Source organism: Paenibacillus prosopidis, from assembly GCF_003337375.1.
GTDB lineage: Bacteria > Bacillota > Bacilli > Paenibacillales > Paenibacillaceae > Pristimantibacillus > Pristimantibacillus prosopidis.
Window position 1 is genome coordinate 1 of record NZ_QPJD01000021.1, and the last position, 57,671, is coordinate 57,671.

The 57,671-nt window shown below is 49.1% G+C and carries 53 protein-coding genes (1 of these 53 running past the window's edge); 40 read left to right on the forward strand and 13 right to left on the reverse strand.

What is annotated here, in order from left to right; translation table 11 throughout:
* Positions 1–325: 325 nt before the first annotated feature.
* The 10 genes from DFP97_RS25840 to DFP97_RS25885 all read left to right on the forward strand — a co-directional run bounded on the left by DFP97_RS25840 (position 326) and on the right by DFP97_RS25885 (position 14,612).
* Positions 326–742, forward strand: coding sequence for a hypothetical protein (locus DFP97_RS25840; protein ID WP_114383565.1), 417 nt, complete (start codon positions 326–328; stop codon positions 740–742).
* A 49-nt stretch (positions 743–791) separates the two neighbouring features.
* Positions 792–1,691, forward strand: coding sequence for an RNA polymerase sigma factor SigI (sigI, locus tag DFP97_RS25845; RefSeq protein ID WP_342773311.1), 900 nt, complete (start codon positions 792–794; stop codon positions 1,689–1,691).
* Entirely contained in the window at positions 1,688–2,941 is a 1,254-nt protein-coding gene (locus DFP97_RS25850; RefSeq protein WP_114383567.1) for an anti-sigma factor domain-containing protein, read from the forward strand. The genes sigI and DFP97_RS25850 overlap by 4 nt, the downstream gene beginning before the upstream one ends.
* Before the next feature lie 228 nt (positions 2,942–3,169).
* The gene (locus DFP97_RS25855) at positions 3,170–4,540 is read left to right on the forward strand and encodes an ATP-binding protein (protein WP_114383568.1); all 1,371 of its coding nucleotides are present in this window, start codon (positions 3,170–3,172) and stop codon (positions 4,538–4,540) included.
* A 113-nt stretch (positions 4,541–4,653) separates the two neighbouring features.
* Entirely contained in the window at positions 4,654–6,180 is a 1,527-nt protein-coding gene (locus DFP97_RS25860; RefSeq protein WP_245976606.1) for a leucyl aminopeptidase, read from the forward strand.
* 33 nt (positions 6,181–6,213) lie between these two features.
* On the forward strand, positions 6,214–6,921 hold the full coding sequence (locus tag DFP97_RS25865) for a DNA alkylation repair protein (protein ID WP_114383570.1): 708 nt from the start codon (positions 6,214–6,216) through the stop codon (positions 6,919–6,921).
* Positions 6,922–6,956: 35 nt separating this feature from the next.
* Entirely contained in the window at positions 6,957–7,928 is a 972-nt protein-coding gene (locus DFP97_RS25870; protein ID WP_114383571.1) for an acetylxylan esterase, read from the forward strand.
* A 363-nt stretch (positions 7,929–8,291) separates the two neighbouring features.
* Complete coding sequence (locus tag DFP97_RS25875; protein WP_114383572.1) at positions 8,292–11,201, forward strand: 2-oxoglutarate dehydrogenase E1 component; 2,910 nt, start codon at positions 8,292–8,294, stop codon at positions 11,199–11,201.
* Between the two features lie 6 nt (positions 11,202–11,207).
* The gene (gene odhB / locus DFP97_RS25880) at positions 11,208–12,500 is read left to right on the forward strand and encodes a 2-oxoglutarate dehydrogenase complex dihydrolipoyllysine-residue succinyltransferase (protein WP_114383573.1); all 1,293 of its coding nucleotides are present in this window, start codon (positions 11,208–11,210) and stop codon (positions 12,498–12,500) included.
* A gap of 246 nt (positions 12,501–12,746) precedes the next feature.
* Complete coding sequence (locus tag DFP97_RS25885; RefSeq protein WP_147275091.1) at positions 12,747–14,612, forward strand: PAS domain-containing protein; 1,866 nt, start codon at positions 12,747–12,749, stop codon at positions 14,610–14,612.
* Here the strand turns inward: DFP97_RS25885 and DFP97_RS25890 are convergent.
* The 3 genes from DFP97_RS25890 to DFP97_RS25900 are packed head-to-tail and all read right to left on the reverse strand — an operon-like array spanning position 14,542 to position 17,179.
* Complete coding sequence (locus DFP97_RS25890) at positions 14,542–15,759, reverse strand: MFS transporter (protein WP_181873680.1); 1,218 nt, start codon at positions 15,757–15,759, stop codon at positions 14,542–14,544. The genes DFP97_RS25885 and DFP97_RS25890 overlap by 71 nt on opposite strands.
* A 37-nt stretch (positions 15,760–15,796) precedes the next feature.
* On the reverse strand, positions 15,797–16,300 hold the full coding sequence (locus DFP97_RS25895; protein WP_114383576.1) for a MarR family winged helix-turn-helix transcriptional regulator: 504 nt from the start codon (positions 16,298–16,300) through the stop codon (positions 15,797–15,799).
* A 21-nt stretch (positions 16,301–16,321) separates the two neighbouring features.
* Complete coding sequence (locus tag DFP97_RS25900; protein WP_114383577.1) at positions 16,322–17,179, reverse strand: helix-turn-helix transcriptional regulator; 858 nt, start codon at positions 17,177–17,179, stop codon at positions 16,322–16,324.
* A gap of 175 nt (positions 17,180–17,354) precedes the next feature.
* On the opposite strand from DFP97_RS25900, the gene DFP97_RS25905 reads away from it, so the two are divergent.
* From DFP97_RS25905 to DFP97_RS25970, 14 genes are all read left to right on the forward strand, one after another.
* Entirely contained in the window at positions 17,355–18,482 is a 1,128-nt protein-coding gene (locus tag DFP97_RS25905) for a Gfo/Idh/MocA family protein (RefSeq protein ID WP_114383578.1), read from the forward strand.
* A 4-nt stretch (positions 18,483–18,486) separates the two neighbouring features.
* A complete protein-coding gene (locus DFP97_RS25910; protein WP_114383579.1) occupies positions 18,487–19,560 on the forward strand; it encodes a Gfo/Idh/MocA family protein in 1,074 nt (357 codons plus the stop codon).
* A gap of 384 nt (positions 19,561–19,944) precedes the next feature.
* Positions 19,945–21,159, forward strand: coding sequence for a GTP-binding protein (locus DFP97_RS25915; RefSeq protein WP_114383580.1), 1,215 nt, complete (start codon positions 19,945–19,947; stop codon positions 21,157–21,159).
* 126 nt (positions 21,160–21,285) lie between these two features.
* Entirely contained in the window at positions 21,286–21,435 is a 150-nt protein-coding gene (gene rpmG / locus DFP97_RS25920; RefSeq protein WP_053377650.1) for a 50S ribosomal protein L33, read from the forward strand.
* Positions 21,436–21,509: 74 nt separating this feature from the next.
* Positions 21,510–23,087 (forward strand): nickel ABC transporter substrate-binding protein, encoded by a 1,578-nt coding sequence (nikA, locus tag DFP97_RS25925; protein ID WP_181873682.1) that lies wholly within the window; start codon positions 21,510–21,512, stop codon positions 23,085–23,087.
* A 4-nt stretch (positions 23,088–23,091) separates the two neighbouring features.
* A complete protein-coding gene (gene nikB / locus DFP97_RS25930; RefSeq protein WP_181873688.1) occupies positions 23,092–24,033 on the forward strand; it encodes a nickel ABC transporter permease in 942 nt (313 codons plus the stop codon).
* On the forward strand, positions 24,030–24,923 hold the full coding sequence (gene nikC, locus DFP97_RS25935) for a nickel transporter permease (protein WP_114383581.1): 894 nt from the start codon (positions 24,030–24,032) through the stop codon (positions 24,921–24,923). The genes nikB and nikC overlap by 4 nt, the downstream gene beginning before the upstream one ends.
* A complete protein-coding gene (locus DFP97_RS25940; RefSeq protein WP_114383582.1) occupies positions 24,920–25,819 on the forward strand; it encodes an ABC transporter ATP-binding protein in 900 nt (299 codons plus the stop codon). The genes nikC and DFP97_RS25940 overlap by 4 nt, the downstream gene beginning before the upstream one ends.
* Entirely contained in the window at positions 25,816–26,595 is a 780-nt protein-coding gene (locus DFP97_RS25945; protein WP_114383583.1) for an ABC transporter ATP-binding protein, read from the forward strand. Before DFP97_RS25940 ends, DFP97_RS25945 begins: the two co-directional genes overlap by 4 nt.
* Before the next feature lie 154 nt (positions 26,596–26,749).
* Positions 26,750–27,793 carry a LacI family DNA-binding transcriptional regulator gene (locus tag DFP97_RS25950; RefSeq protein WP_245976607.1) on the forward strand — a complete coding sequence of 348 codons (1,044 nt, stop codon included), beginning with the start codon at positions 26,750–26,752 and terminating at the stop codon, positions 27,791–27,793.
* A 225-nt stretch (positions 27,794–28,018) separates the two neighbouring features.
* Positions 28,019–28,474 (forward strand): VOC family protein, encoded by a 456-nt coding sequence (locus DFP97_RS25955; protein ID WP_114383585.1) that lies wholly within the window; start codon positions 28,019–28,021, stop codon positions 28,472–28,474.
* Between the two features lie 68 nt (positions 28,475–28,542).
* Positions 28,543–29,244 carry an SDR family NAD(P)-dependent oxidoreductase gene (locus tag DFP97_RS25960; RefSeq protein ID WP_114383586.1) on the forward strand — a complete coding sequence of 234 codons (702 nt, stop codon included), beginning with the start codon at positions 28,543–28,545 and terminating at the stop codon, positions 29,242–29,244.
* A gap of 27 nt (positions 29,245–29,271) precedes the next feature.
* Positions 29,272–29,916 (forward strand): ThuA domain-containing protein, encoded by a 645-nt coding sequence (locus tag DFP97_RS25965; protein WP_114383587.1) that lies wholly within the window; start codon positions 29,272–29,274, stop codon positions 29,914–29,916.
* Between the two features lie 15 nt (positions 29,917–29,931).
* Complete coding sequence (locus DFP97_RS25970; protein WP_114383588.1) at positions 29,932–30,885, forward strand: aldo/keto reductase family protein; 954 nt, start codon at positions 29,932–29,934, stop codon at positions 30,883–30,885.
* A 136-nt stretch (positions 30,886–31,021) separates the two neighbouring features.
* Here the strand turns inward: DFP97_RS25970 and DFP97_RS25975 are convergent, their stop codons facing one another.
* From DFP97_RS25975 to DFP97_RS25990, 4 genes are all read right to left on the reverse strand, one after another.
* Positions 31,022–32,101, reverse strand: coding sequence for a Gfo/Idh/MocA family protein (locus DFP97_RS25975; protein ID WP_114383589.1), 1,080 nt, complete (start codon positions 32,099–32,101; stop codon positions 31,022–31,024).
* A 17-nt stretch (positions 32,102–32,118) separates the two neighbouring features.
* Positions 32,119–33,066, reverse strand: coding sequence for an AraC family transcriptional regulator (locus tag DFP97_RS25980; RefSeq protein WP_114383590.1), 948 nt, complete (start codon positions 33,064–33,066; stop codon positions 32,119–32,121).
* A 39-nt stretch (positions 33,067–33,105) separates the two neighbouring features.
* On the reverse strand, positions 33,106–34,110 hold the full coding sequence (locus DFP97_RS25985) for a Gfo/Idh/MocA family protein (protein WP_114383591.1): 1,005 nt from the start codon (positions 34,108–34,110) through the stop codon (positions 33,106–33,108).
* Between the two features lie 150 nt (positions 34,111–34,260).
* A complete protein-coding gene (locus tag DFP97_RS25990) occupies positions 34,261–35,115 on the reverse strand; it encodes an AraC family transcriptional regulator (RefSeq protein WP_114383592.1) in 855 nt (284 codons plus the stop codon).
* A gap of 124 nt (positions 35,116–35,239) precedes the next feature.
* Between DFP97_RS25990 and DFP97_RS25995 the strand changes: the two genes are divergently transcribed.
* Complete coding sequence (locus DFP97_RS25995) at positions 35,240–36,535, forward strand: Gfo/Idh/MocA family protein (protein WP_114383593.1); 1,296 nt, start codon at positions 35,240–35,242, stop codon at positions 36,533–36,535.
* 20 nt (positions 36,536–36,555) lie between these two features.
* A complete protein-coding gene (gene uxaC / locus DFP97_RS26000; RefSeq protein WP_114383594.1) occupies positions 36,556–37,962 on the forward strand; it encodes a glucuronate isomerase in 1,407 nt (468 codons plus the stop codon).
* 174 nt (positions 37,963–38,136) lie between these two features.
* Here the strand turns inward: uxaC and DFP97_RS26005 are convergent, their stop codons facing one another.
* Complete coding sequence (locus tag DFP97_RS26005) at positions 38,137–38,379, reverse strand: hypothetical protein (protein ID WP_114383595.1); 243 nt, start codon at positions 38,377–38,379, stop codon at positions 38,137–38,139.
* Positions 38,380–38,598: 219 nt separating this feature from the next.
* Between DFP97_RS26005 and DFP97_RS26010 the strand changes: the two genes are divergently transcribed.
* From DFP97_RS26010 to DFP97_RS26020, 3 genes are read left to right on the forward strand one after another with little or no spacing between them, the layout of a single operon-like run.
* On the forward strand, positions 38,599–38,955 hold the full coding sequence (locus tag DFP97_RS26010; RefSeq protein WP_114383596.1) for a DoxX family protein: 357 nt from the start codon (positions 38,599–38,601) through the stop codon (positions 38,953–38,955).
* Between the two features lie 26 nt (positions 38,956–38,981).
* On the forward strand, positions 38,982–39,743 hold the full coding sequence (locus DFP97_RS26015) for a pirin family protein (protein WP_114383597.1): 762 nt from the start codon (positions 38,982–38,984) through the stop codon (positions 39,741–39,743).
* 41 nt (positions 39,744–39,784) lie between these two features.
* The gene (locus DFP97_RS26020; protein ID WP_114383598.1) at positions 39,785–40,234 is read left to right on the forward strand and encodes a MarR family winged helix-turn-helix transcriptional regulator; all 450 of its coding nucleotides are present in this window, start codon (positions 39,785–39,787) and stop codon (positions 40,232–40,234) included.
* 61 nt (positions 40,235–40,295) lie between these two features.
* Here DFP97_RS26020 and DFP97_RS26025 read toward each other — a convergent pair whose 3' ends face one another.
* Positions 40,296–41,507 carry an aspartate aminotransferase family protein gene (locus DFP97_RS26025; RefSeq protein ID WP_114383599.1) on the reverse strand — a complete coding sequence of 404 codons (1,212 nt, stop codon included), beginning with the start codon at positions 41,505–41,507 and terminating at the stop codon, positions 40,296–40,298.
* Positions 41,508–41,692: 185 nt separating this feature from the next.
* Between DFP97_RS26025 and DFP97_RS26030 the strand changes: the two genes are divergently transcribed.
* From DFP97_RS26030 to DFP97_RS26040, 3 genes are all read left to right on the forward strand, one after another.
* Positions 41,693–42,538 (forward strand): alpha/beta fold hydrolase, encoded by an 846-nt coding sequence (locus DFP97_RS26030; RefSeq protein ID WP_114383600.1) that lies wholly within the window; start codon positions 41,693–41,695, stop codon positions 42,536–42,538.
* 22 nt (positions 42,539–42,560) lie between these two features.
* A complete protein-coding gene (locus DFP97_RS26035) occupies positions 42,561–43,583 on the forward strand; it encodes a dienelactone hydrolase family protein (protein ID WP_114383601.1) in 1,023 nt (340 codons plus the stop codon).
* Positions 43,584–43,706: 123 nt separating this feature from the next.
* A complete protein-coding gene (locus DFP97_RS26040) occupies positions 43,707–45,164 on the forward strand; it encodes an alpha-L-fucosidase (RefSeq protein WP_114383602.1) in 1,458 nt (485 codons plus the stop codon).
* Between the two features lie 401 nt (positions 45,165–45,565).
* Here the strand turns inward: DFP97_RS26040 and DFP97_RS26050 are convergent, their stop codons facing one another.
* A complete protein-coding gene (locus tag DFP97_RS26050; protein ID WP_245976608.1) occupies positions 45,566–46,507 on the reverse strand; it encodes a helix-turn-helix transcriptional regulator in 942 nt (313 codons plus the stop codon).
* Positions 46,508–46,586: 79 nt separating this feature from the next.
* Here DFP97_RS26050 and DFP97_RS26055 point away from each other — a divergent pair, with 79 nt between their 5' ends.
* Positions 46,587–48,473, forward strand: a complete 1,887-nt coding sequence (locus DFP97_RS26055) for a beta-L-arabinofuranosidase domain-containing protein (protein ID WP_114383604.1) — start codon at positions 46,587–46,589, stop codon at positions 48,471–48,473.
* A gap of 79 nt (positions 48,474–48,552) precedes the next feature.
* Here DFP97_RS26055 and DFP97_RS26060 read toward each other — a convergent pair whose 3' ends face one another.
* On the reverse strand, positions 48,553–49,428 hold the full coding sequence (locus DFP97_RS26060; RefSeq protein WP_342773312.1) for a helix-turn-helix domain-containing protein: 876 nt from the start codon (positions 49,426–49,428) through the stop codon (positions 48,553–48,555).
* A gap of 134 nt (positions 49,429–49,562) precedes the next feature.
* Here DFP97_RS26060 and DFP97_RS26065 point away from each other — a divergent pair, with 134 nt between their 5' ends.
* From DFP97_RS26065 to DFP97_RS26095, 7 genes are all read left to right on the forward strand, one after another.
* A complete protein-coding gene (locus tag DFP97_RS26065; RefSeq protein WP_114383605.1) occupies positions 49,563–51,536 on the forward strand; it encodes a glycoside hydrolase family 127 protein in 1,974 nt (657 codons plus the stop codon).
* Positions 51,537–51,783: 247 nt separating this feature from the next.
* Positions 51,784–52,614 (forward strand): 5-dehydro-4-deoxy-D-glucuronate isomerase, encoded by an 831-nt coding sequence (kduI, locus tag DFP97_RS26070; RefSeq protein WP_114383606.1) that lies wholly within the window; start codon positions 51,784–51,786, stop codon positions 52,612–52,614.
* Positions 52,615–52,639: 25 nt separating this feature from the next.
* A complete protein-coding gene (locus DFP97_RS26075) occupies positions 52,640–53,434 on the forward strand; it encodes a DeoR/GlpR family DNA-binding transcription regulator (protein ID WP_114383607.1) in 795 nt (264 codons plus the stop codon).
* Positions 53,435–53,438: 4 nt separating this feature from the next.
* Complete coding sequence (kduD, locus tag DFP97_RS26080; RefSeq protein ID WP_114383608.1) at positions 53,439–54,194, forward strand: 2-dehydro-3-deoxy-D-gluconate 5-dehydrogenase KduD; 756 nt, start codon at positions 53,439–53,441, stop codon at positions 54,192–54,194.
* Between the two features lie 331 nt (positions 54,195–54,525).
* Positions 54,526–55,527: an ABC transporter ATP-binding protein gene (locus DFP97_RS26085; protein ID WP_114383609.1), complete on the forward strand. Its 1,002-nt coding sequence runs from the start codon at positions 54,526–54,528 to the stop codon at positions 55,525–55,527.
* Positions 55,524–56,327 carry an ABC transporter permease gene (locus DFP97_RS30965; RefSeq protein WP_181873683.1) on the forward strand — a complete coding sequence of 268 codons (804 nt, stop codon included), beginning with the start codon at positions 55,524–55,526 and terminating at the stop codon, positions 56,325–56,327. The genes DFP97_RS26085 and DFP97_RS30965 overlap by 4 nt, the downstream gene beginning before the upstream one ends.
* Positions 56,328–56,332: 5 nt before the next feature.
* The gene (locus tag DFP97_RS26095) at positions 56,333–57,115 is read left to right on the forward strand and encodes an ABC transporter permease (RefSeq protein ID WP_114383611.1); all 783 of its coding nucleotides are present in this window, start codon (positions 56,333–56,335) and stop codon (positions 57,113–57,115) included.
* 104 nt (positions 57,116–57,219) lie between these two features.
* Here the strand turns inward: DFP97_RS26095 and DFP97_RS26100 are convergent, their stop codons facing one another.
* Positions 57,220–57,444 (reverse strand): hypothetical protein, encoded by a 225-nt coding sequence (locus DFP97_RS26100; RefSeq protein WP_114383612.1) that lies wholly within the window; start codon positions 57,442–57,444, stop codon positions 57,220–57,222.
* A gap of 36 nt (positions 57,445–57,480) precedes the next feature.
* A protein-coding gene (locus DFP97_RS26105; RefSeq protein ID WP_114383613.1) for a hypothetical protein crosses the window boundary here: on the reverse strand, positions 57,481–57,671 show its end. It continues 235 nt past the right edge of the window; the window shows 191 of its 426 coding nt (coding positions 236–426); its start codon lies off the right edge, out of view; its stop codon occupies positions 57,481–57,483.

Consider the following 57,671-nt stretch of genomic DNA (forward strand, 5'->3'; position numbering starts at 1 on the left):
GCCCTATCGTCACCATTTTTTGATTTGAAACATGATTTTCACTACAAGAGTGCTATCTAAGTAATAAGCTTACCTACTTTTGAGACAACCCCTTTGTTTTATTTAATGGGCCGCTGGACGGATATTGTCGTGCAAAAGCAGGAATTTCAGCCATGTAAGTCGAATAAGGTATTCTTAGCCGCGAAGCTTAGTAAGATGCTTTAAAGCTAGAATAGTATCCGTAAACCTTAGTAGACGCTTACGAAGCAGGGTTGTATTCATAGACCTATGCTGACACTTACGAAGTAGGTTTGTAACCGCAAGCCTTTAAGGGGGAGAGTCGTCGATGAGTTTTTGCTGTGGAGCTAGTATGATCGGAACGAAGGGCACGCTGAAGCATTTCCGGACGCACATACATAATGTGCCTATCCTATTTTGTCCGGTATGTCACCGTGTTGACATCCATTACTTAATTGAAAACGAATATGAAATATTAGCCGAATATGCTCACGGCGACGGTGCCGCAGAAGTTGATTTTGGGGAGTATGTGGAGCAAGAAGGAAAGGCGCTGCTTGAAAACTGCGTCAATAACGAGAATGAGGATCCTATGGATGTCGTTCACAGTCAAATCGATATGGCGCTTGACCTTCTCAGCTTTGCCAAGCAGATTGAGGATACGGAGTGGCAGCTTGTATTGAAAAAGCGCCTAGGCATGCTGAATAGCAGAAGAAATAAGCTGCGTCAGCGCCGTACTTCCGTTTAGATATTTAGGAATACGAAATGTGAGCCTCCTTTTCGGAGGCTTTTCTTTTTTGAATAATCTACAATGTTCCAATAAAGTACCCCCCAAAACCGGATATACAGAAACGAATCATACTAATAGTGAGGTGGAGCGGTTGTTACTTGTATTGTTCAAACGCTTCCTGCGGAAACCAGTTTCCGCCGAGGCTGAGGAGTCTGAGCAAAAGCTTGCTCCCGAACAATGGGTTGCTCGCATTCGTCAAGGTGACGAGCTGTTGCGCGAGCAGTTCATAGCAGACTACAGACCTTATATTTTGAAAGTAACAAGTCGATTTTGCAAACGGTACATCGATCCAACCAGAGATGATGAATTCAGCGTGGCGCTGTCAGCTTTTAACGAAGCGATTAATCAGTATGCCAGTCATGCCGGAAAATCGTTCATCGGGTTCGCTGAAACCGTCATTCGCCGTCGGCTTATTGATTATGTCCGAAAAGAACAAAGGCATTCACAGGTTGTTCCTTACAGCATGTTCGATTCAGAGGAGGAGGAGCAGCCGCAATATAATTCCGTTGAGACGAAGCAGGCGATGAATGCTTTCGAGGTTAAGCGGACGGAGGATGAGAGACGTCTTGAAATTGGAGAGCTGAATCAGGAGCTAGAACGATTTGGCATTACGTTTCTGGAGCTGGTCGAGCATTCACCTAAGCATACCGATTCCAGAAAGCTGTTGATCGGAATCGCTCGAACGCTCGTCGGCGAATCGGCGTTATTAGATACACTGAAAGAAACGGGCAAGCTTCCTGTTAAGGAACTGACCGAGATGTGCGGTGTTTCCCGCAAAACAGTAGAACGGAATCGGAAATATATAATTGCAATCGCACTTATTATTTCGGGTACATACCCTTTCATGCATGACTATTTAAGTATAGCGAATGATCAATTTGTAATGGATAAGGAGGCGAGCAAATGAAACGTGGAGTCGTCATGAGCATTCATAAACAGCATGCTGTCGTAGTCACAGCGGACGGCCAATTTTTGCGAGCTTCTATTCAAGGAACACCGCAAATTGGTGAGGAAATTACGTTCGAAGAAGAATATAAGACTTCACGTACGTTTAAACCTGCGTACTGGTACACCAGCGCCGCAGCAATTGTTTTGGTGCTGTTACTTCCTTTGTTGATGATCGTTCAGCGTGACGCACATCCCGTTGTCGCCTACCTGAGCATGGATATTAATCCGAGCGTAGAAATTGGAGTAGACGGGAACGGGAAAGTGCGGGAGCTGCGCGCTTTGAACAATGACGGTCAGCTGATTATTAAAGGTCTTGTTTTCAAAGGGGTAAGCCTGGAGATTGTAGCCGCTTCTATTTTGGAGAGGGCCAAAGGCTCACACTATTTGGATACGCCGAACAAGGATATTTTCATAACGAGCGTGCTGCTTGACGACAGCGCTGCAAATAAGCTCGATTATGAGTCTATTTTGGCAGAAAAAGTCGATCAAGCGTTGAAGAGTCTGTTAGCTAAGCTCGCGGCAGAGGCGGTCAGCGCGAATGTCACTACCCTGACCATACCGAATGAACTGCGCGAGGAAGCGGAAGCGAACGGTATATCCTCGGGTAAGATGGCCGTTTATCTTATGGCGAAAGAGGAAGGCTATAAGCTTGAAATAGATCAATTGAAACAGCAATCGATCGATAAAGTAACAGAGCCGCTCGGAGGAGTTAAGACGATTGTAGACAACGCATCGGATACGAGCAAGGAAAAGCTGAAGGAGCTCGTTGTGCGCGAACAGAAGGAGAAAGCAAAACAGCAGAAGGACGAAAAGGAGTCCAGTTCAGCTAATCCGGCAGCAACTCCGAAAGCTAATAAACCAGTGAAGACGGAGAAGCCAGTCATCAATGGAGAGGATAAAGCTGAAGAGACGGATAAGCCGGGCAAAAATGGGTCATGGGACAAAAAGACTACACCTTCTCCGGAAAGCTCGGACAAACCATCTGTAACAAGTAAGACAAAGGGAAATAAGAAGGACGACAATCGTAACAAAGATAATGATGGATCGGATGATGACGATAACGATAACGATGATAAGGACGGCAAGGAAGAAGAAAATGATGATCATAAGAGCGACCGCAAAGACGACAGCGATGACGATATTGATAATCGGGACAATAAGCAGGACGACAGCAGAAATCATGAATCGACTCGGAAAAAGGATGACTGAAATGATGATGACAGCAGGGGGAATTGAAGCTAAGTCGCTATTGAAACATCCGTTTTATCGCTATGTGTGAGATAAGGACTGGAGTGGCAACGGTTTTCCGGGATGTCTTTTTGCCTATGTTTAACACATAATTCGACAGGATTTCCGATTGACATCGATTGTAAACTCCCCCTATGATTAGTATTAACTGTAACGTTGTCCATAGATGTTGCCGGGGAGGAGTACATGATGCAGGCAATTAGAAAGCGCTATTTCCCGGCGCTTGCCGACTATATCCGAAGTGGTAAGGAAGCATCACTTTTTCATGCAAACGAGCTTGGCAAAGAGCTATACGGCATCAATCCCGAAGAAATAATTGCCGTACACGAGGAATGTATTCAGTCTTTAGTCGCGAATGTAGATTCGGAAGAGGCTGTAAGGCTATATAATCGGTCATTTGTTTTTTTAATGGAAATTATGGTAGCCTGTCGATTCCGTTTGCCGCCAGACATGTCGACCGAACAGAAGTTTACGGAAATGCGTGAAATGCTATTCCGTTCCAACCGTTCATTTGAAATGGTGAAAAACAAATATGAAAACGTATTGCAACACATGGACAGCGGGATTGCTTTGTTCGACAGCGATGGAATATTGTCGTTTATTAATGTGCAGATGGCCAAGCTGCTCGACATTCCTCGCAAAACGTTAATTGGATGTAATATCCGAGAAATATTAAGACATCCGCAGCTTACACGCAGCACGAAACGAACGGTGTTAAGACTGTACAAGGAAATGTTCCTCATGCACAGCCGCTATTATGAATTTCAACACAAGGACGGGAAGCATCTGCTTGTGACCGTTACTTACGGTGATCAATTAGACGGCGATTTCTTGTTTAGTGTGAAGGACGTATCGGAGTACAAGCAAATTGAACAAACCGCGCTGCAAAACGACAAGCTTGCGATGCTTGGTAAAATAGCTGCAGCTATTGCGCATGAAATTCGCAATCCTTTGACGAGTATTCGCGGCTTTATTCAATTGCTGCGCCCCTATTTGCTGGAAGTTGGAAAAGAGGAATACGCGCGCATTATTTTGACGGAAATTGACCGGGCCAACGATATTATTTATGAGTTTCTAAATTCGTCAAAGCCGTCGGCACCGATGAAGCAATTGGTGTCGATTGACAATTTGATCAAGGAAGCTGTCCTGTTGACCGAAAGCGAAGCGCTGATGAGGAACTGCGAGATTAAGGCGGAGTTTTATTGCTCGGATCTAGTGTCCATCGATGTAAAGCAAGTAAAGCAGGTTATATTGAATATTGTGAAAAATGCGCTTGATGCAATAGAAGATGTACAAGCCGAACGCAGAGGTCTAATCGATATCATTACGCGCAGCAATGGACAATACGCGGAAATTATTATTAAAGATAACGGCAAAGGGATGGATAAAGCGACGATGAGCCGATTGTTCGATCCATTCTTTACGACGAAGCAATCGGGTACGGGGCTTGGATTATCTGTTAGCTATCGCATCATACGGAATCATAATGGAACGATACGGGTAGACAGCCAAGCAGGTGTCGGAACGGAATTTATTATTTATTTGCCATTAGCTGAATAAAAGATTAGAATCGGGGTAAAACACCCCGATTTTTTTTATTTACTTATACGGGAATAAGCTGGATAGGAGCATAAGACCGTTTTAGCTGGCTTACTGATGAAAGAGAGGTTTTTATGATGAGCATTCAATTTACATACGGCGTTCGTTTGGCAGATGAAGCTTTGGCAGATGCGGTAATCCGCTTCGTAAGCAAATCAGAGCTTACGCGTGGAGAAGCGCTTCAACCAATCGTACAGCCGCAGATCGATGAGGCGCTTCGGACTTTATTCGACAAAGGACAGTTCCAGGCGGAAGCGGAGCAAACGGAGGTCTTTGCTACCTTGGGACTCTACCCGGCATCACATATTGTTTTTGTCGGTTTGGAGCAAGAGGGCGGTGCGGACAGCCTGCGCAAAGCGGCGGCGGCAGCGGCGAAGGCGGTAAAAAAACTCCACGCCGGGTCCGTTCAAGTACTCCTTTCTGAAACGTTGCTGGGAGGGACAGTTGCAGCTGTAGGCACCGAACAAGCAGCACAAGCTTTAACAGAAGGTTTGCTGCTTGCGATTCATGTGCGCCAGCCGCTCAAACGCGAACAGAGTGAACGATTTGTGCTGAAGAATGTTGCTTTTGTGCCGCAAGGGGCTGCTGCAGCGGCTTCTGATGTAACTTTATGGGAGCAAGGGATAGAAAAAGGCAAGCTTTATGCTGAAGGAGTCAGCTTCGCGCGCGATCTGACTAACTTGCCTGGAAATGATCTTACCCCGGAACGGCTAGCTCATCATGCAGAAGAGTTAGCCCGCGAGCTTGATTTGGAAATTGAGGTTATTGACGAGTGGAGTGCGGCAGAGCAGCGGATGGGCGGTTTGCTTGGCGTCGGCCAGGGCAGCATTAACCCGCCGCGAATGATCGTGATTCATTATAAAGGCGATCCTAAATCCGATGAGACTTGGGGATTGATCGGCAAAGGCATCACGTTTGATACGGGCGGCATTTCGCTTAAGAGAGCGGAAGGCATGCAGGAAATGATCTCGGATATGGGCGGAGCGGCGGCTGTTCTAGGCGCCATTCGTGTTATCGGCGAGCTGAAGCCAGCCGTTAATGTTGTTGCCGTTATTCCGACTGCCGAGAATATGCCGTCCGACCGTGCGCTTAAACCCGGCGATGTTCTGCGTATGATGAGCGGACATACAGTTGAGGTAGTGAATACCGATGCAGAAGGCAGACTTGTGCTGGCGGACGGACTAACGACAGCAATCACCCGGGGTGCGACTAAACTGGTCGATGTTGCCACATTGACGGGCGCTGTTGGTGTTGCGCTTGGCAGCGAGGCAACAGGCGCTGTGACGAATAATGACGCGCTGCTGAAGCAGGTGCTGAGCGCAGCTGAACGTACAGGCGAACGCATCTGGCAGCTTCCGGCTTATCCGGAGTATAAGAAGCTTATCAAGAGCGATGCGGCGGATTTGAAAAACAGCGGCGGCAGATATGCTGGAACGATAACCGGCGGGCTGTTCATTGGCCATTTTGCCGAGGGACTGCCCTGGGTGCATCTGGATATCGGTGGAACCGCCTGGCTCGAATCGAGCAGGGGCTGGGAGCCGAAGGGCGCTACCGGTGTTATGGTAAGAACATTAGTTGAATTGGTCGTAAACCAAGCGTAATCAGTGGGGAGTTCAGATGAGGGGGACAAGCCAGTGACTTACGAAGAGGTTATGCGGCAATTAGAGCAGCTAGGCACGGAACAAACGAAAATGACGTTTATCCGGCATGGCGCTCTGGAGCCATTCTTCGGCGTGAAGGTCGGCGATTTGAAGAAGCTCGTTAAATTTGTTAAGAAGGATCAAGAGCTAGCTCTGAAGCTGTTTGACTCGGGAAATAGCGACGCGATGTATTTGGCAGGTCTGAGCGTTAATCCGAAAACAGTAACAAAGGAAACGCTGCAGCACTGGGTAAAACAAGCGTATTGGTATATGATCGCTGAATTTACGGTGGCCGGAGTTGCCGCCGAGAGCAGGTTTGCCCGTGAGCTGGCGATGGAGTGGATCGATTCCCCCGAGGAGATGGTCGCAACCTGCGGCTGGAGCACTTATGCGAATTTTGTTTCGATTATGCCGGACGAGCAGCTGGATTTGGACGAAATAAAAGCTTTGCTGAAGCGTGTGCAGGCTACCATTCATTCGGAGCGGAATCGTGTCCGTTATACGATGAACAGCTTTGTCATCACCATTGGTATTTACGTTAAGGAGCTGCAAGAGGAAGCAGAGGCCATCGCCGGGCATATCGGAAAGGTGCATGTCGACGTAGGAAATACGGCGTGTAAAGTACCGCTGGCCATCGATTACATCGAGAAAGCAGTTGCAATGGGGAAGGCAGGCGTCAAGAAAAAGACTTGCATTTGCTAGTGAGTCCGGCTAAGACCGTGCGTGTGAAATGAGGGATGAATGCCGTGTATGCAACTGACCGAAGACAAAATGATTTGCTAGCCTATAATCCGCCAGCAACGATAGCGGCCGATGAGCTGGACCGGTACTGGAAAGGTGTTTTGAGCAGCTATGCTCAAAAGCCGCTGGACATAACGCGGGAGCAGCTGAAGTCACCTTTTCCTGCTTTACGGGTAGAACGGTTAACGTACAAAGGGAGTGATGATACGCCGATTCATGGCTTATTCCTCTTACCGCAGCAGCAAACCGCAGATGAGAAGCCGCCATGTATCATCATCTATCCCGGCTATACGGGAGATAAAGGCTTGCCGGAGCGATATGCGGCCTGGCTGCTGCTCGGTTATGCGGTCCTTGCTGTCGATGCGCGCGGCCAAAGCGGGGAAACCGGCAATTTATTGACGTGGGAAACCGGATCGGCAAAAGGCTGGGTTTCCCAAGGGATCAGGCAGAAAGAAAATAGCTATTATCACGCCGTTACGATGGATGCGGTAAGGGCTGTTGATGCGGCTGCGATGCAGCCGGAGATAGAGGCTTCGCGCATCGCCGTCTACGGAGGCAGTCAAGGCGGCGGACTGGCGCTATTAGCTGCTTCACTAAATCCGAAGGTAAGCGCGGTTATCGCTGACATCCCGAATATGTGCCATATGGATTACGGAATTATGCACTCTACAGGTTCTTTGACTGAAATTGCGCAATACGTCAAACGCTATCCGGAGCAGCTTAGCTCAGTTCTTGAAACCATCGCCCACTTTGATCTATTGAATTTGGCTGATCGGATAAAAGCGCCCGTCCTTATGTCGGTTGGTTGGAAGGACACCGTTTGTCTGCCTGAAACGGTATACGCCGTTTATAACCGGATACGATCGCATAAGCAAATAAATGATTATCCATTCTCCGGGCATGAGGTAAGTGAGTATCAGACGAGAGCGGCAATCGAATTTTTGAAGGAAGCGTTCAAGCGGGCGTAGTGGAAGGTTTGAATGGGTTTCCGTTAATAGGGATATACTCATTATAGGACATGTGCAGAAGCTGGAACAATTGGTAACGTACGTTTGTGGCTGGTATGAGGTTGCGCGCTTGAGAACGATAATCTATGCTCAAAATGGATGATATCAATGCCTTAATGATTATGGATGGTAATCGGTTAATATACTAAAATATAAAGAAGCTGCGCAACTGCTGTTACTCAGCAATTGAACAGCTTCTTATTTTATTTAATGAAGGCTACTGTGATAGAGTTTTTTTACGAGGCAAGACGCGGGTATGTATGATGAAGTCCGCTATAGAAAATAATAGGATGGCAATGAATAGAGAGGGTGGAATTTTCTGCAATGAGCATCCATGATGAGCGTAATCATTCGCCTTGGCAAAGCTACTATGGTCCCAATCTCGGGTATGTGCAGGAGCAATATGAACGGTTTTTGACCGAGCCGGATTCTGTTGAGACGTCACTTCGCGAGCTGTTTGTTCGCTTTGGAGCACCTCCTTCCGTATCACTCGGAGCAGCTCCAAGCACATCGGCCAAACCGGATCCGCAACAGGTAACGAAAGCAGCTGCTCCTGGTCCGATTGATGCAAATATGTTGAAGAAGGTCGTGGCTGCACATCAGCTGATGCTGAACATTCGCAGATACGGCCATTTAGCCGCGGATATTGACCCGCTGGGATTCAGCCAAGCTGCTGATACGAAGCTGCTCGAGCCGGAAACCTTCGGATTGACGCAGGCGGATTTGACAGCTATTCCGGCATCGCTGATTTGGGATAATGCACCCGCATCGGTTCTTAACGGCTGGGACGCAATTACTCGCTTGAGAGAAATTTATACCCGCTCTGCGGCATATGAATTCACACATATTCATGATGAGAACGAACGCAATTGGCTCCACAAGCAAGCGGAATCGGGTTCATTTCCTGCGCCGCTATCGGCAAGAGAGCGCTCCGCTCTGCTTGAGCGTCTTATGGAGGTTGAATTTTTCGAAAATTTCCTGCACCGCACATTCGTCGGTCAGAAACGCTTCTCCATTGAAGGCCTCGATATGCTCGTACCGGTATTGGACGAAATCATTCGTGCCGTCGCGCATGACGGGGCGAGCCACATTCTTATGGGGATGGCGCACCGCGGTCGTCTGAACGTATTGACGCACGTACTTGGCAAGCCTTATGAAAAGATCTTCTCCGAGTTCCATCATGCACCAAACAAAGAGCTCATCCCGTCTGAAGGGTCCATGGGCATTAACTATGGATGGACGGGCGACGTAAAATACCATCTCGGTGCGGACCGGGCTGTTAAGGAAGGCGAGACGGTTCGCGCGAACATTACGCTTGCGAACAATCCGAGTCACCTTGAGTTCGTTAACCCGGTTGTGGAAGGGTTCACGCGTGCGGCGCAAGAGGATCGGACTAAGCCCGGTATGCCGGAGCAGGATCTGGCAAAGGCCGTTACGATTTGTATTCATGGCGATGCCGCATTCATCGGCGAGGGCATTGTAGCGGAAACGCTCAATTTCAATAAGCTGCAAGGGTACCGCAATGGCGGAACGCTTCATATTATTGCAAACAATCGTCTCGGCTTTACGACAAACAGCTTCGACTCCCGTTCGACACATTATGCAAGTGACCTTGCCAAAGGCTTCGACATTCCGATTGTACACGTAAATGCGGATGAGCCGGAAGCGTGCTTGGCGGCAGTTCGTCTCGCTTGCGAATACCGGCTCCGCTATAATAAAGGATTTGTTATTGATTTGATCGGTTACCGCCGGTTTGGCCATAACGAAATGGACGACCCGGAAGTAACACAACCATTAATGTATGCGAAGGTTCGCAATCATCCAACGGTAAGCGCACTTTACAGCGAGCAGCTGAAGGGCGAGAAAGCGATCACTGATGAGCAGATAGAACAATTGCGTCAGCGCACGAATGGTAAGCTTCAAGCTGCTTACGATGCAATGAAAGCTAATGAAGGCAAGTCGCATGCTCATGGGGAGCAGCTGCAAGCTGTCCACGCTACCGAAGAGATTCGTACGGCGGTTCCGATCGAGACGCTGCGCGACATTAATTTGGAGCTGCTTAATCGTCCAGAGGGCTTTACTGAATATACGAAGCTTCAACGCATTTTGCAGCGCCGGGCTTCGGCGTTGAATGATGGTGAAAAGGTTGAGTGGGCTCATGCGGAGACGCTTGCGTTCGCCACTATATTGGCAGATGGCACGCCGATTCGTCTAAGCGGTCAAGATTCGGAGCGCGGAACTTTCGCGCATCGTCACATTATGCTTAACGATTACGCAACTGCAGCGAAGTTTTCCCCGCTGCACATCCTGCCGCAAGCGAAAGCATCCTTTGCTGTTCATAACAGTCCGCTGTCAGAAACGGCTGTTCTCGGCTTTGAATACGGCTATAACGTTTTCGCACCGGAAACGTTTGTTATTTGGGAAGCGCAATATGGTGACTTTGCCAACGTTGCACAAGTTATTTTCGATCAATTCATTTCAGCGGGACTTGCAAAGTGGTCACAAAGATCAGGTATCGTTATTTTGCTGCCGCACGGCTATGAAGGCCAAGGACCAGAGCATTCCAGCGCGAGATTGGAACGTTTCCTCCAGCTTTCTGCTGATAACAATTGGACGGTAGCGAATCTGACGACATCTGCACAATATTTCCACTTGCTTCGCAGGCAAGCGTCGCTGCTTGGGACAGAGAACGCACGTCCACTCATCCTTATGGCGCCGAAGAGCTTGATCCGCAATCCGCGCGTCGCTTCACATGGCGTTGAATTTAGCGAAGGTTCATTCAAGCCTGTGCTGCCGCAATTTAGCTTGACGGAGCCGAAGGAACAGAAGGATAAAGTGAAACGGTTGCTTCTTTGCACCGGTAAGGTTGCCGTAGACATCGAAGAAGCGCTTGCTTCTGCGAACGCTGAGGATTTTGAATGGCTGCGCGTCGCAAGGGTGGAACAGCTTTATCCATTCGCGCAAGCAGATATCGAGCGTATCGTGAAGCAATTTGATAAGCTTGAAGAGATCGTATGGGTACAAGAGGAGCCGAAAAATATGGGTTCCTGGAGCTTCATGGAGCCGCGTCTCCGCGCATTAGCGCCTAAGAAAGCTTCGGTGCGTTACGTTGGCAGACCGGATCGTTCCAGTACGGCAAGCGGACACCAAGAGGTGCATGCCGCAGAACAAAAATCGATTATTTCGACAGCTTTAAACGGCAAGCCAGTTGAAACAAGTTTGATAAGGGGGTAGTGACTAATGGCTGAAATTATAGTACCAGAATTAGGCGAGTCCATATCAGAGGGTACGATTACGAAATGGTTTGTGAAGGAAGGCGACTCTGTCAATCAGGGAGATGTCCTGCTGGAGCTTGAAACGGATAAGGTCAATATCGAAATCAGCGCTGACAACAGCGGTGTAATTGCCCGTATTGCTAAGCAAGACGGAGAAGTGGTACTTGTTGGCGAAGCAATCGGTTCGATTGGAGAATCAGCGGGTGGCGCAACGGCACCTGCTGCTGCATCAGCACCAGCTGCAGCGCCAGTCGCTGCTCCTGCAGCACCAGCAGCACCAGCAGCACCAGCAGCACCAGCAGCGCCAGTTGCACTCGCACAACCGTCTGCGCCTGTAAGTGAAGGTTCAGCAGCAGCTGTAAATGCATCTCCGGCTGCACGCAAGCTTGCCCGCGAGCAAGGAATTGACTTAACGCAAGTTCAAAGCAGAGACCAAATCGGTCGGATTTACCCAGGCGATGTTCGTTCCCATTCCGGACAAGCACCAGCTGTAGCTACACCTGTAACTTCCGCGCCGCTTACACAAGCTGAGCCTGCTGGCGCAGCCAAAGACGGAAAGCCGACAGAACGTAAACGGATGTCCCGCCGCCGCATTACGATTGCGAATCGTCTAGTAGAAGCACAACGGACAGCAGCAATGCTGACGACGTTCAATGAAGTAGACATGACAGCGATTCTTGATTTGCGCAAACGCCGCAAGCAAGCTTTCTTCGAGAAAAACGATGTAAACCTAGGATTTATGTCGTTCTTTACGAAAGCGGTAGTCGGCGCCCTTAAAGCATTCCCATTATTGAATGCCGAAATTGACGGCGAAGAAATCGTCGTTAAAAAGTTTTATGATATCGGTATTGCCGTATCTGCTAAGGAAGGTCTTGTCGTTCCAGTCGTTCGTGATGCAGACCGGCTCAGCTTTGCCGAGATCGAGAAAAATATCGTAGATCTTGCCGGTAAAGCACGCGCGAACACTTTGTCGATCGCTGATCTTCAAGGCGGCAGCTTCACGATCACGAATGGCGGCGTATTCGGCTCCTTGCTGTCGACGCCAATTCTTAATACACCGCAGGTCGGTATTCTCGGTATGCACAAAATCCAAGTGCGTCCAGTAGCCATTGATGATGTTCGCATGGAAAACCGTCCGATGATGTATATCGCTCTTTCGTACGATCACCGTATCGTAGACGGAAGCGAAGCGGTTCGTTTCCTCGTAACCGTTAAGGAGCTTCTTGAAGATCCAGAGCAGCTTTTGCTCCAAGGCTAATAATAAAAACAAATATAGAACCGCTCTTAAAGCAGATGAACTGCTTGAGGGCGGTCTTTTTTATTGTGATTTAGATTAAGTATTTAAAAAATAACAATTAAAGTAAAATTTATCGATAACAGGGAGCAAAGTGAACGGTAATATTTTTTTTGTATTTTTATAGGCTGTAAGAGCAGGAAGAAGACGGTCGATGTTGAAAGTATTTGAAGATAGAGCTATTTTGTTTTTTAGAGGTGGGGTATTTTGTTGGTAACAGATAGAGATGGGGAGCAGTTGAAAGAAAGCGAAGATAGGTACCAGCACTTGGTGCATCTACTGCCTGATGGACTAATCGTTTATGAAAATGAACATATCGTTTTTGCAAACGTTTCCGTCCTCAAGATGATTGGTGTCAGCAGGCTGGATGAAATTATAGGGCATCCGCTATATCGATTTATTCATCCGGATTATATTGATGACCTGCCTGCTCAAATTCAATATATGATTAACGAAGCCCGTCCTTCGAATTTCGTATACAATAAGCTGCTTCGTCTCGATAATAGGGCAGTTGATGTTGAAATGAGAGCGGTTGCGGTAAAATACGACGGCAAGCAGGCCGTACAGCTCATTATCCGTGATTTATCCGATCAGAAAAGAATGGAAGCTTCATTGAATGAAAAGGATTATTTGTACAAAAGCTTGGTGGAGAGCGTCGTAGCGGGCGTATTCGTCGGGCAAGATAACAGCATTATTTACGCTAATCCTTATTTGGCAGAGTTGTACGGCTATACGGTGGAGGAAATGCTTGCATTGACGCCTTTCGATCTATTGGGTGAAGCTGAGTTCAATAAAATAAAAAGTAAAATAATTAGTGGGGTGGTCAGTGGACAGCGACAATTTCCGCTTAAGTATAAAGGCATTAAAAAGGATGGCAGCACCGTCTATTTAGAAGGCAACAGCACGATCATTACTCTAAATGGGTATCCGTCGCTGCTTGGCACGGTGCAAGATGTCACATTCAAGCATGAACAGGATTGCTTGCTGCGAGACAGCGCCAAGGTGTATCAGAAAATAATCAAGTTCGTACCCGAACCGATCGTGTTAAGCGATGAAGGCACCATCATTTATGTAAACAAGCTCGCCATGCAGATGATTGGCGCGTGTGAGGAAGCGCAGGTTGTCGGCAAAAGCGTATTTGATTTTATTCATCCCAGCCAGCACAAGTATACCCAAAATACGTTGGCGCAAATTATAGCCTCTGACGAACCGACGCCATTCCAAGAGAGGGTAATCGTATGTACGGACGGCCGATTGTTAGATGCTGAGATTGCAAGCATTCGAATTAACAATTATATGGGCAAGGACGTCATGCTTAGTGTCATTCGTGATTTGACCGACCGTAAGCGATCGGAGGAAATGCTCGTGCGCTCTGAGAAGCTTTCGGTAATTGGACAGCTTGCAGCGGGAGTTGCACATGAAATTCGTAATCCGCTGACTGCGCTTAAAGGATTTACCCAGCTGCTTCGTAACAAATATGAGAAGCAGTCGCATTATTTTGATATTATGGCGAATGAAATTGACCGGATCAACCTCATCGTGAATGAATTTATGACATTAGCGAAGCCGCATTTCTCTCAATTCAGCATAGCTCAGCTTGAACCGATTATGCAGAGTGTCATTTCGATATTGGAGACGCAAGCGATTTTGCTTAACGTAGAGATAACGGTTAAACTTGATCGCCCTTTACCGAGCATTTATTGCAATGAGAATCAATTGAAACAAGTTTTTTTGAATGTGATCAAAAATGCGATAGAGGCTATGCCGGACGGTGGAAGGGTTGAGATCACGGTAGATGCAGCGGAGGATGGATTCATTCGTATTCGTATTAACGACGGGGGTCCGGGTATCCCAGAGGGGTTAATAAAGAAAATCGGAGAGCCGTTCTTAACGACGAAGGAAAAGGGAACTGGACTTGGTTTAATGATCAGCACGCGGATTATTGAAGCGCACCAGGGTACGCTTCAACTGCGTAGCGTGCTGAAGGAAGGAACAACCGTTGAAATTAAGCTGCCTGTTCAGGAAAAAATGATTGAGACAAACGCTTGCGCTTGTGATGCAAGGCATAGTAAATGACAGAAGTTAATGCAATCACGATAGCACAAACCATATACATAGCGCTGTAGCCATAACGGGTTGCAAGCGATCCGAGCGTGTAGGAGCCGATACCGTACCCGAGGTCGAAGAGCAGATAGAACGTCGCGGTAGCCAATCCTCTGCGATGATGAGGTGCCGCTAACACTGCAATCGTTTGAAAGCAAGGCAGCAGAGCGCCGTAGCCGAGTCCGATAACGGCTCCCGATACGAGCAGCATAACCGGAGAATGGGCTTGGCTGAGCAGCAGCATGCCAAGAGTGAACACAGCGATCCCCGGATAAACGATAACATGCTCCGAAACGCGATCAAGCAATTTGCCAATGATTGGACGAGGCAATACGATCATAATTCCGAAGCAAACAAAGAAGTAGCCTGCGTATTGATCAATCGCTTTCTCATGTGCATATACAGACATAAACGTCACCAGGCCGCTGTAGGCGAAAGCGATCACGAAGCCGCTAATCGCGATCGGTACTGCTTTCCGTTCCACAAGCTCCCGCCAATGAAACTTCTGCTTTGCGGCAGCAGGCTGTTGTCCCGCTATTTCAGATGACCGCTGATGACGCTTGCGATTCGTCGAGATGGCTAGAACTAAAGCAATTAACGAGCATACTGCACCTAGAACAAATAAAGCTGTAAAGCTGCCATGCGTCGTTATGGTTAATCCGACAAAAGGTCCGATGACCATTGCGAGGCTCATGAATAAGCTGAAATAGCTAATCCCTTCACCTTTGCGCTGCTCTGGGATAAAGCCGATCGCGGCTGAATTTGTCGAGGTGGTTGCAATGGCGAAGGCGCCGCCGTGCAAAAAACGGACAAGCAGGAGCATCGCATACCCGAAAACGCCTAAGTAGGCGATAGAGCACAGCAGAAACAACAGCAAGGATACCATTACTATTTTGTGTTCGCCGAACCGGTTCATGAGCTGACCTGTGAAAGGCCTCAGCAAGACGGCAGCGATGATAAATACGGTCATAGACAAGCCTGCGTGCGCATCTGTTCCGCCCAGTTCGTTCGTTACGTAGGCAGATAACGCAGTCGCCAGCATATAAAAAGCAAAAAACAGAAAGAAGCTGCTTAAACAAATTTTAATGAAATCTCCGCTCCATAGCTTGGTATTACTCATTTTTTGTACTCCTCTAAGATGACGGATGTACTTGTATTCACAGGTATTGCTCCGCATTTTTGTTTATTTTCGCCATAAATTGTTGAAAGGCTTTAATTTCATCATCTGTAATATCGGTTAAAATATGATTAACAAAAGCTGCTTCAATTGGCGCTAACGTACAGGCAGTAATCCGTCCGCCTTCCGTTATATAGAGCAGCTGCGACCTTCGGTCTGTCGGATTAGCCGCTCGCCGAACAAGCGCCTTACGCTCTAATTGATCGAGGAGGCGCGTAATGTTTGCAGGGTCCTTTCCCGTGCGCTGAGCCAGATCCTTATGGGAAATGCCGTCCTGCTCGTCAAGGCACATGAGCAGTGACCATTGCTCCGTGGTAACGTCATGATCTTGAAAAAGCTGCTGCAATCGTTGACTTAACCTTCTGCCTGTATTGCTTATGACATAGCCGACCGAGTTATTCAATTCCACCGTTTTCACCTGCTTTGCAAATTTAGTTGTTATGACAATAATACGCTTATCAACTAAATGGGTCAACTGTTCCAAAAAAATAACTCTGAATGCGGATTATAGGGAGTTAGAGGATTGCAGCTTATGCTGCTTGCGGTATTGCTCGGGGGTTAGATTCGTTTGCAGCTTAAAGGCACGGCTGAAATGGGAGGGATGCTTGAAGCCTACCTCGTAGCCGACGTCCGTAATCGGCTGATTTCCGTCGATTAATTCGATTTTGGCTTGATAGATTCTGCGCTGCATGAGAAATTGAAATATCGTAATGCCGGTTACTTCTTTGAACGTTTTGGCTAAATAATATTTGCTTAGATGCAATTCAGCCTGTATGCCATCAAGCGTAACATCTTCATGAAAATGGCACTCCAAATAGGAGATCACCGCTTGTACATGATGCTCCTTGGATGATGGAAAAGCCGTTACCGCCTTCAGCGGCTGCTGGCATAGCTGGTTAATCATAATAAGAAAATCGAGCAGGAGCGCCTGAAAGCGCTGATGCGAGAAGGAATTGTGCTGCGCATACAGCTGATTCAGCTTAAGAAGCGATGCTTCAACCTCGGTTTTGTCGGAACCGCGCAGCTGCAGTCTTACGTTTTGCAGCTTCTGGAACGGGACAAGCAAATCGGCGGCAAAAGGCGGCTGGATAAATTGTTTAAAGTAAAACGGGTCGAAATGAAGGGTAGAGCGGTGATATTCCGCGCTTGGATCGACATGCGCCCTATGGAGTGTCATCCCGTGCATTAACAGCAGGTCGCCAGGCTCGAGTACATAAATACGATCATTAATTAGATAGTTTACTTTACCGCCATGAAAGTAATAAATTTCATAATGAAAGTGGGTGTGATATGCGAAATTCACATTAAAATCTGAATTCGTATCCATTGTAAAAGGTAAGCTGAATTGATGCTGTGTGCCCATCGAAGTGCCTCCCCATTTTGAATATCATCATTATACACCAACCACAGTCAAATAAAAGCATAAACAGGCTAATGCGAATGAAGCCGCAAAGCCCTCAAGGTGCTACCATAGAAGCAGGTACATTACAGCACGGCAATCTATTCTATTACTTTGAAAATAAAGGGGCGAATAAGGGATGCAGGTCGTTCGTTTGGGCGTTATCGGGCTTGGCAATATGGGCAAGGGACATATCGGTTATTTGTTGAAGGGCGAGGTTAGCGGCGTTGTCGTATCGGCTGTCAGCGACAGTGTGCCCGAGCGTCTGCAATGGGCGAAGGAGCAGCTTGGCGACAATGTAGGTTTGTATACTGATCCATATGAGCTTATGGACTCGGGTACTGTTGACGGTGTCCTTATCGCGACTCCTCATTATTCGCATCCAGAGCTGGCCATTGCTAGCTTCGAACGCGGACTGCATGTGCTGTGCGAGAAGCCTGCGGGTGTCTACACGAAGCAGGTTCGCGAGATGAATGAAGCAGGTAGCAGGGCAAACGTGAAATTCAGCATGATGTACAACCAACGGACTAATCCGATATACGTGAAGCTGAAGGAACTAATCGATGCCGGCGAGCTTGGTGAGGTGAAGCGGACGAATTGGATTATTACAAATTGGTACCGCTCTCAAAGCTATTACGATTCGGGTACGTGGCGTGCTACATGGGCGGGAGAAGGCGGCGGCGTGCTGCTCAATCAAGATCCGCATCAGCTCGATTTGTGGCAGTGGACGATAAGCATGATGCCAAAGCGTGTACGCGCGTTCTGTTATTTCGGGAAGCATCGCAATATCGAGGTCGAGGATGACGTGACAGCCTTTGTTGAATACGAGAATGGCGCAACCGGTGTGTTTGTTACAACGACTGGAGAAGCGCCGGGAACGAATAGGCTGGAAATTAGCGGTGAGCGCGGTAAAATCGTCATTGAAAACCATACATTGACGTTTTGGCGGCTGCGGGTGCCTGAACCGGAATTCAACAAGCAATTTACCGGAGGTTTCGGTGAACCGGAATGCTGGAAATGTGAAATTCCGGTCAAAGGCAGCTACCCCGATCATAAAGGCATTACGCAAAACTTTGTAAATGCGATTTTGTTTGATGAACCGTTGATCGCTCCGGGCGAAGAGGGAATTAAAGGTCTTATGCTTTCGAATGCGATGCTGTTATCCACATGGACCGATGGGTGGGTCGACCTGCCGATTGATGAAGAGCTGTTCTATCACCATTTACAAGAGCGAATTGACAAATCTGCCTACCGGAAGGGGAAATAGCGGAATGAGTAAAGCTGACGGAATGAAGTATGCACCGCAGGGAAAGCCGAATAAAGTGGTCTTGCAAGGACAATTTGTTATTGCCGCGGTTAGCTTGGATCATGGACATATCTATGGCATGTGCAATGGACTCATAGAGGCGGGAGCGGACTTAAAATGGGTGTATGATCCGGATCCGGTTAAGGTAGAGGCGTTTTTGCGCCAGTATCCGCAAGCGCAGGCCGCCGAATCCGAGGCGCAAATATTAGACGATCCCGAAGTTCAGCTGGTGGCGGCTGCTGCGGTAACATCTGAGCGCGGACCGCTCGGTGTGCGGGTTATGCGCAGCGGTAAGCATTATTTTACGGACAAAGCGCCGTTCACTACGCTTGAGCAATTGGCAGACGCACGTCTTGCTGCCTCGGAGACCGGTAAGAAATATGCGGTCTATTACAGCGAGAGGCTGCATGTGGAAAGCGCCGTTTTTGCCGGTCAATTGATCGAGCAGGGGGCGATTGGGCGTGTCGTGCAGGTTATCGGACTTGGCCCGCACCGATTGAACGCCCCGGCCCGTCCTGCATGGTTTTTTGAAAAAGACAAGTATGGCGGTATTTTGTGCGATATTGGCTCCCATCAAGTTGAGCAGTTTCTATATTTTACAGGCAATCGAAATGCGAGCGTCGTGAACAGTAAGGTTGCCAATTATAATAGCAAAGATTATCCTGAGCTCGAGGATTTCGGCGACATGACGCTCGTGGGGGATAACGGGGCAACCGGTTATTTCCGCGTCGACTGGCTGACGCCGAGCGGTCTCGGTACATGGGGCGACGGCCGGACGATTATTTTGGGAACGGACGGTTATATCGAGCTGCGGAAATATATCGATATCGCAAGAGATAAGGAAGGCGATCAGCTTTATTTGGTAAACGCGGATGGAGAGCAGCATATGCAGCTGGGCGGCAAGGTCGGATTTCCGTATTTTGGCCAGCTCATATTGGATTGCTTGAACGGTACGGAGACCGCGATGACGCAGGAGCATGCCTTCAAGGCGGCGGAGCTGAGCCTTCTGGCGCAGAAGCATGCTACAAAGGTAGAATAGGCATAAATCCAAAGAGCATGAACATAGCAAGCATTAAAGGTGAAGGACTGTCCCATTCGTCGATGACGGAGGATAGTCCTTTTTAAAATATAAGGACGTCTAAATTTGAACCTTATACGATGCTTATATTTCACCGCGAAACGAGCTTTTGCCGCCAAGGATGGCACAGAACCGAGCTGTTCATTACACAGCTAGCGGTTCGTGCGTAGCGACAGCCGTTTACGCTTGTTGTAATGATTACGATCTTGACGAGTGAAAATGATACTGCTATACTAACCAAAGTGTAATGATTACTATTAGTCGGCGGGGCCGATTTCTTTTTCGGGTTATAATCGTAATAATTACGCTTTGCGAAAGTGTGAAAATAGGAAAGAGGTGTAACGGATGACTGTAAAAAAAATACCGGTAACCGTTCTGAGCGGTTATTTAGGTGCAGGAAAAACAACGATTATGAATCATGTCTTAAATAATCGCGATGGACTAAAGGTCGCTGTCATTGTAAATGACCTTAGCGAGTTGAATATTGATGCGAGCTTGATCCAGGATGGCGGCGGCTTGTCGCGTACGGATGAGAAGCTTGTGGAAATGTCGAACGGCTGCATATGCTGCACGCTGCGGGAGGATCTGTTGAAGGAAGTAGAGAAGCTGGCTAAGGAAAACCGGTTTGATTACATATTGATCGAATCGACCGGCGTCGGCGAACCGGTTCCCGTGGCTCAGACGTTTACCTATATCGATGAGGAGCAGGGTATTGACCTGACACAATTTTGCAAGCTTGATTGTATGGTCACGGTAGTGGACGCTTACCGCTTCTGGCACGATTATTCGTCCGGAGAAACGCTGCTGGAGCGCAGTCAGGCGGTAGGAGAGGACGATACTCGCGAGGTTGTCGATCTGCTCATCGATCAAATCGAGTTTTGCGATGTGCTTATATTGAATAAATGCGATCTCGTTGCAGAGGCGGAATTGGCGGAGCTTGAGGGCGTTCTGCGCACGCTGCAGCCTCGCGCCAAATTTATTCGCACCTCTAAAGGGCAGGTCGATCCGAAGGAGATTTTGAACACCTCCTTGTTCGACTTTGATGAGGCAAGCAAATCGGCAGGCTGGATCAAAGAGATGGAAGCGCCGGCGCATACGCCTGAGACGGAAGAGTACGGCATTTCTTCCTTCGTTTATGAGCGGGCGAAGCCATTTCACCCGCAGCGTCTTATGCAGTGGATGGAGGAGTGGCCGGAGGAAATCGTTCGTGCCAAAGGAATGGTATGGCTCGCTACGCGTAATCAATTCGCCCAAAGCTTAAGCCAGGCAGGCCCGTCCATTCAATTCGGACCGGCAGGCCAATGGGTCGCCGCGCTATCGGAAGCGGAGCGGGAAGCTGTACTGGAAGAGGAGCAGGAGCTCGCGGCGGCCTGGCATGAAGAATACGGCGACCGTATGAACAAGGTGGTATTTATCGGCATTGAAATGGACCGCCAGAAGCTGGTCGACTCGCTCGACAGCTGCTTGCTCAGCGATGAGGAGCTAAAGCTTGATTGGAGCAGGTTTAAGGATGATTTTCCTAACGCATTAGAAGAGCAGCTTGAGTCTGCGATTCATTAATACAAGCGTAAACAGCTTCGCTGTCCATTGGAGGAGCAGCTTACGTTTCGCGGTGAAATATAAGCTTATTTATAAGTGTGAAACTTTTAAATTCTTATATTTAAAAAATGTTAATGAGGTGAAACAGTGAGAGTAATCGTAACACTAGCTTGCACAGAGACTGGCGACCGTAACTATACGACAACTAAAAATAAAAGAACGACGCCGGAGCGGCTTGAGGTTAAGAAATACAGCCCGCGGCTCAAACGCGTAACGGTCCACAGGGAAACGAGATAACAGCAGCGATGAAACGGCTGGGCGAATACGTTCAGCCGATTTTGTTTACATAACATTAGAGAGGAAGTATATCAATGAACTCATTATTACATACGAATAAACGATTGATCGCATTACTTGTCCTGCTGATGCTTAGTACGGCTGCTATTGCCGCATGCAGCAGCAGTGAAAATGCGAACAAAGCAGAGCAAGGCGGCGAATCAGATGCCGAGAAGAAAGTAACCGTTATCCGCAACTTTAAAGCGGCGAGCCTCGATCCGCATAACAGCTTCGAGACGCTGCGCGCCGGAATCGTGGAAACGTTGGTTCGCCTGGATGAAAATATGGAAGTGCAAGAATGGCTCGCTACAAAATGGGAAGCCGTGGATGACGTAACATGGGTGTTCACGATTCGAGAAGGCGTCACGTTCCACGATGGAACAAAGCTTGATGCGGCTGCTGTCAAAGCCTCGTTCGAACGCGGTATTGCGGCAAGCGAGGTGCTGGCCGGTTCTTTGAAAATCGCTTCGATGGAAGCAAACGGCAGCGAGCTGAAAATCATAACGACTGAGCCGCACCCGGCTTTGCCGTCAGAGCTCGTTAACCCGTACGCCTCCGTCATCAGCGTTACAGCCGAGAAGGAGATGGGGACGGAAGCTTTCAACAATGCGCCGGTCGGCACGGGACCTTTTGAAGTCGTGAAGTTTACGCCTAATATTGAAGCGGAGCTTACGCGTTACGACGGCTATTGGAACGGCAAAGCCAAATTGAACAAGGTTATATACAAATTTAACGAAGACAGCAACGTAAGAGCGCTGGCGCTGCAATCGAAGGATGCGGACATCGTGTATTCGGTTCCTTCCGAGACGGTCGCAACCATCGAGCAGGATAAGGAGCTTCATGTAGAGTCAATCGCGGGACTCCGCGTTCATTATTTGCTCTATAACCAACAGAAGCCGTTGATGCAGGATGTCAGGGTTCGTAAAGCTATCGATTGGCTTCTCGACCGTCAGAGCGTTGCTAAGGATGTCATGCTCGGAAACGGCACGCCGGCTACGGGGCCATTCAACTCCAGCCTGCCTTTCGGCAGTAAGGAAGCAGTACAAGCAAAAAATGGGGATGAGGCGCAAAAGCTTCTTGAAGAGGCCGGCTTCAAGCTGAATAGTTCCGGCAAAATGGAGAAGGACGGAAAGGCTTTGACCTTGGAGCTGGCTACATACGGCGCACGTCCCGAGCTTCCGCTTATTGCACAGCTTCTGCAATCGGATGCGGCGAAAGCTGGCGTAACGATCAACATTTCAACGATAGAAAATGCGGATACCTATATTCGTGAAAATAAAGATTGGGACATCGTGACCTACAGCAATTTGTCGGCGCCGCGCGGCGACGGAGGCTATTTCCTTAACTCAGCGTTCATGCCAGGCGGATCTTTGAACGGTACGAACTATGAGAATGAAGCTATAACAAGCATTATGAAGAAGCTGAATGCAACGAGCGATATCGCTGAAAGAATCAAGCTGACTCAAGAGGCTGTAAAGGAAGTAATGGATGATGTGCCACATTCGTATGCTGTTTATCCGAATTTGATTGTCGGCATGAATAACCGCGTCACCGACTGGAAGCCGGGTCCGGAGGAATATTATATCATCACAAATTTAATGGATGTGAAGTAAAGTGCTGCAAATCATCAAAAAGCGTGCGCTTCAGCTCATAATTGTTCTCTTCTTTTTGTCGCTGCTGACATTCGTATTGATGAAGCTGGCTCCGGGCGATCCTGTCCTGCTCATGCTGGAGGCTGACACCTTTGCCGTTACGCAAGAAGATGAGGACGCGCTGCGGAAGGAGCTCGGCTTCGACAAGCCGGTTATCGTGCAATACGGGATGTGGCTGCTGCAATTATTGAAGTTTGATTTGGGCTATTCGTACTTGAAGGGCAAGCCGGTACTGGAAGAGATTATGTACCGGCTGCCAGCAACGCTTCAGCTTACAGCGGGCGGTTTGTTCGTGATGGTGCTCATTGCCGTGCCGCTCGGAACGTTATCCGCAAGGTACCGCGGTAAGCTGCCCGACCATTTCAGCCGTATTTTCGCATTAACGGGAGCTTCAGTGCCTTTGTTCTGGATGGGCTTGCTGCTCATCTACCTGTTTGCTTATAAGCTGCAATGGCTGCCGATGATGGGCAAAGGAACGATCACGCAAATGATTCTTCCGTCACTTACGCTCGGTCTCGGAATGGCGGCGGAATATTCCCGTTTGCTACGGGCTGGCTTGCTCGAAAGCCTATCAGAGCAATATATCCGTGCAGCCCGTGCCAGGGGGATCGCGGAATGGAGAGTGCTGTCGCTCCACGCAATGCGCGCAGCGCTGCTTCCTGTTATTACGGTTTGCGGAATGAGTATAGGCAGCTTGTTGGCCGGCTCTGTTGTTACGGAGACGCTCTTTTCGTGGCCGGGACTCGGGACGATGGCCGTATCAGCCATATTTGAACGTGATTATCCGATTATTCAGGGCTTTGTACTGCTGACGGGTTTGCTTGTCGTCGGAGTGAATTTACTCGTTGATCTCAGCTATGGGCTCCTTGATCCGCGCATTCGAAAACCGAAGGGGGAACTGTCATGAAGTCGGCGCTTTCAGGCTTGCTTCGTCCTTATGGCGGCTGGAGCCTTAGGAGCAGTATGCGCTTCAATCCGCTGACCGCTATTGGTGCTTCCGTACTTACATTAATCGTTCTGCTTGCATTCATCGGACCGCTTTTGCTTCAAAATGATCCGCTCACGGTCAATATGTCCGAGCGGCTGCTGCAGCCGAGCTGGCAGTACCCGCTTGGGACGGATCACTTAGGCAGATGTATGTTCTCCAGACTAGCCGCAGGCGCACGGACCACTCTAGGCATTGCAGCGCTGGCTCTGGCAGCTGTAACGCTAATCGGCATTCCGATCGGTTTGCTCTCGGGATACCGGCGCGGCCGGATAGATGCCATATTGATGCGAATAGTAGATGCGGTCGGCGCATTTCCCGATTTTATTATGGCGATTGCATTTACCGGTTTTCTCGGGCCTAGTCTTACGAATCTGATGCTGTCGATCATATTGGTCAATTGGATCGGATATGCGCGCGTCGTTCGGGGGATTGTGCTAGCCGAGCGCGAGAAGGAATATGTGCTTGCGGCGAGAGCGGCAGGCTGCAGCTCCGGGACGATCATTTGGCGGCATTTACAGCCCAACATCATTTCGCCTGTTATCGTGCTTGCCGCGCTGGACATTGGCAAAATGATTTTAATCATCGCATCACTATCCTATGTCGGGCTAGGTGCACAGCCTCCGTCTCCGGAATGGGGCGCGATGCTGAACGACGGAAGACCTTACTTCCAAGCGAATCCGTCGCTCATGATCTATCCGGGTCTCGCGATCATGCTCGTCGTTATTTCCTGCAACCTGATCAGTGAGGGAGTTCGTGACCGTCTTGATGTAAAAGGCACCGTTTTCGGCAAGGGAGGAGGAGCGCGATGAGTTATAGCCAAAAATCCAATACCCCGATCGTATCGATCAAACCGGTGCTGCGGATCGAAAACCTGTATATTTGCGCGGACAAAGGCAAGGAGCACCGCCTGCTCGTGAAGGATTTGTCGCTTGAAATCCGTCCGGGCGAGACAGTCGCATTAGTCGGAGAAAGCGGATGCGGCAAAAGCGTGACTGCTGGCGCCGTGCTCGGGCTGCTCCCTCATAACCTGCAGGTGACGGAAGGGCGTATATGGCTCGGCGGTGAAGATATTACCTCATTGCCTGATAAGAAACGGAGAAAGCTACGCGGGAGCCGGATCGGCTTTGTATTCCAGGATTATCAAGGCAGCTTTACGCCGTTTATAAAAGTAGGGAGCCAATTAGTGGAGACGCTTCGCAGTCATCAGAAATGGTCCCGGAAGGAAGCAAAGCAAATTGCACTGGAGTGGCTTGGGGAAGCAGGACTGCCGGCAGAACGGGTATATGAAAGCTATCCCTTCCAGTTAAGCGGCGGACAGCTTCAGCGGGCGGCAATGGCATCGGCTATGATGCTGAAGCCGGCTCTGCTCATTGCCGATGAACCGACCACTGCGCTTGATGTCTTGGCGGGAGAACGCGTTCTCGATTTGCTCGCCAAGCTGCAAGCGCAGACGGGCTGCGCCGTACTTCTGATTTCGCATGATTTGCGGCATGTCATGAAGCGTGCCGACATGATTGCTGTCATGTGCGGCGGACAGCTTCGCGAGCTGGAGCGCGCTGACAAAATCATGCGGGAAGCCAGTCATCCCTATACGAGAATGCTGCTGGAAGCGAAGCCGCATTTATTTGAAATTGAAAAGAGGCATCGCGAAGAAGCGATGATGGCGGAAGCTTTAATGGCGGAAACGAAGGAGGACAGCGCATGACACAGCTTCTGGCAGTCAGCGGATTAAATAAGACGTATGCGGATGACGGCAGAACCGTTCATGCTCTGCGAGACGTGTCGCTTCACATTTCTGTCGGCGAATGCCTTGGCGTCGTAGGGGAAAGCGGCAGCGGCAAAAGCACGCTGGTACGGCTGCTGCTTGCACTCGAGCGCCCGGACAGCGGTGAGGCGATGCTGGACGGCGTGCCTATGTTTCAATTGAAGCCTAAAGAGCTTCGGGCAATGCGGCGGCATATACAGGTTGTATTTCAGGATCCTTCAGCTGCGCTGAACCAGCGTCTGCCGATCTGGCGCTCCATTATGGAGCCTTTGGATAACTTTCCGGACGAGAAACCAGCCTTCTTGGCTGACGTACGCCACTCCCGCCGCGAGACCGCGGTTAGGCTGCTCGAGATGGTGGGCTTGCAAGCGGCCCATTTGGATCGGTATCCGCATGAGCTAAGCGGCGGGCAGAAGCAGCGCGTTGCGATAGCGCGGGGCATTAGCCTCGGTCCGAAGCTGCTCATTTGCGATGAACCGACGTCGAGCCTCGACGTTTCGGTACAAGCCCAAATGTTAAAGCTGTTGAAAGAATTAAAGCGAGAGCTCGGAATCGCTTACCTGTTCATTTCGCACGATATTGCGGCTGTAAGCATGATGAGCGACCGCTTCATCGTTATGAAAGAAGGGCAAATCGTCGACCGGTTTGCACGCGGACAGCTGCTCGGCGAGGAGCGGCACGCCTATACGCGGGAGCTGGTTGCAGCAGCTACATAATCTTTATAAGAACCGTCTACAGATGCTGAGCTGGAGATGGTTCTTTTCTTTTCTGCATGCCATCTCATTTTGGTTCTATGTTTGAATTGACAGCATGATAGATCACTGGTAATATATGCCCGTAAACACGCGTTCACGGGGAGAAGGTTTTTGCTTGAACAAGGAGATGAACAGTACGGAAATCGCCAAGCTGGCTGGCGTATCCAGAAGCACGGTCAGCCGCGTTATTAACAATTACGCCAACGTTCCAGAGAAGACAAAGAAAAAAGTAATGAAGGTCATCGAGCAATACAATTACTACCCTAACTTATCCGCTCAGGTGCTGGCTGGCAAGCGGACGCGGACGATCGGCTTATTCATGATCGATTCCGGCCGTGTTTCGAGCGATATGATTTCGAGCCTGCTCCTTGCAAGGGTCATTGAAAGCGCTTCTTCGCACGGCTATTACGTGCTTACTCATATTGTCCGGGATACGAAGGAGCAGGAGGAAGTACGCGCGATAAAGGAAAGCTTCTATCAGCGCAGAATCGACGGGGGCGTATTTATTGGCGCGGCTAATCATGAGCCTCTTATTGAAGAGCTGATAGCCGAAGGATTTATGGTCGCGATCGTTGATCAGCATTTGCCGGGCCGAAGCGAGCCGAATCGTATGGTATTTAATTTTGACAACGAAACCGGCGTGGGTCAGGCGATAGATTATTTAGTGTCGCTGGGGCATAAGCGGATCGGCATGATCAATGGGGATATGAAAAGGTACTCCGGACCCTCAAAATGGAGAGGCTTCCAAGCAGCGATGGCAAGGCACAGCCTTCCGCTCGTTCAGCAATGGATGATGCCGGGCGACTTTAATGAGGCAAGCGGTTATAAAGCGGTTAAGGAGCTGCTGAAGTCGGCGGCGCTGCCGACGGCGATTTTTGCTGCAAATGACAGCGTTGCGTTCGGAGCGATGCGGGCTTTGCAGGAGGAAGGTATTCGAGTACCGCATGATCTATCGATTATGGGCTTCGACGATCACACATTGAGCGCACACTATAGTCCGGCACTTACGACCATTCGAATAGATTTTTCAGAGATGATGGATAGGCTGACGCGCACCTTAATCTCAAGCATCGAGAACGGCGCTGAAGCATTCAGTCTTGTAACGGCCGGCACAGAGCTTGTTATACGCCATTCATGCAAAAGGGTAGACAGCGAGTAGTTCTGCGAAAAAAAGCAGAATGCCCGGTCTGCCATTATTTTTCGACAAAAATTAACGCGTGTTCACAAATTGTGCAGATGTTCTATATGAGAGGGGGAATGCGGATGTAGCGTAATGCTCGTAATAACATTGGAATAATAGATGCAGCTGCTTGAGTGTGTTTGTGGCATGGCATAAACATACTCTGAACAATGATAAAAACAACCGATAAGGAGACGATTGAACATGGACAAAAATATTCTCGGAAACCGCATGATTACGCAAATCGGACTTTTAGTTAACGATATCGATGAAACCTCCCAGGCTTATGCCGATTTTTTCGGCGTGGAGAAGCCTCTCTGGTTTTGGACGGATACGGTAGATCTGGCGCAAACGGAATATAACGGCGAATCGTCGGTTGCACGCGCGAAGCTCGCTTTCTTCGATATGGGCTCTCTTCAGCTTGAGTTGATTGAGCCGGACCGGCATCCGAGCACATGGAGAGAGCATCTCGATAAGCACGGGGAAGGCCCGCATCACATTGCATTCGTTGTTGACGGGATGAAAGAGAAGGTCGCTTTGATGGAGAAGAACGGCATGCCGCTTGTGCAAAAGGGAGAGTACAACGGCGGTCGTTACGCCTATATGGACACGTTTAAGCAATTGAAGATTATGCTGGAGCTGCTGGAAAACGATAAGTAATGCCGGTGAAACCATAAAAAGACCTTTGCACATGAGGGTGAATGGATAGACAGGAGGAATGGGGAAACATGAACATATTGATTACAGGCGCGAATCGCGGCCTAGGCTTGGCGCTTGCTGCCGAAGCCTGCGCGCGCGGCCATCAGGTGCTGGGGGGCGTTCGCGGACCAAGCTCTTCGGCGGATAGGTTGCTGGAGCTGATTGCGGAATATCCAGGGCAGCTGACAATACTGCCGCTTGATGTTGCGGATGAAAATTCGGTTCGCTACGCTTACGGGCAAGCGGCAAGCCGGATTAGCAGCCTTGATTCGGTAATTAACAGCGCGGCGATTTTGCTTGGACGGGAGCAGAAACTGGAGCAGCTTGATTTTGATCAGGTTGAGCAGTCGTTCCAGACGAATTTGTTCGGACCGATGGCCGTGCTTAAATACTTCCTGCCGCTGCTGCGCAAAGGAAAGCGGCAGAGCATTATCAACATCAGCTCGGAAGCTGGCAGCTTTGCCGGCGCTTACGGCGGAGACTTTTCCTATGCGCTTTCGAAGTCGGCGCTGAACATGTTCTCGGCACAACTTCGCCGGGAGCTTTCACCGCAGGGCTATCTGGTGCACGCGGTTCATCCCGGCTGGATTAGAACCGATATGGGCGGCGAGCAAGCGCCGGGCGATGCGGCTGTTGCGGCAGCCGGTATATTGAATATCGTCGAGCGTAAGACAGAGGCGGCAGAAAATGCTCTGTTCATTGACTCTAATGGGAATCCGATGAGTCTGTAAAGATATATCAGAGGGGAGGGTATTCGGATGAAAAAAGTGGTTGCTCTAGCAGGTGATTTTTATCATAAAGAGGAGCTTGCCCGTGAAGCTTTACTTCAAGCATTTGGCGGGAGCGCTGCAGAGGTAGAGTTACATTTTGTAACGGACCCTAATGCATTAATGACGGCTATTGCAGACAGCCCCGCTGCGGTTATCCTATTCGCTGAGAATAGAACTGATCCTCAGGCTAGCCCCGACGCGACATGGATGACCGCGGATTTTTCGGAGCAGATCGTCCGCTATGTAGAAGGCGGCGGCGGTTGGCTCGCTTGGCATTCAGGCCTGGCGTCCTATCCGGCGGACAGCGGTTACGTCCGCATGCTGCGGGGATATTTTTTGTCGCATCCCGAGCAGCATAGGCCGGTTCGTTATTCGCCGGTTGATGAAGAGGCCGCCGGGTTTGAGTATTTGGACGAGCATTATTTTGTCCAATGCGAGGAGCGAAACACCGAGGTGTTTCTGCGCTCCTTTTCAGCGGATGGCCAATCGGTTGCGGGTTGGCGTCATTCCTTCGGAGCCGGCCGCGTTAGCTGCCTGACTCCGGCGCATCGGGCAGAGGGGCTGCTGGATGCCGGTTTTTCACGGACGCTTTTCCGGGAGATCATGTGGACTGCAGGACTAAATCACTTATAAAAGGAGCTGGTTGCAATGAACTATCGGAAGCTCGGAAGAACAGGCTTGAAAGTTAGCGAAATCAGTCTTGGAAGCTGGTTGACGTACGGAAACTCGGTCGATAACGGAACGGCGGCCAAAACAATCGCGCAGGCCTATGATTTAGGAATTAATTTTTTCGATACCGCTAATGTGTATATGCGGGGCAAAGCAGAGGAGATTGTCGGAGAAGCGCTGCGCGGCTACGCACGCGAGTCCTATGTGATTGCGACGAAGGTATTTGGTCAGATGGGAGACGGACCTAACGACAAAGGCTTATCGCGGAAGCATGTATTGGAGCAGGCGGGCGCCAGCTTAAAGCGGCTCGGTCTGGATTATGTGGATATTTACTACTGTCATCGCTACGATAAGGACACGCCGGTCGATGAGACGCTTCGCACGATTGAGGATCTCGTTCGCTCGGGCAAGGTGCTTTATGTTGGCGTCAGCGAGTGGAGCGCTGCGCAAATTCAGGAGGCGCTGCAGACAGCAGACAAGTATTTGCTTGATCGAATCGTCGTCAACCAGCCGCAGTATCACATGTTCCATAGAGCAATCGAGAAAGAAATCGTACCGTTAAGCGAGCGTAACGGCATTAGCCAGGTTGTGTTCTCACCGCTAGCCCAGGGTGTGCTTACGGGCAAATACGGCAGCGGGGAGTCTGGCAAGCCGCAGGGCAGCCGCGCGACGGATGCGTCTTCAAATATGTATATCGGCGGGTATTTGAGCGATTGGCACTTGTCCCGCGTCGAGCGGCTCAAATCGTTGGCTGGGGAAATAGGCTGCTCCGCAGCACAGCTTGCGATCGCATGGGTGTTGAGGCTTCCGAACGTAGCGAGCGCATTAGTCGGCGCGAGCCGTCCCGAGCAAATCATCGAGAACAGCAAAGCAAGCGGAGTCAAGCTGACGGACGAGCTCGTTCAGCGGATTGAAACGATTTTGGCCAACTGATATGTTGTGTATGCGATTGACTATAATGCACCTGTCCTCATGCTGATGTCCTTTTTTGCAAAAAAATAACGATAAGACAAAAGAAAGGAGCTGTTCGCCGGGTCTTTTCAGACTAGGCAGGACAGCTCCACTTTTATTACAGATAAACGGCTTTGCCGGTTTTGGAGGACTCGTATATCGCTTCAAGAATTTGCGATACGACATAAGCTTGCTCCGGCGTAACGACGGGCTCGGTGTCCTCGTCGATTGCTTTAAGCCACATTCTCATTTCAAGATCAGCATCGCTTTCGGTTTTGCCGTCATAGAAAGCAACTCCGCCAGCTTTCAAATCAACCTGGGTCGTGAACAAGCGGCTGTGCTGCTCGCCGTTAATACGGAGGCCACCCTTCATATCCGCTCCGCCTTCCGTTCCCGACAATGTGCATTTTGCTTCGTCGACTTCAAGCGTGTTGAGTGCCCAGCTGGATTCAAGCACGATCGTAGCGCCGTTTTCCATCACGATCATTCCGAATGCGGAATCCTCTACCGTAAATTTCGCGGGATCCCAAGGGCCCCATGCATTTGCGGCGTTTTCGCGCTGCGACAGCTTATGGTACGAGGTGCCGAGCACTACTTTCGGCTTGTAGTTGTCGAGCATCCACAGCGTCAAGTCAAGGGCGTGTGTACCGATATCGATAAGCGGCCCTCCGCCTTGCTTCTCCTCATCGAGGAATACGCCCCATGTAGGAACGGCGCGGCGGCGAATCGCATGCGCCTTGGCATAATAAATGTCGCCAAGCTCGCCGGCAGCGCAAATCTTTTTCAAATGCTGGCTGTCTGGACGGAAGCGGTTGTTGTAGCCAACTGTCAGCTTCTTGCCGGTGCGGCGGGCAGCTTCAACCATGCGCTTCGCGTCATGAGCTGTTTTGGCCATCGGCTTTTCGCTCATAACATGCTTGCCTGCTTCAAGGGCAGCAATCGCAATGTCTGCATGCGAGTCATTCGGCGTGCAAACGTGGACGATATCGATGGAAGCATCGGTAAGCAATTCTTTATAATCCGTATAGACGATAGCGTCTTCAGCGCCGTATTTAGCAGCGGCTTCCGTTGCGCGCTCCTCTACAATATCGCAAAAGGCGACGATTTCAACATTAGCCAGTTTTTTCAAGCTCGGCAGATGTTTGCCGTTGGCAATTCCGCCGCAACCAATAATAGCAAGCTTGTAAATTTTTGACATGTTTAAACTCCTCCTAATTATATCGTTTGTTTATGGTGCGAGTTTTTCCGGTATTCGGAAGGGGTGACGCCAAATTTTTTGCGGAATACGGCGTGCAGGTAGTTGCCGCCTGCGAACCCGGCAAGCTTTGCAATTTTCTCAACGGACTGCTCGCTTCCGAGCAGCTCGCGGCAAACGGCGGCAAGCCGGATGTCTTCTAGAATACGGCTGAAGGTTTGTCCGTGATGGAGCTCCTTAAATAGCCTCTGGATATGCCTTGAGCTCAGGTTGAGCTTATCCGCAACATCCTCAAGCGTAATCGTACCGTCATAGTTAGCGTACATATATTCCATTGCAAGCCGGTAGCGGTAAGCTTTCATATCCCGGGTTGGGAACTGCTTCTGTTCATTTGCTGTATCATAAGCACGGACAGCCCGCAGCAAAATTTGCACGACATTTTGTTTAATAGTCGTGTAGCTGCCTACAAAGTTTTCGACGCAGGCTTGGTAGGCTTCGAGAAATCGGGGCATCGCTTGATGCAGATCCGCTGTCGGAAAGAGCGGAAGCGTTCTCAATTTCTCGATACAATCCCGTGCTTCGGCAGCTTCCCAGTCATCGTACGAATAGGTATCGTCGCAGCCGCTTTGAGCGGTCCGCTCAATAATATCAATGTGAAGGCACAGCTCATCCATCGCTTCAATAGAGTCGGCTTCTTGATAATGCATAACATCAGGTCCGGTTAAATAGAACATACCTGGCCGCAGCGCATACTCCTTATCGACAATAATGACTTTCCCTTTGCCCTGCGGAATGAAATGAAATTCATATTCCGCATGCTTATGAAATCCGACGATTCTGCCGGGTGGAAATTGCGTCAGATGGATTCGCAGCACATGAATGTCGTAGGGTCCCCACCTGATGCGAAGCTCCAGACGCTCAAGCGCATCCTGGCGTTCCCGCATCACCTCATAAGGAAAGTTAAGCATGTCAATTCCTCCTGGAAGTATTTTACTGCGTTTTTCGAATTAATTGCCGAGTTCGTCTAGTTTGACAGAGCGGCGCTCGCGGGCGGAACGGTTGGAAGCCTCCATCAGCTTCGTCAGATCAACGGCAAGACTAATGTTTTCATCTGCCGACGTATCGTTGACAATATGCTGTACCCATTGATGAAAAGCACTTTCTCTTGCCGGCGGTATCGGCTGTGACGTCCATTTCTCCGACGATTCACCGCTCGCGGCAGATGTACGAAGCAACAGCTTATTGTCCGGTGTGCCGTAAAGCAGCGTGCCTTCCGTGCCATGCACTTCCAGCGTAAACGGCGAATGATTGTTAACGAAGCCGGCTTCAACAATTCCGATCGCGCCGGAAGGGGCAGACAGTACCGAAACGGCGTTATCTTCGACTTGCTTGCCGGTCACGTAACCGTAATGAGCCGATACTTCGCTAGGCAGTTCATTCAAGAATAGTCTGGTCAAATACATCGGATGGCAGCCCAAATCGATTAATGCGCCGCCTCCGCATTGCTCCAAGCTGTAGAAGTGCTCAGGCAGCCAATTTGCAGTAGCTCCGTTATGCGATAAGCGTGCCCGTACGAGCGTTACTTTTCCAAGCAGGCCTTGAGACAAAATGTCACGGATAGCGAGCGTATAGCCATCGTTCAAGCGAGGCAGCGATACGGTTAATTTGACATTGTTTTTGGCGACTTCATCCAAAATAGTGTTAACTTCTTTCAGAGTCGCAGCTACGACCTTCTCGGTAAAAATATGTTTGCCCGCTCTTGCGGCCGCGACCATCACCTCTTGATGCATGGTGGTAGGAGCATCTACGATGACAGCGTCAATATCGTCACGCTTCAGCATTTCCTCAAGGCTTGCGTAGAAGGGAACGCCAAGCTTTTCAGCCGCCGCTTGTCCCCGTTCAGCCATTTCATCCCATACCGCAGTAATTTCCGTTCCCGGATGCTCCTGCGCTTGCTTCGTATAATCCCATGCGTGCACGTGCCAATAGCTGATTTTTCCAATTCGTATCATCGGTCCATCTCTCCCCGCGCGTCCATTAGTGAAATGATTAATAACGTATATAAATTTATGACAACAAATATAATCTAACACATTTGATTGCTTATTTTTAGTGTAATTTAATGACTATGACTATACGATATTGCGACAATGTAGAAGAGCTTAACCATAATGCTTACGATAATCTCGCGGTGATATACGGGTGATTTTTTTGAACGTTTTGCCGAAATGGGAAAAATTTTCGAAGCCGACGGCGGCTGCAATGTCCGTGATGCTCCTATCCGATTCGCGCAGCAGACGCTGCGCTTCTTTTATTCGCGTCAGAATGACGTAATCGGAAAAGGCGAAGCCCGTTATTTCTTTAAACATACGGCTCAAATAGTAGGGGCTTATGAAAAACTGGTCGGCTAACGCGCCAAGCCGCAGCGGATCGGCAAAATGAGCATTGATATAGCGGATAACCTCCGATATTTTGGCGTGCATCGGCGTTGCATGTTGGAGCGGAGCGGGATCGTGCTGCTCCAGGTACCTGGCCGCAATCAGCAGCAGCTCGGTTACCGCTAGTCCGGGAACCAGCTCGTAGCCGGTTGGCTTATGTCCTATCTCTGTCAGCATTTTTCTTACGGTTTGCTCGGCGGCAAGCTGCTCCTGCCGCGGGAGCCGGATGATATGGCTTTGCTGCCGGAACGGACTTAATAGAAAGTCCGCATGCTTGGCAGGCAAGCTGCTTGTCATGGTATCGTCAAAGTGAACAATCACACGCTCATGGGCAGCGTCTCCCGCATGCATGGTTTTATGAAGCTCATGCTTATTGATGAATACGATGTCGCCCTGCTCGACGGAATAAGAACGGTCACGAATAAAGTAAATGCGTTTGCCTGACAGCATATAATAGATTTCGTAATAGTCATGGTAATGATCGTCCGCCATCGTAAAAGGCTCCGAACGTTTCATATATTCCACATACAGCCCGGGAGTCGAGCCGAAGCTATAGGTTTCATGCTGAGTCGGCATCATTCATTCGCTCCTTATTAATATTCGCAAAATAAGCGGTATTTTACAAAAATAAAGCATGATATGACGAGAATTATACCACTCCTATGCGGTATTATAAAAGCAAGTAAACGGAGGAGGAACTTTCATTATGACAAAGAAACGTTATGTATTGGTTGGCAGCGGCGGCAGGGCGGAATTTTTTTACGGTGCTCTTGCAACCGATTTCAGAGATACTTCAGAACTACTCGCTTTTTGCGATATTAACCAAACCCGGATGGACTATGCGAACAGCATTTTAGTCAATAAATACAAGCATGAGATTGTAAGAACGTACAAATCGAATGAGTTCGACCGCATGATCGAAGTGGAGAAGCCGGATGCGGTTATCGTCACAAGCATGGACCGTACGCACCATACGTATATTATTCGTGCGCTTGAGCTTGGCTGCGATGTGGTAACGGAGAAGCCGATGACGGTGGACGAGAAAAAATGCCAAGAAATCATAGACGCGGTTGAGCGTACTGGCCGCAACGTGCGCGTCACCTTTAACTATCGCTATGCGCCGCATCATACGAAAGCCAGAGAACTGATTGCAAACGGAGCGATCGGAAGAGTGACATCCGTACACTTCGAATGGCTGCTCAATACGCAGCACGGCGCTGATTATTTCCGCAGATGGCATCGCAACAAGCAGAACAGCGGCGGCTTGCTCGTGCATAAGTCAACGCATCACTTCGATCTCGTGAACTTCTGGATTGGCTCGCAGCCGGAATCGGTATTCGCCTTCGGTGATTTGCTGTTCTATGGACGCGAAAATGCGGAGCTGCGCGGCGAGACGCAATTTTATGAGCGCGCGACAGGAAACCCGATTGCCGAGAACGATCCTTTTGCGCTACATTTGGATAAAAATGAGCATTTGAAGTCGATGTATTTGGATGCGGAGCATGAGGACGGCTACCGCCGCGATCAGAGCGTGTTCGGAGATGGAATTAATATTGAAGATACGATGGGCGTGCTTGTCCGCTACAAAAACAATGCTATTTTAACCTATTCATTAAACGCTTACCTGCCATGGGAAGGCTATCGGATTGCATTTAACGGCACGAAGGGCCGCCTGGAAATGAATATCGTCGAGCAGTCGTACGTCAACTCGGGCGGAGAAAAATCGCAGGAGGGCGCGCTTAAGGAAAAAACGATAACGGTATTCCCGATGTTCGCCGCTCCGTATGAGGTAGAGGTAGAGGAAGGCGTCGGCGGCCATGGCGGCGGGGATCCGGTATTATTGAATGATTTATTCGGAAAGCCTGTGGAGGATCCATTCCATCGCGCAGCGAATCACGTAGACGGCGCCCGTTCAATCTTGACAGGTATTGCGGCGAATCGTTCCATTCAGACAGGCCAAGCGGTGCAGATCGATGACTTAGTTAAGTTCCACAAATAAGGTAATGGGGGAAAGCTGGAATGAGGACATTTATGGACGACAATTTTTTGTTATCGAACGAAACGGCCATACGTTTATATCATGATTTTGCGAAAGACATGCCTATCATTGATTACCACTGCCATCTGAGTCCGCAGCAAATTTACGAGAATACGAGCTTTGCGAACCTTACGGAGGCGTGGCTGTACGGCGACCATTACAAATGGCGCGCGATGCGCGCGAACGGGGTCGAGGAGCGCTATGTAACCGGCGGAGAAGGCGTCACCGATTATGAACGGTTCGAGGCTTGGGCGAAGACGGTGCCGCAAACGATCGGTAATCCGCTTTATCAGTGGTCGCATTTGGAGCTTCGCCGTTATTTCGATGTTTATGAGCTTATTAATGAGAAGAACGCGCCTGCGATTTGGGAGCAGGTTAACCAGAAGCTGGCGGAAGGCAGCTATAAAGCGCGGGATTTGATTAAAATGTCGGGCGTCGAGGTCATTTGCACGACGGATGATCCGGTCGACTCGCTTGAATTTCATATCGCTATCAAGCAATTAGAAGATTTTAACGTTCAGGTGCTGCCGTCGTTCCGGCCGGACAAAGCGCTTGAAATCAATCGCGCTCCGTTTCTGGAGTGGGTCGGGAAGCTCTCGGCTGCAGCGTCCCGCACGATAGACAATTACGATGCGCTGCTTGAGGCGCTTGAGGCGAGAGTGAAGTTTTTCGACGAGGTCGGCTGCAAGGTGTCTGATCATGCACTTGATTATGTCGCTTACGCAGAGACGACGAGGGCTGAGGCAGCAGCTATTTTCGCTAAGGCATTGAACGGGGAAACGGTCAGCCTAGAGGAAGAAAAGCAATATAAAACGTATACGTTGCTCTTCCTGGGACGCTTGTATGCGGAACGCGGCTGGGCGATGCAATTCCACATCAACGCTGCGAGAAACAACAGCTCCCGCATGTTCGGCAAGCTTGGACCGGATACGGGCTTCGACTCGATCAACGACAGCGCCGTCGCGTATCCGCTGGTCAAGCTGCTCGATGCGCTCGATACCGATGATGCGCTTCCGAAAACGATCGTCTATTCGCTTAATGCGAAGGACAACGATGTGCTTGGCTCCATTATTGGAAGCTTCCAAGGCGGCGGAGTGCCAGGCAAAATTCAGCTTGGCTCGGCATGGTGGTTCAACGATACGAAAAATGGCATGCTGGACCAAATGAACGCGCTTGCTAACCTTGGGCTGCTTAGCCGCTTTGTCGGCATGCTGACGGATTCCCGAAGCTTCCTGTCTTATACGAGACATGAATATTTCAGACGCCTGCTCTGCAATTTGCTCGGTGAATGGGTGGAGAACGGTGAGGCGCCGCATGATATGAAGCTGCTTGGCGACATGGTCCAAAACATCTCCTACCGCAACGCGAAAGCTTACTTCGGCTTTTAAGATTAGGATCACAACATTTTCAACAGACCATAGGTTTAATACGGCAACGAAACGTTCCGCATTCCCGTTAACACGACGGGAGCTGCGGAACGTTTTTTTTCAAATATAAGATATTTTCATCCTAATATCCTGCCTATATTCACCGTGAAACGTGCTGCTCTTTAACAGGTGGAGTTAGCCGTTCACTTGGTCCGAGCCGTCCGACCGGTCCGCCCTATAGGAGGCCATCATATATTTGAGCATTTGCGGTCCGGCTATGTTGGCGGCAATCCCGAAGAGCTCGGAATTGACTGTTTTTTTGCAAATGAAATAAAACGCAATGCCGCCGATTAATTCAAATGCGATGAACTCTTTCCATTTCCAGGCGGGGATTATGTATACGGTAAATTCTTTGTTTCTGGCAGCTCGCAAACGCACAATGAAAGCCCTCCTGCTAATAGGCGGATTACAACCGTAACTAGGGTATGCGGAGCGGCTTATCCATCATTCTCATTAATTTATGAGATGATTTAATGCTGACTCAATAAGGAATCAATTTAGGGTATTTTGTTCTTGACATCCATATACCCTAATGTTAGGATAAATACATCCTAGTTATAGGATAAATAATCATAGGATAAAAGGGAGAGAGTATTAATGAATGTTTTATCAATTATTCTTCAAGTTGTATTAGGATTAGGTTTCCTCATGTTTGGATTTATGAAGTTCGGATCTAAACAAATGGTGGATGGATTTAAGCATTATGGGTATCCTGGATGGTTTAGAGTATTTACAGGACTGGTAGAAGTCATTTCGGCGATTTTAGTTATTGCAGGTATTTGGAATAAGACATTGGCAGCTTGGGGTGGTTTATTTATTGCAGCAACGATGCTCGGGGCCATTTTTACGCATATTAAAATTAAAGATACTGCACAACAAATGATGATGCCGATTATTTTATTCATTTTAGGATTGGCATTGTTATTAATAAACTTCGGATCTTTGCTTGTATAAATGCCAAATTAAGGGGGGATATTCAAATGGAAATTAAAATTATTAAACCACAGGATCAAGCGACCGGGCAGTTCGATGGCGGTAAAATAAAAGAGCAAAAACCAATTGGTTTTTCTGGAGAAGGATCACAAATAAACCGGCTAGGACCATTATTTTACTGGGCTTGGGGAAATTCTCAGGAACCTGCGGAAATTGGCCTGCATCCTCATCAGGGTTTTGAAATCATCACTTATGTGATCGAAGGTAAAGCTTATCATCGTGATACGCTTGGTACGGAAAGTGTTGTAGATGCTGGAGGTGCCCAGCTCATGCAAACAGGCTCCGGTGTGTATCATGCAGAAGCATTAAAAGAACCATCAGAAGCTTTTCAAATCTGGTTTGAACCACATTTAAGCCAGGCAGTAAAACGTACACCTGCTTATTCACAATACGATTCTTATGATTTTTCCTTAACAGATGTAGATGGTGTGACAATAAAAACAATATTAGGAAACGATTCACCAATGAAAATTGTGACAGATGCAGGGATATGGGATATCCTTATTCCAGATGGAAACGTATATACCCATAGTCTTTCACCTAACCGGACATTAGCTGGTTTAGCCATCAGGGGCGATGGCTCTTACTCGGCAGCTGCAGATCAGGTGGTCAGCTTTAAGCACAAAGATTTCGTGATTGTTCAGTCCAGTGAAGGTGGAGAAATCACGATTAGGGCTGAAGGCCAGGGGCTTCGGATTGTTTTGATCGAGGTTCCAACTGAAGTTGACTACCCGTTGTACCGGAAGTAACTGTTATAGCAATTATTATGATTTGGAAATGGAGCGGGTTCATGAATCAAGAAAATGAACAAGTGCAGCTTGATTTAAGGCTGTTTCGTATCTGGATGAAAGCTTCCAAAACCGTATTTGAGAATATTCGTAAGGATATAGAAAGTTATGGAATCAGCCCTGATCATTTTATGATTCTTGAGTTTCTTTATAGTAAAGGACCTCATCCTGTCCAGAAAATTAGTGAAATATTTTCTATACCTAGCGGGAGTATCACCTATGTAGTAGATAAACTTGAAAAGAAAGAACTTGTAACAAGACAACCAAGCCCGACGGATCGCAGAACATCAAATGTTGTCCTTTCTGAGAAAGGAAAAACGCTATTTGACGAGATTTTTCCGACACACGTTGAAACGATATCTCAAAATTTATCGTTTATCAGCGTTGAAGAGAAACAACAGTTGATTCATTTACTAAAAACAATCGGGCTTGGCGCTAAGGGACTAGAGTAACTGTCGGTTGTTCGATTCCACGTTCTGCTGCTGCATGAGGCAAACCGATAAGAGGAGAACGCTAAGCTGATTTCAGCTGATTAAAAGCGTGGCGTAAAATGTGCAGCATTTCATCAATGTCCTTCTGCGCGACGATCAGCGGCGGCACCAGCCGAATCGTCGACGGGTTCGGCGAGTTAATAAGCAAGCCCCCGCGTAAGCAAATAGCGGCAAGCTCGGCACCTGCGCCTTCCGGAACGTCGAACGCAAGCAGCAATCCTTTGCCGCGGATGTTCGAAATGGCGAAGTCGCAAGCTAATTCGTGCAACCCGTTTACCAAATAAGAGCCCTGCTTAGCGGCGTTGCGCGCCAAATTCCGCTCCAGCAATTCCTGCAGCACCGCATAGCCAGCCGCCATTGCAAGCGGCTGGCCGCTGTAGGTTCCCCCTTGATCGCCTGGCTCGAACAGATCGTATTTGTCTTTTGTCAGCATCGCCGATAGCGGGAAGCCGCCGCCGATTCCTTTGCCAAGCGTCAGAACATCAGGCTTAATACCATAATGCTCGTAAGCGAATAGCTTGCCTGTTCTGCCCATCCCGGTCTGAATTTCATCGAAAATGAGCAGCATGCCATACATGTCGCATATTTTGCGAAGACCATACAAATACGCCTCATTGACGGCATGAACGCCGCCCTCGCCTTGAACAAGCTCGACCATAATCGCACAAGTATGGTTCGTAACGGCAGCGAAGCAAGCGTCCAGGTCATTGATCGGAACATGCTTGAAGCCGTCCACCTTAGGAGCATAAAGCTCCTTCCATTGCGGCTTGCCGGTTGCCGACATCGTCGCTAATGTACGTCCATGGAAGCTGTTCGTTAACGTAATGATTTCGTAAGCGCCGTTCATATTGACCGCACCGTGCTTTCTTGCCAGCTTTATGGCGCTTTCGTTTGCTTCAGCGCCGCTGCTGGCGAAAAACACTTTATCCATACCGCTGACGCTCGTCAGCAGCTCTGCGAATTGAATCATTGGTTTATTATAGTAACTGGGACTGGCATGAACCAAAGTTGAAGCTTGACGCGACAGCGCCTCCTGCAGAGCAGCAGGTGAATGCCCCAAGCTGGTAACTGCCCAGCCGCCGACAAAGTCCAGATAACGTGTTCCTTCCGTATCCCACAAAAACATGCCTTCACCGCGTTCCATCACGATGCCAGGACGGCGTGCCGTATATAAGACCGATTTCTCCGCCGTTTCCAATAAAGCAGCTGTTACCGATTTCTCCATCTGAATCATTACGAGCCTCCCGTATAATCAATGTACTGTATAAATATACAACACAGGGAATAAAGATACAATATCCTTCATCAACTTATTTATTAAAAAAGTGAAGTTATTCGTTAAAAAACCGCATTCCAATCATTAGCCATAACAAATAAAATATTTTTGTGGAATTCGTGGTTAAAGGAGTGACCTTGCCGATGAACGTCCGTGAGCATTCGAAAGGAACGCTGTTCATTAATGGGAAAAAGCTGTATTTCGAGGAAGCAGGCGAGGGAGAAACGGTTATATTGCTCCACGCCCATTCGGTTGATTCGAGAATGTGGAATGCGCAGTTCGAGGCGTTAGGCAACCATTACCGCGTCATTCGTTACGACTTGAGAGGGTACGGGAAATCGGAAATGCCGGATCAGCGCCGTTTTTTTCGTCACATTGACGATTTAATCGGCTTGATGCAGCAGCTTCATGTGTCCAAAGCGCACTTAGTCGGTTTGTCCTTAGGATCGATGCTTGCGGTGGACTGTCTGGCCTTGCATCCGGAGAAGGTGCTATCCGTTTCCGTGGCCGGCTCGGGTCTATACGTGACGGAAAAGGATCAATGGCTGCCCTTTACGGAGTCCGAACAAAGCGAGGTTGATAGCGCCGCAAAGGAAGTGAATATCGCATCGTTTAAGCAGGAATGGTTCAGCGGGCTGCTTGACAGCTGCGGTCAACATAGGGATAAGATTAAGGACGAGCTTTGGCGTATGATTGAAAACTGGTCGGCATGGCAGCCGGTTTACGAAAGGAGATGGCCGCTTGTTGGTCCGTCTATCGTGAAGCTGCTGCGGGATCGTCCATCGGATTTGCCCTTACTCATAATGATCGGCGAAGAGGATTCGATTGGAAGCCGCCAGTCTTCCGAGCAATTGGCTGCGCTTATTTCGAGCGCGGAGACCGTTTATTTGCCGCAGTCTGGGCACATGTCGAATATGGAAACGCCGGAGTTGTTTAATCATACGATAATATCGTTTCTTCATAAGCGTGGAAATGAGTATAGAAAATAGAAAGAGTCGGGAGAGGGAGCGTATGTGGAACGGGGACGTGTTTTTGGAAAAGCTTTACGATGAGGCGATCAGCCGGCATCGTAATCAATCGAGGGTAGGGCTGCCGAACGAACGGAGATCAAAGCTGAAGGAAGCGCTGCGTGATGCGATCGGCTCATTCGAGCCGAATGCCGGACATGCTCCGAAGCTGCTCGAGCGTGTCGAATGTAATGGCTACATTCGCGAGCGTGTAGAGCTATCGGCTACGCCTGGATTAACCTATGGGGCATATGTGCTTCTGCCAACTAACGTCGAGGGCCCGGTGCCGGGTGTACTGGCCCTACACGGCCATGGCTACGGCAGCCGGGAAATCGTCGGTTTGCTGAAGGACGGTTCGCCGGACGAGGGGACGCCAGGCATTCACCAGCATTTTGCAGTACAACTGGTGAAGCGGGGAATGGCTGTCATCGCACCTGACGTCATCGGCTTCGGGGAGCGCAGACTGCTCGCTGATCTCGCTGAAAATCCCGATGCGCCAAGCTCTTGCTACCGTTTGTCCACGCAGCTGATGATGTTAGGTAAGACTCTAACGGGTCTGCGCGTTACGGAAGCGCTGAAAGCATTCAATTATTTAGCCTCTAGGCCGGAGGTCGATGCGGACCGTATCGGATTGATGGGATTTTCAGGCGGAGCATTGATCGGATATGTGGCGGCTGTCATGGAAGCGCGGATTAACGCGACCGTGTTAACGGGCTTTACGAATACGATCAAAGACAGCATCTTTGCGGTGCATCATTGCATCGATAATTATACGCCAGGCTTGCTCGTTCACGCAGAGCTTCCCGAATTGATCGGACTCATTGCGCCGAGGCCGCTTTTCCTGGAATCCGGCGACAAAGATCCGATCTTTCCGGTAGACGGTTTCCGCAAGGCCGCGGCTGACATTCAGGCGGTCTACGAGGCGGAGGGTGCTGGCGCGAAGCTTCAAACCGACTTGTTTCCCGGCGTTCACGAAATCAGCGGACGATTCGCTTATGATTGGTTGAAGGAAAGTCTTTCATCTTAATGTAAGGCAATAGCTGGAAAGGTTATTTTTGTCCAAAAGAAAGATAGCTTTCGTCATTTTTATTCTATGATTCCGTCGCTAGAATGAACATAGGTGTTTCATAGTGAAGGGATGATGACAATAATGGATGCAAATGCATATTTGAAGACTATTGATGATACGATTTCCAAAGGAAGCTTTAAGGACAATTGGGATTCACTTAGCGAGTTTCAGGTCCCTCGTTGGTATGAGAAGGCGAAATTCGGCATTTTCATCCACTGGGGCGTTTATTCCGTTCCCGCGTTCAGGAGTGAATGGTATCCCAGAAATATGTATATTCAAGGCTCCGAGGAATATAAGCATCATATTGCTGTTTATGGGGAGCACAAAGACTTTGGCTATAAGGATTTTATCCCGATGTTCAAAGCGGAAAATTTCAATGCTAACGAATGGGCAGAGCTTTTCCGGGAAGCGGGCGCCAAATACATTATGCCTGTTGCGGAGCATCATGACGGATTTCAAATGTATAAAAGTGATATTTCTCATTTTAACGCCTATGAGATGGGACCGAAGCGGGATCTGCTCGGTGAAATGAAAGCGGCCTTTGAAAAACGGGATTTGACGTTTTGCGTTTCCTCCCATCGGGCGGAGCACTGGTTCTTCCTGTCGCACGGCAAGGAGTTTGATTCCGATATTAAAGAGCCGCTCGTGAGGGGAGATTTTTATTGGCCTTCGATGCCTGAGCCTGACCATCAGGACTTATATGGCTCGCCTCCGAACCAGGAGTATTTGGAGGATTGGTTAATCAGATGCTGTGAGCTCGTAGACCAGTATAAGCCGAAGGTGTTTTATTTTGATTGGTGGATTCATACGGCGGCGTTCAAGCCCTATCTCAAAAAATTCGCGGCGTACTATTACAACAAAGCAGAGGAATGGGGCTTCGGGGTTGCAATTAATTACAAACATGATGCGTTTCAATTCGGCACCTCCGTTCCTGACGTAGAAAGAGGTCAGTTCGCCGAGCTTAAGCCGTATTTCTGGCAAACGGATACTGCGGTTGCGAAAAACTCATGGAGCTATACGCCGGGCAATGATTATAAATCATCGGTCGAGATTATTCGTGATTTAGTTGATATCGTCAGTAAAAATGGCAGCCTGCTGCTTAATGTGGGGCCAAAAGCAGATGGATCGATTCCTGAAGAGGATAAGCAAATTCTTCTTGAAATCGGAGCATGGCTGAAGGATAACGGCGAGGCGATTTATGATACGACCTTCTGGCGCACATTCGGTGAAGGCCCTACGAAAATCGAGGAAGGCCAATTTACTGACGGGAAAACGAAATTGTTCACTAGCGAGGATATCCGTTTTACGGTGAAGGGCACCTGTCTCTATGCAACCGTTCTCGTTCATCCAAGCAACGGAGTAGTTAAAATCAAGTCTCTCGGTAAAAAATCGCACCATTTTCACGGTATCATCGAAGATATAAGCGTTCTAGGGTTCGATGAAAAACCGCTATGGGAGAGGACAGATGAGGCTTTGATTATTACGACAAATAAGGTTCAAAGTGCCGCTCCGGTCGTATTCAGCATAATCATCGAATAAGCCGATGCGAACTCAGACATAAGCAACGCAGCTCATTTACAATTTATTGGAGCATCAGAATAACGCAAACCAGGGCCGCCAGCTTTTGCTGGCGGCCCTGGTTTGTAGGAGCTATAAGCTCCAAGTTACAAGCGGGTATATTGGATAAATGCAGTAACTTTTGGTTATTTGGTCTATGCGCGTGCTCTATATTGGAGTACTTCCAATGTAGATCGATCCAAAAACGCCTATACTCCTCAATAGTACCGATTTCAGCTAATTTAACTGTACGAAATCCAATATAGCTCAGCATACCAATGTGCTCCTGCTGCTATCCTGTACGAAATCCAATGCAGCTCACTGGTTTGCTGAATGTGCGGAGGCTAGTGGGCGAAGGCGGTGCAGGCAATGCCAAGCAGATGCTAGGACTTATAAAAATGCCGCAGATAGGATGAAGGAGCTTCCCCTAATACTTTTTTGAACACTCTGCTGAAGTAATAAGGATTTTTGTAGCCAAGCCTCTCGCTTATCTCAGATATATTCATGGAAGTACTGCGCATCATATCCATCGCTTTATTCATTCTCAGCTTCGTGTGAACTTCAATGATGCTCTGTCCGGTCAATCTCTTGTACGTCGAAGACAAGTAGCTGTAATTGAGCTGGAGCTGCGAGCTTAGCTCACGCGAATCGAAATCCCGATCCGCATGCTGTACCAAATAGGTCATGACTCTTCCCGCAATCGTATCCGCTTTTCCGCCGGTCTCGCTGGTCTCCTCATGCTTCAAGGCTGCCTGATGCAAATCCAAAAACAGCTGGTAAATTTGAAGGCTGCTTCGCGTCATCCAATGATCCCTTACCTTATGATAATTATCCAAAATGGTCCGCAGTCTGCTTTCCATCGTTTGGTGCAGAGAGGAGCTGCCGTTCTTCGGCATCATAAACCGGTATTCATAATGCTTCGGATAAAAATAACCTAGTTCGGGCAGCGGCAGATGCTCCTTATAGGCTACGCGCTCATCGACAACGGTATTGAAATGAACCCAGTACCAAGCTGTTCCGGGAAGCGTCTCAGGCAATCCCCAGTGATGGAGCCCCTTCTTTAGAAACAAATGCTCCTTTTCCCGAACGATATATTCCTTACCTTCTTCAATAACCTGCATCCTGCCATTAATTACATAAAGAAACACATCGTAGTCCAATATACGGTCCGGATGCGTATATACGCTATCGATCCGGTTCCAGCCGATATCCCTTACGAGCGGCAGCCGGTCCGCTGTGAGATGAATGCTTGTATCGATGGCCAGCACCTCTCTCTCGTGATTTTCGATTTTGTCTATTATAGAACCTAAAAAAAGTATATGCAATTATATAATCCGTGCATTTAACTTTGAATCACTAGGATTAAAATATTGATTAGAAACAAAAATAAGGAGGCTATCATTAATGGCAGAGTCATTTTCCGAATTCCCGGTTGGGAGTGTTCAATTAGCAGAAGGCCCATTAACAGCACGATTTGAGCTGAATAAACAATACGTCATGAGCTTGACCAACCAAAACCTGCTGCGCAGCTTTTATTTGGAAGCGGGGCTATGGAGCTATAGTGGAAACGGCGGAACGACAACCGCTACCTCCACGAGCATGGATGGCCCGGAGCATTGGCACTGGGGCTGGGAATCACCGACCTGCGAGCTGCGCGGCCATATAATGGGACACTGGCTGTCGGCGGCCGCGCGCATTTATGCGCAAACGAATGATAGGCTGGTCAAAGCAAAGGCGGATCATATCGTATCGGAGCTGTCAAAATGTCAGGAAGCAAATGGCGGGGAATGGCTTGCGGCGTTTCCTGAGACCTACATGAACAGGCTCGTAAACGGCAAATGGGTATGGGCCCCTCATTATACGGTTCATAAGCTGCTTATGGGCTTATTCGAAATGTACGCTATAGCTGGCAACGCACAGGCACTGATAATTATAAAAGGCATGGCAGCATGGTTTGACCGCTGGACAAGCGGCTTCACGCAGGAGCAAATGGATGAGCTGCTCGATATGGAAACCGGCGGCATGCTGGAGACATGGGCGGATTTGTACGGGGTGACTGGAGAGGACAAGCACCGTGAGCTGATGTACCGGTATGATAGACGCCGGTTTTTCGATGCGCTTCTGGATGGTCGGGACGTACTCACAAACAAACATGCGAATACGCAGATTCCTGAAATTTTAGGCGCCGCCAGAGCATGGGAAGTGACAGGCGACGAGCGCTTTCGCAAGGTGGTGGAAGCGTTCTGGGCATGCGCAGTGACGAGCAGAGGTTACGTATGTACGGGCGCGGGAGACAACGCCGAGCTGTGGATGCCAAAGGAAGAGATGGCTGCCAGGCTGGGCGTTGGCGGGGAGCACTGCTGCAATTATAATATGATGCGTCTTTCCCGGTATCTGCTCCGCTGGACAGGAGATGCGGCTTATGCTGATTATTGGGAGAGAAGGTTCGTGAATGGGGTTTTAGCCCATCAGCATAGGGAAACAGGCATGATTTCGTATTTCTTAGGGGTTGGAGCGGGCAGCCATAAAACGTGGGGATCGGAGACGCAGCATTTCTGGTGCTGTCACGGTACGCTCATCCAAGCAAATGCATCCTACGATACTGAAATATTCATGGAAGACGAGCATGGCATCGCTATTTCCCAATGGATCCCTTCGAGCTTGCGGTTTGAAAGGGAAGGTACCGAAATTGGTCTTCGAATCGAGCAGGATGGGCAAAATGGGGTGTATCCGCTAAACGGCTGGTCTGTCACGGGTATGACGGCCATAACGAAAGTGGATGTTCCGCCAATTCCCGTACATCGCCCCGGCCGTTTTGTGTACCGGGTGACCATCTCTTGCGACAAGGAATCAGAATTTTCAATAAAGCTACGGCTTCCGTGGTGGTTGAGCGGTGAAGCGAAAATTTTGGTGAACGGCATCGCGGAGCCCGGCCCCTTCCAAAGCTCATCCTACTATGAGCTGCATGATGTTTGGCAGGATGGCGATACGATTGTCGTGGAATTACCAAAGACGCTTACGACCGAGCAGCTGCCGGGCGAGCCAGGTACCTTTGCTTTCATGGACGGACCTATCGTGCTTGCTGGTTTGCTGGATGAAGAACGCCGGTTATACGGCAATCCGGAAAAACCGGATTCGTTACTTGTACCGGATCGCGAACGGCATCATGGCTGGTGGAATCCCGGCTATTACCGGACAACCAGCCAAGAGCGGGGAATACGCTTCATCCCGCTTTTTGAAGTAAAGGACGAAGCCTATACGGTTTATTTTCCGGTGAATGCTAAGCCATAAAGTAATTTTCGGCGACTATTTCTATTTAGAGGCTTTCGCCAAGCTAAACGGGTGGAAACACCGGATTTTCTGATCCAATTTAAGACATATACTGCTTTCGAAACTTTGTCGGCGACAGACCTATTTGATTGGCGAAGCAATTCGAGAAGTAGGGAACATTTTCAAACCCGACGTAGTGAGCGATTTCCGAAATGGGCCACTCTGTCTTCAGCAGCAGCAGCTTCGCCTGCTCAAGCCGGTATTTCGCCAAATAGTCGATGGGCGTCATGTCATAAACCTGCTTCATGCACCGAGTAATGTAGTTGTAGTGAAAATTAAGCGCATCAGCCATCGTTTTGCTCGTTATTTCAGAGCGGTAATTGTTTTTGATGAAAGCCTCAGCCTTCTCCGCTAACGTGACGACCGGACTTATATAGGTGTCGTTTTGACGTAAATCCATCATTCGGAGCAGCTCCTCGAACGTCTGCTGCTGCGTCCAAAATGCGCTCGATTGGCGCTCTCCTCCCGCTTTGTTAAGCGCACGCATCAGCCGGAACGCTTGCTCGGGATAGGGGAGCGTCCATTGCTTTTGCAAATGCAGGGAGTAGGGCGACGTTAGGAAGCGGTTGTAATGAACGTCATGACTTAAGCTCGCATGATCCTGCTCCGATTGCTGCCACTCACCCACCGTTTGAAAATGTACCCAGTAGAAGCGGGTATTCTCCTCGGCCGGCTTCACCGAGTAATGATAACGGTCAGGCAGCAGAAGCACTGTTTGTCCAGCCGTCAAGCTCCACTCTCGATCCTCCTCGCCTATAAATAAGCAGCCGGATTCGATCAAAATCAGATCGAATACGCCAAGCTGCTTTCGATTCGGGTGCTGTCCCCCCGGCTCGTAATACTCCTCTCCGCTTTCCAAATAATAAGGGAGCGGAGGCACTGCAAAATACACTTGCTCCGATGCTTCCAACATCATCCTTCACCCTCCAGTTTTGTGTGAAATTTTATAAGAAATAAGTTCTTTCCGTTTATATTTATGTTTTATTATAACGCATACAATAGAAATCAGCAGTATGAAATTCTAAACGTTATAGAGAGGTGCGATTACTAATGGGACAAGTAGCAAGTACGGATAAAGCGAAGCCGGTTTCACTCAAGCAAGTTCAAATTACAGATGATTTTTGGAATTATTATATCAATTTAGTTAGGGACGTTGTTGTACCTTATCAATGGGAAGCGATAAACGACAATGTGGAGGGCGCGGAACGCAGCGGCGCGGTCAACAATTTTAAAATTGCAGCAGGACTTGAAAAAGGCGATTTTTATGGATATGTGTTTCAGGATACGGACGTTGCTAAATGGCTGGAAGCAGTTGCGTATTTGCTTGTAACGAAACGGGACGCTGCTTTAGAGCAGGTAGCTGACGAGATGATTGAGATCATCGGCAAGGCGCAGCAAGAGGATGGCTATTTGAACACGTACTTCACAATCAAAGAGCCCGATATGAAGTGGAAAAATTTGACTGAATGCCACGAGTTGTACAGCGCCGGTCATATGATCGAGGCCGGCGTCGCTTATTATGAAGCGACAGGGAAGCGTAACCTGCTGGATATCGTATGCCGGATAGCTGACAATATCGTTGACGTCTTTGGCGATGGTCCAGGCCAAATTGCCGGTTATGACGGTCATCAGGAGATCGAGCTTGCGCTGGTGAAGCTTTACGGAGTAACCGGAAACGAAAAGTACCTGGAGCTCAGCCGTTACTTTATCGATAAACGCGGCCATAAGCCAAGCTTCTTCGAGGAGGAAGCCGAGCGCAGAGGCTGGACGACGCATTGGAACAAGAACAAAATTCATATAGACCATGAATATTTTCAAGCTCATTTGCCTGTTCGCGAGCAGAATGCCGCTGTCGGACATGCGGTTAGGGTCGTATACATGCTGGCGGGCATGGCTGACGTCGCCCGGGAAACAGGTGACAAGTCTTTGCTGGAGGCATGCCGCAGACTATGGGATAACATCGCTTCCCGTCAAATGTATATTACGGGCGGCATCGGCTCGATGGCGCATGGCGAAGCCTTTTCGTTCGATTACGATTTGCCTAACGATACCGTATATTCTGAGACATGCGCCTCGATCGGCCTTATCTTTTTTGCACACCGTATGCTGCAGCTTGAGCCTAACAGCCGCTATGCGGACGTGCTTGAGCGGGCATTGTACAACACGGTTATAGCGGGCATGTCTCGTGACGGCAAGCATTTCTTTTACGTGAATCCGCTCGAGGTTACGCCGGAAGTATGCGACGGACGCAACAAAAACTTTAACCATGTGAAGCCTGTACGCCAGGAATGGTTCGGCTGCGCATGCTGTCCTCCGAACATTGCGCGTCTGCTGGCATCGCTCGGTGAATATATGTATTCCGTAAAAGGGAATACGATTTACTCGCACCTCTTCATCGGAGGAGAAACGGAGCTTTCGCTGGGCGGTACAAATGTAAGGCTGAATCAGCAATCCAGCATGCCTTGGGAAGGAACTGCCCGCTATGAAGTGACCGTATCGCAACCGGCGACATTCGCTCTTGCGCTGCGTATTCCGGATTGGTCCTCTAAGGCCGAGGTGCTTGTGAACGGAACAGCCTATTCGATTACGGATAAAGTGGCAGACGGCTATGCGATCATCGAACGCCAGTGGACGACCGGCGATACGGTGGAGCTTGTGCTCGAGATGCCGGTCATGCGGGTCAGAAGCCATCCGCTCGTGAAGCAAAATGCAGGCAAGGTCGCCTTACAGCGCGGACCGCTCGTCTATTGCGCGGAGGAAGCGGATAACGGACCGCTGCTTCAGCGGCTTATGCTGCCGCAGGATGCGCAGCTTGAAGTAGCTTACGATGCCAATCTCGCTGGCGGGCTTAAAGTCATTACGGCGCAGGCGTTAAGGCTGCAGCTTGAGCAGTGGGGAACGCAGCTTTACAGGACGGATTCGAACGTGAGTCTTGAACCGACGGTTGCCACTTTTATTCCTTATTACGCTTGGGCGAACCGAGACAAAGGCGAAATGGCCGTGTGGGTGAAAGAGCACGTTTAAAAGCAAGTGAATATTTCTAGATAAAGCAATGACGCCGGACAGCAGTAACGTCCAGGCGTCTTCTTTTTTTAAATCAAATGAATGACCATGCAGTAATTGTTTACTGGCAATCAGAATCGGCATATGGTTGAAAATGTTCTTTTTAGGTTCGTAAATGTGTGTTATGATGATAAACGAACAATAACAAACCTAAGAGTAGGCTTACGAAGTGGGTTTTACTCTATAAAACTTAGGAGGTTTTTATACAATGGAAGTGCGTCACACAACAAACCCTACCGATGTTAAGCAATATACGACTGAGCGTCTGCGCAGCGAGTTTTTGATCGAGAGCCTGTTCGTACAGGATCAAATTAAGATGACCTACTCTCACTATGACCGGATGGTTATCGGCGGCGCCGTTCCCGTGAATGAAGCGCTGGAGCTGGAGGATGCGGCTACGCTGAAAACGGAATATTTCTTGGAGCGCCGCGAAGTAGGCTTTTTGAATATTGGCGGACCTGCATCGATTTCCGTTGACGGCGAGACTTATGAGCTGAACAAGCTTGACGTACTTTATGTAGGCAAAGGGAAGCGCCAGGTTTTGCTGTCCAGCCTGGACAAACAAAATCCAGCGAAGCTCTATTTCTGCTCCGCGCTTGCTCATGCTGAGATCGCGACACGCAAAATGACGATGGAGGAAGCTAATCCGCTTCACCTTGGCTCGCAAGAAACGTCCAATGAACGGGTACTTTACAAATATATCCATGCAGACGGCATTCAAAGCTGCCAGCTGATGCTTGGCGTAACAAGCCTGAAATCGGGCAGCGTTTGGAACACGATGCCTTCTCATGTGCATGACCGCCGCATGGAAGCCTACCTGTACTTTGACATGAATGATGATGCGCGCGTATTCCACATGATGGGGGAGCCTTCAGAGACAAGACATCTGGTTGTTGCAAACGATCAGGCGATTATTTCTCCGCCATGGTCGATTCACTCCGGCGTGGGCACTAGCAATTATACGTTCTGCTGGTCGATGGCCGGCGAAAACTACACCTTTACTGACATGGACGCAGTGCCTGCAAGCGAGCTAAAATAGAACCATTCGCAACAGGAGGTGCACCATGCTTGCTGCTGAACGGCATCGCAAAATTATAGAGAAATTGGAGCAGCTTGGCGCGGTTAAGGTTTCCGAGCTAAGCGAGCAATTTCAGGTTACGGAAAAGACGGTACGCGAGGACTTAGAGAAGCTCGAGGAGAAGGGGCTTCTGAAGCGGACGCACGGCGGTGCGGTATTGGAGCAAGGCGGCGAGGACAGCTTATATCCGCTGCAGTTTCCGAACAGCAAGCATCAGCAGGAGAAGACGGCCATCGCTTTGCTTGCTCTTACCTGTATAGAGCCGAACGATATTATCGCGCTTGACGCAGGCAGCACGACGCTGGAAATGGCGAAGCGGCTGCCGAATATGCCAGTAACGGTGCTTACGAATGATCTGCTCATTATTCGCGAGCTGACCGCCAAGGACCAGGTTAGGCTTGTCATTCCGGGCGGATACCGCCACAACAACCTGCTCATTGGCGCGGAATCGCAGGAATGGATCAGCCGGCTTAATGTCCATAAGCTATTTCTTTCCACGACGGGCATTCATTTGGAATACGGGCTTACCATATTCACAGAGGAATTAACGAAGCTGAAGAAGCTTTATATGGAGAACGCGAAGACCGTCTATTGTCTCGCGGATCATAGCAAGTTCGACAAAGGCGCGCTAATCACGTTTGCCGGACTCGAAGAAATTGATTGCATCATCACCGATGAAGGAATCGAGGCTGATGTGGCGGCGAAGTATGAAGCGCTCGATATCCGGATGCTGAAGGCGCCGCTGCCGGATCATGCGAAGCGCAATAAAGGAAAGGTGTGAGCAAATGAGTTTGTTTGATTTGACGGGGAAAACAGCTGTCGTTACCGGCGCGGGCCGGGGGCTTGGAGAAGCGATTGCGTTGGGGCTTGCCAGGGCTGGCGCCGATGTAGCGCTTGTAACGAACCGCACACCAGCCGACAAGACGGCGGACGCTGTGCGCGCGCTGGGGCGAAAGGCCATTACGATCCAGGCGGATATCGGAGACCGTTCTAAGCTGGCTGGCATTATCGAGCGGACGGTAGATGAGCTGGGACGCATCGATATTCTGGTTAACAATGCGGGCATTATTCGTAGAACACCAGCTGCCGAGCACAGCTATGAGGACTGGCAGGATGTGCTGGATGTGAATTTGAATTCGGTATTTGTGCTAAGCCAGCTGGCAGGCAAGCATATGATTGCGCAGGGCTCCGGTAAAATCATTAACGTAGCCTCCATGCTCTCCTTCCAGGGAGGCATAACTGTTCCCGGCTATACTTCCAGCAAGCATGCGGTTGCAGGACTCACGAAGGCGCTTGCGAACGAATGGGCCGGCAAGGGTCTGCAAGTGAATGCTATTGCGCCCGGTTATATGAGCACGGATAATACGGAAGCGCTGCGTGAAGATCCCGTACGCAGCACGCAAATTTTGCAGCGTATTCCAGCAGGACGCTGGGGCACCTCGGAGGATTTGATAGGACCGGCTGTATTCTTAGCCTCTTCCGCTTCCGACTATATGAATGGTCATATATTGGCCGTAGATGGCGGTTGGTTAGTAAGGTAATGTCATAGGTAAAACAAAGCTGTCCCTAAGTAGCATTTGCTGCTTTAGGGACAGCTTATTTATTGTTACATGATCAACGCAGCATGCAAATTCCAAGAGGAATGATAACCAGATGAAAATAAATAAAGCCGAGAGTGCATCTATGGGCACTTACTCGGCTTAATGCCATATGTCGTTTACCTGTTTTAGATAAATTTTAACTAAGATATAGCTGTCCTCGACTTCTATAATATTAGTATAACTGACGGAAAATTATAAGTCTATACTTTTTTGGCATTTTTGGATATATTTTTTTCTGCGGCTAATTAGAAATTTTTTTGGAGGTTATAGGATGCAGAATGAACGAGGTCCTTATTTGATTTCTCTGCAAGGTATCGGTAAATCCTTCAAGGTGGCCAGACGGTCTGCAGGATTAAGGCAGGCAGCAAAAGCATTATTTGTCCGCGAGCATGCGATTGTAAAAGCGCTGGATGAGATATCGTTTTCGATCCATGAAGGGGAGATTGTTGGATATATCGGCCCGAATGGCGCGGGGAAATCGACTACGATCAAAGTAATGAGCGGGATTCTGGTGCCCGACTCCGGATCTTGCTCCATTATGGGATACACGCCTTGGAAAGATAGAGCGGCATATGTCAAACATATTGGAGTTGTTTTCGGTCAGCGGTCGCAGCTGTGGTGGGATGTGCCTGTCATAGACTCTTACGAGCTGCTGCGGGACATATATAAGATCCCGGCCGAGACGTACAGAGCTAACCTTAACATGCTTGTAGACACCCTGGGGCTGCATAATCTCATAAACACACCCGTTCGGCAATTGAGTTTAGGACAGAGAATGCGCTGCGAAATTGCCGCCTCCCTTTTGCACAGCCCCAAGATTCTTTTTCTGGATGAGCCCACCATCGGACTTGATGCCGTGAGCAAAATTGCCGTTCGTCAATTCATCAAAACGATTAATAAAGAAAAGGGTGTAACCGTCATTCTGACCACACACGATATGAGTGATATCGAGGCGCTGGCCGACCGGATCCTCATGATCGGCAAAGGGGCACTGTTATACGACGGTACACTAAGCGAGCTTCGCAGCCGGTTCGGCACACACCGGACCATTACTGTCGATTTCCGGGAATGCCTTCAGCCTGTCGATATTCCGGGCGTTATCCTGCTCTCATGGACGCCGGAACGGGCACTGTACAGCTTGGATACCGAACATGTATCGATCGCCAGTGTGATCTCCCAATTATCTGAACTGGTGGAGATCATTGATGTTGCAATCGAAACGAAGCCGATTGACGAAATTATTGTTCAGCTATATAAGGAGCATCAGATATGAACGCCTATATATCCGTATGGAAGCTGCGGTTCATCAACGGCATGCAGTACCGCGCTGCCGCATTAGCCGGTATGGCGACACAGCTTTTCTTCGGCTTGATTTTTATTATGGTATTTGTGGCTTTCTACAGCCAAAGCTCAGGTCAAGTGCCGATCTCGTTGAAAGACCTGGTAACCTACGTATGGCTGCAGCAAATATTTCTTGCCTTTATTATGCTGTGGTTTCGCGACAACGAAATTTTTCAGTTGATCACAAGCGGCAACATTGCCTATGAATTATGCAGGCCCTGCAACATCTATTCGTTTTGGTATGCCAAGCTGCTTGCGCAGCGCCTGTCGAGTGCAGTATTGCGGTGCTTCCCCATTCTCGCCGTTACTTTTGTGCTGCCTCAGCCCTATCGGATGAGTCTGCCGCCTTCCCCGGCAGCGTTGGCGCTTTTTCTTATAACGTTAATCTTAGGGCTGTTGGTGATTGTCGCCATTTCGATGCTGATCTACATTTCCGTGTTCTGGACCATGTCACCGACCGGCTCCACTTTGATGATCTCGGTCGCCGGCGAATTTTTAGCCGGGATGATCATTCCTGTCCCTCTCATGCCGCTTTGGCTGCAGAAGATTGCCTATGTGCTCCCTTTCCGCTGGACGACGGATTTTCCGTTTCGCGTATATTCCGGTCATATCCCGCAGGCTGAGGCGCTTTGGGGCATACTCGTGCAGTTGTTATGGCTCGCGGTTCTAATTGGTGTTGGCCAGTGGAGCCTGCGCAGAGCACTGCGTCAAGTCGTCGTACAAGGGGGTTGAATGCAATGGGCCTATACTTTAAATATTTATCGATCCTGTTCAAATCGCAGCTGCAGTACCGCACCTCATTCTGGCTCCTGACATTCGGCCAGTTTTTTATTCCGTTCTCCGTCTTTGCCGGACTTTACTTCATGTTCGAGCGGTTCGGGCAGCTCCGGGGCTGGAGCTTTTATGAGACGGCGCTCTGTTTTGCGATTATTCATATGGCCTTCTCTCTTAGCGAATGCTTTGCGCGCGGTTTTGACGCCTTCTCAAGTCTGGTTGCCGGCGGCGAATTCGACCGCGTGCTGGTTCGTCCGCGAAGCACGGTCGTGCAGGTTCTTGGCTCCAAATTTGAATTTACCCGGTTTGGCCGCTTGCTCCAAAGCGCGATCATATTGGTTTGGGCTTTGTATAACCTGCCTATTGAGTGGAGCATCGCGAAAGTGATTACGCTTCTGCTGATGGTCGCGAGTGGAGTCCTGATTTTTACGGGAATCTATATGCTGGCCGCAACGCTTTGCTTCTGGACCATTCAAGGAATGGAAGTGGCTAACATCTTTACGGACGGCGGGCGGGAGATGGCGCAGTATCCGCTTAACATTTACCAAAAATGGGTCACGGTTTTCTTCACATTTATCATCCCGTTCGGATGCGTCAGCTATTTGCCGCTGCTTTATATCCTGGATAAAGTTCATGGCAATGAGATCCTGTATATGCTGATGCCGCTAGCTGGCGTACTGTTCCTCCTGCCTTGCATACTTGTTTGGCAGCTTGGGGTTCGACATTATCGGTCAACGGGCTCATAGAAAGTGATCAAACGAGAAAGAAAGACCCGAAAGAACGACACTTGAAGCGAAGTGTCTCCTTCGGGTCTCCATTCATACGGAACGGTCAGACTGTTGCTGCTGAGTTATTGGTCTAAGTCTTTATTTTGCTGCGGTTGATTCTTTTTGCGTTTGAGAGGTGTCTTACCGATCAACCGGCCAAGAAGCATATATAACGGCGAGGTTTCGAGTTCGACTATATTGAGCATCTCCGCAAAGTTGAAAATGACCAGAAACGGCAGCAATCCAATTGCAAGTATGCCGAAAATAAGTCCGATGGTAAGACTGCGTATTATTTTGCCCAGTGTCATACGCTCATCTCCAATCCTTCGTAATTCCTCACCTTGTTAAATCAAAGAAACATAATTGACCGCACGCTGCCGCAAAACTAATTCCTCGGCATCTCGTTCAATTGGAGCTGAATCCGGTGATTGAGCCAGCACTTGATTGACGGCTGTAGTAAATAACTCGAATGCGCGTCCGTTCTGACTGGTCTTGTCATAATGGAAATCATGAAGAGGCGGTAGGGCAATTCTGC

Coding starts and splice junctions, on each gene's coding strand:
- DFP97_RS25850 (WP_114383567.1), top strand. CDS start 1,688: ATGAAACGTGGAGTCGTCATGAGCATTCATAAACAGCATGCTGTCGTA.
- DFP97_RS25970 (WP_114383588.1), top strand. CDS start 29,932: ATGAACTATCGGAAGCTCGGAAGAACAGGCTTGAAAGTTAGCGAAATC.
- DFP97_RS26075 (WP_114383607.1), top strand. CDS start 52,640: ATGCTTGCTGCTGAACGGCATCGCAAAATTATAGAGAAATTGGAGCAG.
- DFP97_RS25860 (WP_245976606.1), top strand. CDS start 4,654: ATGATGAGCATTCAATTTACATACGGCGTTCGTTTGGCAGATGAAGCT.
- DFP97_RS26025 (WP_114383599.1), bottom strand. CDS start 41,507: ATGATTCAGATGGAGAAATCGGTAACAGCTGCTTTATTGGAAACGGCG.
- DFP97_RS25900 (WP_114383577.1), bottom strand. CDS start 17,179: ATGGGCACACAGCATCAATTCAGCTTACCTTTTACAATGGATACGAAT.
- DFP97_RS25905 (WP_114383578.1), top strand. CDS start 17,355: ATGCAGGTCGTTCGTTTGGGCGTTATCGGGCTTGGCAATATGGGCAAG.
- DFP97_RS25855 (WP_114383568.1), top strand. CDS start 3,170: ATGCAGGCAATTAGAAAGCGCTATTTCCCGGCGCTTGCCGACTATATC.
- nikC (WP_114383581.1), top strand. CDS start 24,030: ATGAAGTCGGCGCTTTCAGGCTTGCTTCGTCCTTATGGCGGCTGGAGC.
- DFP97_RS25840 (WP_114383565.1), top strand. CDS start 326: ATGAGTTTTTGCTGTGGAGCTAGTATGATCGGAACGAAGGGCACGCTG.
- DFP97_RS25915 (WP_114383580.1), top strand. CDS start 19,945: ATGACTGTAAAAAAAATACCGGTAACCGTTCTGAGCGGTTATTTAGGT.
- DFP97_RS25875 (WP_114383572.1), top strand. CDS start 8,292: ATGAGCATCCATGATGAGCGTAATCATTCGCCTTGGCAAAGCTACTAT.
- DFP97_RS25990 (WP_114383592.1), bottom strand. CDS start 35,115: ATGATGCCGACTCAGCATGAAACCTATAGCTTCGGCTCGACTCCCGGG.
- DFP97_RS26015 (WP_114383597.1), top strand. CDS start 38,982: ATGGAAATTAAAATTATTAAACCACAGGATCAAGCGACCGGGCAGTTC.
- DFP97_RS26010 (WP_114383596.1), top strand. CDS start 38,599: ATGAATGTTTTATCAATTATTCTTCAAGTTGTATTAGGATTAGGTTTC.
- odhB (WP_114383573.1), top strand. CDS start 11,208: ATGGCTGAAATTATAGTACCAGAATTAGGCGAGTCCATATCAGAGGGT.
- DFP97_RS26060 (WP_342773312.1), bottom strand. CDS start 49,428: ATGATGTTGGAAGCATCGGAGCAAGTGTATTTTGCAGTGCCTCCGCTC.
- uxaC (WP_114383594.1), top strand. CDS start 36,556: ATGAGGACATTTATGGACGACAATTTTTTGTTATCGAACGAAACGGCC.
- DFP97_RS25985 (WP_114383591.1), bottom strand. CDS start 34,110: ATGATACGAATTGGAAAAATCAGCTATTGGCACGTGCACGCATGGGAT.
- DFP97_RS25910 (WP_114383579.1), top strand. CDS start 18,487: ATGAGTAAAGCTGACGGAATGAAGTATGCACCGCAGGGAAAGCCGAAT.
- DFP97_RS26085 (WP_114383609.1), top strand. CDS start 54,526: ATGCAGAATGAACGAGGTCCTTATTTGATTTCTCTGCAAGGTATCGGT.
- DFP97_RS26040 (WP_114383602.1), top strand. CDS start 43,707: ATGGATGCAAATGCATATTTGAAGACTATTGATGATACGATTTCCAAA.
- kduD (WP_114383608.1), top strand. CDS start 53,439: ATGAGTTTGTTTGATTTGACGGGGAAAACAGCTGTCGTTACCGGCGCG.
- DFP97_RS26030 (WP_114383600.1), top strand. CDS start 41,693: ATGAACGTCCGTGAGCATTCGAAAGGAACGCTGTTCATTAATGGGAAA.
- DFP97_RS25890 (WP_181873680.1), bottom strand. CDS start 15,759: ATGAGTAATACCAAGCTATGGAGCGGAGATTTCATTAAAATTTGTTTA.
- DFP97_RS26020 (WP_114383598.1), top strand. CDS start 39,785: ATGAATCAAGAAAATGAACAAGTGCAGCTTGATTTAAGGCTGTTTCGT.
- DFP97_RS26095 (WP_114383611.1), top strand. CDS start 56,333: ATGGGCCTATACTTTAAATATTTATCGATCCTGTTCAAATCGCAGCTG.
- DFP97_RS26100 (WP_114383612.1), bottom strand. CDS start 57,444: ATGACACTGGGCAAAATAATACGCAGTCTTACCATCGGACTTATTTTC.
- DFP97_RS25960 (WP_114383586.1), top strand. CDS start 28,543: ATGAACATATTGATTACAGGCGCGAATCGCGGCCTAGGCTTGGCGCTT.
- DFP97_RS25955 (WP_114383585.1), top strand. CDS start 28,019: ATGGACAAAAATATTCTCGGAAACCGCATGATTACGCAAATCGGACTT.
- DFP97_RS25940 (WP_114383582.1), top strand. CDS start 24,920: ATGAGTTATAGCCAAAAATCCAATACCCCGATCGTATCGATCAAACCG.
- DFP97_RS25965 (WP_114383587.1), top strand. CDS start 29,272: ATGAAAAAAGTGGTTGCTCTAGCAGGTGATTTTTATCATAAAGAGGAG.
- DFP97_RS26055 (WP_114383604.1), top strand. CDS start 46,587: ATGGCAGAGTCATTTTCCGAATTCCCGGTTGGGAGTGTTCAATTAGCA.
- kduI (WP_114383606.1), top strand. CDS start 51,784: ATGGAAGTGCGTCACACAACAAACCCTACCGATGTTAAGCAATATACG.
- DFP97_RS25945 (WP_114383583.1), top strand. CDS start 25,816: ATGACACAGCTTCTGGCAGTCAGCGGATTAAATAAGACGTATGCGGAT.
- nikA (WP_181873682.1), top strand. CDS start 21,510: ATGAACTCATTATTACATACGAATAAACGATTGATCGCATTACTTGTC.
- DFP97_RS25975 (WP_114383589.1), bottom strand. CDS start 32,101: ATGTCAAAAATTTACAAGCTTGCTATTATTGGTTGCGGCGGAATTGCC.
- DFP97_RS25870 (WP_114383571.1), top strand. CDS start 6,957: ATGAATGCCGTGTATGCAACTGACCGAAGACAAAATGATTTGCTAGCC.
- DFP97_RS30965 (WP_181873683.1), top strand. CDS start 55,524: ATGAACGCCTATATATCCGTATGGAAGCTGCGGTTCATCAACGGCATG.
- DFP97_RS26035 (WP_114383601.1), top strand. CDS start 42,561: ATGTGGAACGGGGACGTGTTTTTGGAAAAGCTTTACGATGAGGCGATC.
- DFP97_RS26065 (WP_114383605.1), top strand. CDS start 49,563: ATGGGACAAGTAGCAAGTACGGATAAAGCGAAGCCGGTTTCACTCAAG.
- DFP97_RS25980 (WP_114383590.1), bottom strand. CDS start 33,066: ATGCTTAACTTTCCTTATGAGGTGATGCGGGAACGCCAGGATGCGCTT.